Annotated in this window: 57 protein-coding genes and 1 riboswitch (2 of these 58 cut by a window edge); of the genes, 24 read left to right on the top strand and 33 right to left on the bottom strand. The window is 71.8% G+C overall.

The features are described from left to right. The 3 genes from B072_RS0132765 to B072_RS0132755 form a co-directional block, all read left to right on the top strand. Positions 1-147, top strand: partial view of an ABC transporter permease gene (locus B072_RS0132765; protein WP_018534205.1) — the end only. 753 nt of this gene lie to the left of the window's left edge; the window shows 147 of its 900 coding nt (coding positions 754-900); the start codon falls outside the window, past its left edge; the stop codon is at positions 145-147. Between the two features lie 235 nt (positions 148-382). Beyond that, on the top strand, positions 383-2182 hold the full coding sequence (locus tag B072_RS0132760) for an ABC transporter ATP-binding protein (RefSeq protein ID WP_018534204.1): 1800 nt from the start codon (positions 383-385) through the stop codon (positions 2180-2182). Next, entirely contained in the window at positions 2182-3291 is a 1110-nt protein-coding gene (locus B072_RS0132755; RefSeq protein ID WP_018534203.1) for a serine hydrolase domain-containing protein, read from the top strand. Before B072_RS0132760 ends, B072_RS0132755 begins: the two co-directional genes overlap by 1 nt. 20 nt (positions 3292-3311) lie before the next feature. On the opposite strand, the gene B072_RS0132750 is transcribed toward B072_RS0132755, so the two are convergent. Genes B072_RS0132750 through B072_RS0132740 form a run of 3 tightly spaced genes read right to left on the bottom strand, consistent with a single transcriptional unit; the run spans position 3312 to position 7588 of the window. Further along, entirely contained in the window at positions 3312-4181 is an 870-nt protein-coding gene (locus B072_RS0132750) for an LLM class F420-dependent oxidoreductase (RefSeq protein ID WP_018534202.1), read from the bottom strand. 51 nt (positions 4182-4232) lie between these two features. Continuing rightward, positions 4233-6797, bottom strand: a complete 2565-nt coding sequence (locus B072_RS0132745) for an ABC transporter permease (RefSeq protein ID WP_018534201.1) — start codon at positions 6795-6797, stop codon at positions 4233-4235. A 2-nt stretch (positions 6798-6799) separates the two neighbouring features. Then, positions 6800-7588, bottom strand: coding sequence for an ABC transporter ATP-binding protein (locus B072_RS0132740; RefSeq protein ID WP_018534200.1), 789 nt, complete (start codon positions 7586-7588; stop codon positions 6800-6802). Positions 7589-7693: 105 nt separating this feature from the next. On the opposite strand from B072_RS0132740, the gene B072_RS0132735 reads away from it, so the two are divergent. Both B072_RS0132735 and B072_RS0132730 read left to right on the top strand, forming a co-directional pair. Then, entirely contained in the window at positions 7694-7933 is a 240-nt protein-coding gene (locus tag B072_RS0132735) for a hypothetical protein (RefSeq protein ID WP_018534199.1), read from the top strand. 46 nt (positions 7934-7979) lie between these two features. Beyond that, entirely contained in the window at positions 7980-8318 is a 339-nt protein-coding gene (locus B072_RS0132730) for a hypothetical protein (RefSeq protein WP_051127342.1), read from the top strand. Positions 8319-8321: 3 nt separating this feature from the next. On the opposite strand, the gene B072_RS0132725 is transcribed toward B072_RS0132730, so the two are convergent. The 4 genes from B072_RS0132725 to bioB form a co-directional block, all read right to left on the bottom strand. Continuing rightward, positions 8322-8981, bottom strand: coding sequence for a class I SAM-dependent methyltransferase (locus tag B072_RS0132725; protein ID WP_018534197.1), 660 nt, complete (start codon positions 8979-8981; stop codon positions 8322-8324). Positions 8982-9159: 178 nt separating this feature from the next. After that, a complete protein-coding gene (bioD, locus tag B072_RS0132720; protein WP_043245208.1) occupies positions 9160-9879 on the bottom strand; it encodes a dethiobiotin synthase in 720 nt (239 codons plus the stop codon). Positions 9880-9884: 5 nt separating this feature from the next. Continuing rightward, the gene (locus B072_RS0132715; protein WP_018534195.1) at positions 9885-11162 is read right to left on the bottom strand and encodes an adenosylmethionine--8-amino-7-oxononanoate transaminase; all 1278 of its coding nucleotides are present in this window, start codon (positions 11160-11162) and stop codon (positions 9885-9887) included. Beyond that, entirely contained in the window at positions 11155-12294 is a 1140-nt protein-coding gene (gene bioB / locus B072_RS0132710) for a biotin synthase BioB (protein WP_018534194.1), read from the bottom strand. The genes B072_RS0132715 and bioB overlap by 8 nt, the downstream gene beginning before the upstream one ends. Before the next feature lie 161 nt (positions 12295-12455). On the opposite strand from bioB, the gene B072_RS0132705 reads away from it, so the two are divergent. Next, on the top strand, positions 12456-13640 hold the full coding sequence (locus tag B072_RS0132705; protein WP_018534193.1) for an 8-amino-7-oxononanoate synthase: 1185 nt from the start codon (positions 12456-12458) through the stop codon (positions 13638-13640). Here the strand turns inward: B072_RS0132705 and B072_RS0132700 are convergent. After that, entirely contained in the window at positions 13624-13848 is a 225-nt protein-coding gene (locus tag B072_RS0132700) for a DUF397 domain-containing protein (RefSeq protein WP_018534192.1), read from the bottom strand. The genes B072_RS0132705 and B072_RS0132700 overlap by 17 nt on opposite strands. A gap of 67 nt (positions 13849-13915) precedes the next feature. Beyond that, positions 13916-14767, bottom strand: a complete 852-nt coding sequence (locus B072_RS0132695) for a helix-turn-helix domain-containing protein (RefSeq protein WP_018534191.1) — start codon at positions 14765-14767, stop codon at positions 13916-13918. 284 nt (positions 14768-15051) lie between these two features. Between B072_RS0132695 and B072_RS0132690 the strand changes: the two genes are divergently transcribed. Further along, positions 15052-15510, top strand: coding sequence for an ATP-binding protein (locus B072_RS0132690; RefSeq protein ID WP_018534190.1), 459 nt, complete (start codon positions 15052-15054; stop codon positions 15508-15510). A gap of 7 nt (positions 15511-15517) precedes the next feature. On the opposite strand, the gene B072_RS0132685 is transcribed toward B072_RS0132690, so the two are convergent. Further along, entirely contained in the window at positions 15518-16438 is a 921-nt protein-coding gene (locus B072_RS0132685) for a LysR family transcriptional regulator (RefSeq protein WP_018534189.1), read from the bottom strand. Between the two features lie 101 nt (positions 16439-16539). Here B072_RS0132685 and B072_RS0132680 point away from each other — a divergent pair, with 101 nt between their 5' ends. Next, entirely contained in the window at positions 16540-17157 is a 618-nt protein-coding gene (locus B072_RS0132680) for a LysE family translocator (protein ID WP_018534188.1), read from the top strand. Here B072_RS0132680 and B072_RS0132675 read toward each other — a convergent pair. From B072_RS0132675 to B072_RS0132660, 4 genes are all read right to left on the bottom strand, one after another. Next, the gene (locus B072_RS0132675) at positions 17096-17614 is read right to left on the bottom strand and encodes a DUF6328 family protein (protein ID WP_018534187.1); all 519 of its coding nucleotides are present in this window, start codon (positions 17612-17614) and stop codon (positions 17096-17098) included. The genes B072_RS0132680 and B072_RS0132675 overlap by 62 nt on opposite strands. A 98-nt stretch (positions 17615-17712) precedes the next feature. Then, a complete protein-coding gene (locus B072_RS0132670) occupies positions 17713-18186 on the bottom strand; it encodes a C40 family peptidase (RefSeq protein ID WP_018534186.1) in 474 nt (157 codons plus the stop codon). A gap of 3 nt (positions 18187-18189) precedes the next feature. Then, positions 18190-18391: riboswitch (cyclic di-AMP (ydaO/yuaA leader) on the bottom strand. 335 nt (positions 18392-18726) lie between these two features. Next, on the bottom strand, positions 18727-19035 hold the full coding sequence (locus B072_RS0132665; RefSeq protein ID WP_018534185.1) for a hypothetical protein: 309 nt from the start codon (positions 19033-19035) through the stop codon (positions 18727-18729). A 7-nt stretch (positions 19036-19042) separates the two neighbouring features. After that, positions 19043-19678, bottom strand: a complete 636-nt coding sequence (locus B072_RS0132660) for an ATP-dependent Clp protease proteolytic subunit (protein ID WP_018534184.1) — start codon at positions 19676-19678, stop codon at positions 19043-19045. A gap of 83 nt (positions 19679-19761) precedes the next feature. Between B072_RS0132660 and B072_RS0132655 the strand changes: the two genes are divergently transcribed. Then, positions 19762-20052 (top strand): type II toxin-antitoxin system Phd/YefM family antitoxin, encoded by a 291-nt coding sequence (locus B072_RS0132655; RefSeq protein ID WP_018534183.1) that lies wholly within the window; start codon positions 19762-19764, stop codon positions 20050-20052. Between the two features lie 109 nt (positions 20053-20161). Here B072_RS0132655 and B072_RS0132650 read toward each other — a convergent pair whose 3' ends face one another. Further along, on the bottom strand, positions 20162-21154 hold the full coding sequence (locus tag B072_RS0132650; protein WP_018534182.1) for a hypothetical protein: 993 nt from the start codon (positions 21152-21154) through the stop codon (positions 20162-20164). 123 nt (positions 21155-21277) lie between these two features. Here B072_RS0132650 and B072_RS0132645 point away from each other — a divergent pair, with 123 nt between their 5' ends. From B072_RS0132645 to B072_RS0132610, 8 genes are all read left to right on the top strand, one after another. Continuing rightward, positions 21278-21901, top strand: a complete 624-nt coding sequence (locus B072_RS0132645; protein ID WP_018534181.1) for a TetR/AcrR family transcriptional regulator — start codon at positions 21278-21280, stop codon at positions 21899-21901. Between the two features lie 198 nt (positions 21902-22099). Then, positions 22100-22402 (top strand): urease subunit gamma, encoded by a 303-nt coding sequence (locus B072_RS0132640; RefSeq protein ID WP_018534180.1) that lies wholly within the window; start codon positions 22100-22102, stop codon positions 22400-22402. 14 nt (positions 22403-22416) lie between these two features. Further along, positions 22417-22728, top strand: coding sequence for an urease subunit beta (locus tag B072_RS0132635; RefSeq protein WP_018534179.1), 312 nt, complete (start codon positions 22417-22419; stop codon positions 22726-22728). After that, positions 22721-24442 carry an urease subunit alpha gene (locus tag B072_RS0132630; RefSeq protein WP_018534178.1) on the top strand — a complete coding sequence of 574 codons (1722 nt, stop codon included), beginning with the start codon at positions 22721-22723 and terminating at the stop codon, positions 24440-24442. Before B072_RS0132635 ends, B072_RS0132630 begins: the two co-directional genes overlap by 8 nt. 19 nt (positions 24443-24461) lie before the next feature. Continuing rightward, complete coding sequence (locus B072_RS0132625; RefSeq protein WP_018534177.1) at positions 24462-25136, top strand: urease accessory protein UreF; 675 nt, start codon at positions 24462-24464, stop codon at positions 25134-25136. 272 nt (positions 25137-25408) lie between these two features. Further along, entirely contained in the window at positions 25409-26089 is a 681-nt protein-coding gene (gene ureG, locus B072_RS0132620) for an urease accessory protein UreG (RefSeq protein WP_026246544.1), read from the top strand. Further along, positions 26086-26853 (top strand): urease accessory protein UreD, encoded by a 768-nt coding sequence (locus B072_RS0132615; protein WP_043245204.1) that lies wholly within the window; start codon positions 26086-26088, stop codon positions 26851-26853. The genes ureG and B072_RS0132615 overlap by 4 nt, the downstream gene beginning before the upstream one ends. 149 nt (positions 26854-27002) lie before the next feature. After that, entirely contained in the window at positions 27003-28625 is a 1623-nt protein-coding gene (locus B072_RS0132610; protein ID WP_043245084.1) for an alpha/beta hydrolase, read from the top strand. A 48-nt stretch (positions 28626-28673) separates the two neighbouring features. Here B072_RS0132610 and B072_RS0132605 read toward each other — a convergent pair whose 3' ends face one another. The 7 genes from B072_RS0132605 to B072_RS0132575 all read right to left on the bottom strand — a co-directional run bounded on the left by B072_RS0132605 (position 28674) and on the right by B072_RS0132575 (position 35431). Then, on the bottom strand, positions 28674-29705 hold the full coding sequence (locus B072_RS0132605; RefSeq protein ID WP_043245082.1) for an NAD-dependent epimerase/dehydratase family protein: 1032 nt from the start codon (positions 29703-29705) through the stop codon (positions 28674-28676). Positions 29706-29766: 61 nt separating this feature from the next. Further along, positions 29767-30489: a lysophospholipid acyltransferase family protein gene (locus B072_RS0132600; protein ID WP_018534172.1), complete on the bottom strand. Its 723-nt coding sequence runs from the start codon at positions 30487-30489 to the stop codon at positions 29767-29769. A 291-nt stretch (positions 30490-30780) separates the two neighbouring features. Then, positions 30781-30939 (bottom strand): hypothetical protein, encoded by a 159-nt coding sequence (locus B072_RS47880; protein ID WP_018534171.1) that lies wholly within the window; start codon positions 30937-30939, stop codon positions 30781-30783. Positions 30940-31040: 101 nt separating this feature from the next. Continuing rightward, complete coding sequence (locus B072_RS0132590) at positions 31041-32003, bottom strand: cytochrome c oxidase assembly protein (RefSeq protein ID WP_018534170.1); 963 nt, start codon at positions 32001-32003, stop codon at positions 31041-31043. Positions 32004-32138: 135 nt separating this feature from the next. Then, positions 32139-33164 carry a 6-phosphofructokinase gene (locus tag B072_RS0132585; RefSeq protein ID WP_018534169.1) on the bottom strand — a complete coding sequence of 342 codons (1026 nt, stop codon included), beginning with the start codon at positions 33162-33164 and terminating at the stop codon, positions 32139-32141. Positions 33165-33410: 246 nt separating this feature from the next. After that, positions 33411-34145 carry a type 1 glutamine amidotransferase gene (locus B072_RS0132580; RefSeq protein WP_018534168.1) on the bottom strand — a complete coding sequence of 245 codons (735 nt, stop codon included), beginning with the start codon at positions 34143-34145 and terminating at the stop codon, positions 33411-33413. Positions 34146-34192: 47 nt separating this feature from the next. Continuing rightward, positions 34193-35431 carry a Mur ligase family protein gene (locus B072_RS0132575; RefSeq protein ID WP_018534167.1) on the bottom strand — a complete coding sequence of 413 codons (1239 nt, stop codon included), beginning with the start codon at positions 35429-35431 and terminating at the stop codon, positions 34193-34195. A gap of 129 nt (positions 35432-35560) precedes the next feature. Between B072_RS0132575 and def the strand changes: the two genes are divergently transcribed. Further along, positions 35561-36109 carry a peptide deformylase gene (gene def / locus B072_RS0132570; RefSeq protein ID WP_018534166.1) on the top strand — a complete coding sequence of 183 codons (549 nt, stop codon included), beginning with the start codon at positions 35561-35563 and terminating at the stop codon, positions 36107-36109. 98 nt (positions 36110-36207) lie between these two features. Here the strand turns inward: def and B072_RS0132565 are convergent, their stop codons facing one another. Next, positions 36208-36861: a TetR family transcriptional regulator gene (locus tag B072_RS0132565; RefSeq protein ID WP_018534165.1), complete on the bottom strand. Its 654-nt coding sequence runs from the start codon at positions 36859-36861 to the stop codon at positions 36208-36210. A gap of 164 nt (positions 36862-37025) precedes the next feature. On the opposite strand from B072_RS0132565, the gene B072_RS0132560 reads away from it, so the two are divergent. After that, on the top strand, positions 37026-38252 hold the full coding sequence (locus tag B072_RS0132560; protein WP_018534164.1) for an acyl-CoA dehydrogenase family protein: 1227 nt from the start codon (positions 37026-37028) through the stop codon (positions 38250-38252). 59 nt (positions 38253-38311) lie between these two features. Here the strand turns inward: B072_RS0132560 and B072_RS0132555 are convergent, their stop codons facing one another. The 5 genes from B072_RS0132555 to B072_RS0132535 all read right to left on the bottom strand — a co-directional run bounded on the left by B072_RS0132555 (position 38312) and on the right by B072_RS0132535 (position 45402). Beyond that, a complete protein-coding gene (locus B072_RS0132555; protein ID WP_051127341.1) occupies positions 38312-38845 on the bottom strand; it encodes a cupin domain-containing protein in 534 nt (177 codons plus the stop codon). Next, positions 38842-40062, bottom strand: a complete 1221-nt coding sequence (locus B072_RS0132550; protein WP_018534162.1) for a cytochrome P450 — start codon at positions 40060-40062, stop codon at positions 38842-38844. Before B072_RS0132550 ends, B072_RS0132555 begins: the two co-directional genes overlap by 4 nt. Further along, the gene (locus B072_RS0132545) at positions 40059-41150 is read right to left on the bottom strand and encodes a type III polyketide synthase (protein WP_043245078.1); all 1092 of its coding nucleotides are present in this window, start codon (positions 41148-41150) and stop codon (positions 40059-40061) included. The genes B072_RS0132550 and B072_RS0132545 overlap by 4 nt, the downstream gene beginning before the upstream one ends. 140 nt (positions 41151-41290) lie before the next feature. Continuing rightward, positions 41291-42589, bottom strand: a complete 1299-nt coding sequence (locus tag B072_RS0132540) for a hypothetical protein (protein ID WP_018534160.1) — start codon at positions 42587-42589, stop codon at positions 41291-41293. Then, positions 42586-45402: a DEAD/DEAH box helicase gene (locus tag B072_RS0132535; protein WP_018534159.1), complete on the bottom strand. Its 2817-nt coding sequence runs from the start codon at positions 45400-45402 to the stop codon at positions 42586-42588. Before B072_RS0132535 ends, B072_RS0132540 begins: the two co-directional genes overlap by 4 nt. A gap of 373 nt (positions 45403-45775) precedes the next feature. Here B072_RS0132535 and B072_RS0132530 point away from each other — a divergent pair, with 373 nt between their 5' ends. Next, on the top strand, positions 45776-46843 hold the full coding sequence (locus B072_RS0132530; RefSeq protein WP_018534158.1) for a fatty acid desaturase family protein: 1068 nt from the start codon (positions 45776-45778) through the stop codon (positions 46841-46843). Between the two features lie 170 nt (positions 46844-47013). Further along, complete coding sequence (locus B072_RS0132525; RefSeq protein ID WP_018534157.1) at positions 47014-47196, top strand: hypothetical protein; 183 nt, start codon at positions 47014-47016, stop codon at positions 47194-47196. On the opposite strand, the gene B072_RS0132520 is transcribed toward B072_RS0132525, so the two are convergent. From B072_RS0132520 to B072_RS0132505, 4 genes are all read right to left on the bottom strand, one after another. Continuing rightward, complete coding sequence (locus B072_RS0132520) at positions 47193-48569, bottom strand: tannase/feruloyl esterase family alpha/beta hydrolase (RefSeq protein ID WP_026246540.1); 1377 nt, start codon at positions 48567-48569, stop codon at positions 47193-47195. The genes B072_RS0132525 and B072_RS0132520 overlap by 4 nt on opposite strands. A gap of 129 nt (positions 48570-48698) precedes the next feature. Continuing rightward, the gene (locus B072_RS0132515; protein ID WP_018534155.1) at positions 48699-49634 is read right to left on the bottom strand and encodes a hypothetical protein; all 936 of its coding nucleotides are present in this window, start codon (positions 49632-49634) and stop codon (positions 48699-48701) included. A 239-nt stretch (positions 49635-49873) separates the two neighbouring features. After that, positions 49874-50203 carry a hypothetical protein gene (locus B072_RS0132510; RefSeq protein WP_018534154.1) on the bottom strand — a complete coding sequence of 110 codons (330 nt, stop codon included), beginning with the start codon at positions 50201-50203 and terminating at the stop codon, positions 49874-49876. A 113-nt stretch (positions 50204-50316) separates the two neighbouring features. After that, positions 50317-50850 carry a PadR family transcriptional regulator gene (locus B072_RS0132505; RefSeq protein WP_026246539.1) on the bottom strand — a complete coding sequence of 178 codons (534 nt, stop codon included), beginning with the start codon at positions 50848-50850 and terminating at the stop codon, positions 50317-50319. A 127-nt stretch (positions 50851-50977) separates the two neighbouring features. On the opposite strand from B072_RS0132505, the gene B072_RS0132500 reads away from it, so the two are divergent. Continuing rightward, complete coding sequence (locus B072_RS0132500; RefSeq protein ID WP_018534152.1) at positions 50978-51730, top strand: alpha/beta fold hydrolase; 753 nt, start codon at positions 50978-50980, stop codon at positions 51728-51730. A gap of 19 nt (positions 51731-51749) precedes the next feature. Here the strand turns inward: B072_RS0132500 and B072_RS0132495 are convergent, their stop codons facing one another. Continuing rightward, entirely contained in the window at positions 51750-52349 is a 600-nt protein-coding gene (locus tag B072_RS0132495) for a class I SAM-dependent methyltransferase (protein ID WP_018534151.1), read from the bottom strand. A 217-nt stretch (positions 52350-52566) separates the two neighbouring features. On the opposite strand from B072_RS0132495, the gene B072_RS0132490 reads away from it, so the two are divergent. Both B072_RS0132490 and B072_RS0132485 read left to right on the top strand, forming a co-directional pair. Beyond that, complete coding sequence (locus tag B072_RS0132490) at positions 52567-53340, top strand: MHYT domain-containing protein (protein ID WP_018534150.1); 774 nt, start codon at positions 52567-52569, stop codon at positions 53338-53340. A gap of 45 nt (positions 53341-53385) precedes the next feature. Beyond that, positions 53386-55405 carry the 5' portion of a sensor histidine kinase gene (locus B072_RS0132485; protein WP_043245076.1) on the top strand. It continues 482 nt past the right edge of the window, so the window shows 2020 of its 2502 coding nt (coding positions 1-2020); its start codon is at positions 53386-53388; its stop codon lies beyond the right edge, outside the window.

Raw genomic sequence — 55405 nt, 5'->3', positions numbered from 1 at the left:
AACCGGCTGGCGCTCGCGGTGCAGCCGTGGGCGATCCTCGCGCCGGTCGTCGCCATCGCGGTGCTCGCTCTGGGGACCAATCTGATCGCCGACGGGATCGCGCGGGCCGCCGCGGGCGCCGATGGCGGTAAGGGGGGCGGGGCGTGAGGGGTTTCGTCGCCGGGTGCGGGTTCGTCGTGGCTGGTCGCGCAGTTCCCCGCTCCCCTGAGGCGAGCTTCGCTCGCCCAGGGGAAGGCTGCGCGCAGCGCATGCCTTCAGGGGCGCGGGGCTGTATCGATATGCGGCTCCGCCGCGGGGCGCGAGAAGCCCCACCGGCCCGCAGCCCGCACACCACACCAACCCGGCAGCCGGGGTCGGCCCCCGCAACCGAGGGAGCCACCTCATGAACCCCGCGATCACCATCACCGACCTGCGCGTAGTCCTGGGCCGCACCGGCCCCGACGTCGTCGACGACATCGCCTTCGACGTCGCCGCCGGCGAGATCCTCGCCCTGGTCGGGGAGTCCGGCAGCGGCAAGACCACCATCGCGACCGCACTGCTCGCGCACACCCGGCGCGGCGCCCGCGTCGACGCCGGCGAGGTCGTGCTCGACGGGCGCGAACTGCTCGGCGCCCCGCCGGCGGAGGCCCGTAGGCGCCGCGGATCCGAGGTCGCCTACGTCCCCCAGGACCCGGCCGCCTCCCTCAACCCCGTGATGCGCGTCGGCAGCCAGATCCGTGAGGTCCTCGACGTCCACCACGCGGGCACCCCGGCCGAGCGCGACGCCCGCGTCCGCGAGGTGCTCGCCGAGGTCGCCCTGCCCGACGACGACGCCTTCCTGCGGCGTTACCCGCACCAGCTCTCCGGCGGACAACTCCAGCGCGTCGGCATCGCCATGGCGTTCGCGCTGCGCCCCAAGGTCCTCGTCCTCGACGAGCCGACGACCGGCCTAGACGTCACCACCCAGGCCCATGTCCTCGCCACAGTCCGGGAGTTGTGCGCCCGCCACGACGTCGCCGCCGTGTACGTCACCCACGACCTCTCCGTCGTCGGCGAGTTCGCGCACCGGGTCGCCGTGATGTACGCGGGCCGCATCGTCGAGATCGGCCCGCGCGAGACCGTCTTCGCGACGCCCTCGCACCCGTACACCCGCGCCCTGCTCGCCGCCGTCCCCAGCGTCAACGAGGCCCGCGTGCTCACCGGCATCCCCGGCAGCACCCCCTCGCCGGGCCGCCGCCCCACCGGCTGCCGGTTCCGCGACCGGTGCGACTTCGCCGAGGCCGCGTGCGCGGAGGGGGAGCCCGAGCTGGTGCCCGTCACCGACAGCGAGGTGCGCGCCCGCTGCCGCCGCATCGACCACGTCCGCACCCGGCCGCTCACGTACACCGTGGCCGCCCCGGCCGGCACGGAACGCCCCGAACCCGTCCTCACCGTCAGGGACTTGACCGCCGGCTACGGGTCCCGGCAGATCCTGCACGGCATCGACCTGGACGTCGGCCGCAACGAATGCGTGGCCGTCGTCGGCCAGTCCGGCAGCGGCAAGTCCACCCTCTCGCGGGCCATCGGCGGACTGCACGACGAGTGGACCGGCGCCGTGACCTTCCAGGGCGAGCCCGTACCGGCCGGCGCCCGGCACCGCAGCCGCGAGCTGCGCAAGGCCGTCCAGTACGTCTTCCAGAACCCCTACCTGGCCCTCAACCCCCGGATGACGGTCGGCAAGATCATCCGTCGGCCCCTGGAGTTGTTCGGCCTGGCCAAGGGCGCCGCCGCCACCGAGCGCGTCCACGAACTCCTCGCCCAGGTCATGCTCTCGCCCGGAGTCCACGACCTGCGCCCGGACCGGCTCTCCGGCGGCGAACGCCAGCGCGTCGCCATCGCCCGCGCCCTGGCCTGCGAGCCCGAGCTGCTGATCTGCGACGAGGTGACCTCCGCGCTAGACGTCTCCGTGCAGGCGTCGATCGTGACCCTGCTCGACGACCTGCGCACGAGCCGTGGCCTGTCGATGCTGTTCGTCACCCACAACCTCGCCCTCGTCCGCTCCCTCGCGACCCGGGTGGCCGTCCTCTCGGACGGCAGGATCGTCGAGGAGGGGCCGACCGCCGCCGTACTGGACCACCCCTCGGACCCGTACACCCGGCAGCTGCTCTCGGACACGCCGGGCCGGTCCGACGGCGCCCCCGAACTCGTAGGAGAAGACGCCTGATGCCCACCGCCACCCGAGCCACCCCCGACGTCGAGTCGCTCCGCGAACCGCAGCGCTGGTTCCCCTGCACCACCGAGATCCCGCGGGCCGTCGCCCCCACGCCCTGGCCGCGCGCCGAACGCCCGCTCGCCGCCCGCGTCACCGGCGCCGGGCGGACCATGGACCTCGACGAGTTCCTCGACGTCACGTACACGACGTCGCTCGTCGTGATCGCGGACGGCACCCTCGTCCACGAGCGCTACTTCCACGACGTCGGACCCGAGGACCGGCTGCTCGGCAACTCGGCGACCAAATCCGCTCTCGCTCTCCTGGTCGGCGACATCCCGGACCTGGACGTCGACGCGCCCGCCCGCACCTTCGTCCCCGAACTCGACGACCAGGCCTGCGGCTACCGGGATGTGACGATCCGTCACCTTCTCGCGATGACCACCGGCGTGGACTGGGCCGAGGACCACCGCGACCCGGAATCACCCGCCGCGCGTCTGATCGCCCCGGTCCGCGAGGGCAAGGGCAGCCTCCGCGAGCACCTGCTGCGCGTTCCGCCGGGGCGGACGCCGGGCACCTCGTTCACGTACTGCACCGCCGACTCGCTCGTCCTCGACTGGGTCCGGGAACGCGCCACAGGGCTCGACTTCACCACGCACCTCTCCCGCCTGTGGCAGGCCGTCGGCGCCGAACACCCGGCCGTCGTCGGCCACGATCCGCACGGCGTCGCCATGGCCGGCGGCTCGCTCGCGGCGACGGCCCGCGACTGGGCGCGCCTCGGATGGCTGCAGATCGACGGGCAGTGGGGCGGACGCACCCTGGCCCGACAGGAGTGGACCGACGCGTCGAGCCGCCCTGGGGAGCCTTTCCTGCATCCCGGCCGACTGCCCACCACGATCACCACCCACGCCGGGTTCGGCTACCACTGGTGGCCGCTGGACGACTCCGGCCGGCGGGTCACCGCGGACGGCATGCGCGGCCAGTTCGTGTACGCCGACCGGGACCGCCGCGTCGTGGTCGTCAAGACGTCGGCCTGGCCGCACGGCGACGCCTGGGCGGACATGCAGTACCGCGACCTCTGCTACCTGGCGCTGCCCGCGATCGCCGAGGCCGTGACCGGCTGAGCCCTTCCGGCCCGGGGCGGTCAGCGGCCGCGCAGCTCCTCGACGACCGGGGCGAAGGCCTCGAAGTACGGCTCCAGCACGGTGATGTACGAGAATCCGTACCGCTCCCGTGCGGCCAAGAGCTGTGCGGTGATCTCCTCGACCGTCCCCACCAGCAGGAGCGGCGATGCGAGCAGGTCCTGCTCGGTGAGGTGCGGTGTGTGCCGCAGCCACGGCCGGACGGCGGCGCCCCGGTCCTCGGTGACGGCCACCAGCTGCACCAGTAGATTCAGTTCGGCCGCCTCCGCCCGGTCCGCGGCGAACTTGCGGTACGCGGCGACGCGGCCCTCGATCTCGTCGGCGGTCAGCGGCACCAGACCGCCCGCGTTGTCCGGGGCGGGCCGGGCCCCGGTGAACGCCGCGATGTCCGCGTGCGCGGCGGTGACGCGCAGCATCCGGTCGCCGTTGCCGCCGATCAGGAGCGGCGGCCGCGGCCCCTGTTCCGGTGAAGCGAGCTGCCGGTCCAACTCCGCGATCGTGCGCTCCAGCCGGTCGACCCGGGTGCCCGGGGTGCCCCATTCCACCCCGGCCTGCTCGAACTCCTCCCGTACGTATCCGGTGCCGAGCCCGAGCTCCAGGCGGCCGCCGGTCAGCGCGTTGGCGGTCGTCACCTCGCGGGCCAGCAGCACCGGGTTCCAGAAAGCGCAGTTGAGGACGAACGTGCCGACGTTCGGCCGGGTCGTCGCCTCCGCCGCCGCGACGAGCGCGGGGAACGGCGACGGCGTCCCCAGATGGTCCGGGACCAGGATCACGTCGTAGCCCAGGTCCTCCGCCCGGCGGCACTTGGCACGCCACGCGTCGCCGGGATCGGGGCCGACCATGTTGACGCCGAAACGGAACGGACGAGTCATGCCGAACTCTCCTCACTGTGCGGCTGCTTGACGGTCCACGCGGTCGTCCCCTCACTCGTGCGCGATCGCCGCCAGTACGTTCATGCGCGACGCCCGCAACGCCGGGAGCAGCGCCGCGGCGAGTCCCACGAGCACCGAGCCGACCACCACCGCGACGATCGTCGACCAGGGGATCGCGAGCGCCGTCATGCCTTCGAGCGCCAGCACCTGGTGCGCGGCCACGCCCCACACCAGGCCGAGCGCGAGTCCGAGGACGGCGCCGAAGACGGCGATCACCACCGACTCCAGCCGGATCATGCGCCGCAACTGCCGCCGCGCGAGGCCGATCGCCCGCAGCAGCCCGATCTCGCGGGTGCGCTCCACGACCGACAGGGCAAGGGTGTTGACCACGCCGAGCACCGCGATCACGATCGCGAGGCCGAGCAGCGCGTACACGAGATACAGCAGCACGGCGATCTGATCGTGGATCAGCTCCTTGTAGTCGGACTGGTCACGCACCTGCACCTGCGGGTACGGGTCGAGCGTCTCGTCGAGGCGGGCGCGCAGCGTGTCGGGCGAGGTGCCGGACGCCGCGTTCACGTAGACCGCCGAGTCCTGGCCGCCGGGCACGTACCTCAAAAGCGTCGACATCCCCATGTAGAAGCCGCCCTGCAGACCGAAGCTGTTGCCCTCCTGGTCGGTCAGGGCGCCCACGGTGAGATCGGCGCGGCGCCCGCCGGGGAACTCCACCGGCAGCACACTGCCCACGCGCGCGCCGTGGTCGTCGGCGAACTCCTTCTGGAGCGCGATGCGCCCGGGCGCGAGCGCCTGTGCGGTGCCTCCCGCCTCGTACGTCACGTGTCCGACGTCGTCGAGGCGCGCGCCCCAACCGGCGGCGGTCGTCTCGACGCGCTCGCCGTCCGGCATCCGCACGGCGAGCGCCGTGAACCGCTGCCGTACGACGAGACCGACGCCGTCCGTGTCCCGGATCTTCTCGGTGACCTCCCGCGGGAACGGTACGAAGTTGGCGTTCTGCACGGTGAAGTCGGCGCCCAGCGTCCGGTCGATCTGTTCGTCGAACGACTTGCTCATGGACGCGCTCGCCACCGACATGCCCGCGACCAGGGCGAGCCCGACCATCAGGGCCGCCGCGGTGGCGCCGGTGCGGCGCGGGTTGCGCAGGGCGTTGCGCTGGCTCATCCGGCCGACCGAGCCGAACACGGCGGGGAACGCGGCACCGAGGACGCGGACGACCGGGCGCACGAGCAGCGGCCCCGCGATGACCATCGCGATCAGGGTGAGGACGATGCCGAGACCGAGCAGCGAACCGGCCGTTCCTGTCCGCGTGGACACCGCGCACCCGACGAGCGCCGCCGCGCCGGCCGCCCCGACCAGCATGCCGAGCACGGCCCGTACCCGGAGCGGCCGCCCCACGCCCGCGATCTCCGCGTCGGCGAGCGCGGCCATGGGGGAGACCCGGGCCGCCCGCCGCGACGGCAGATACGCGGCGACGAACGTCACCCCGACACCCACCACGAACGCCGCGACCGGAGTGCCCCAACCCACGACCATCTCCGTGGACTTGAGGTTCATCCCGAAGACGCCCATCAGCTTGATGAGGCCCGCCGCCAGCCCGACGCCGAGCCCGAACCCGACCGCGGAGCTGACGAGCCCGAGCAGCACCGCCTCGGTCAGCACGGAGCGCCGCACCTGCCGCCGGTCCGCGCCGAGCGCCCGCAGCAGCCCCAGCTCCCGGGTCCGCTGGGCGATGAGCATCGAGAACGTGTTGACGATGAGGAAGACGCCGACGAGCACGGCGATCCCCGCGAACCCGAGCATCACGTACTTGATGACGTCGAGGAACCCGCCCAGGTCCTCGGCCGCGGACTTCGCGTCCTCGTCCGCCGTCTTCAACTCGTACGTGGAGCCGAGCCGTTGGGCGATGCGCTGCTTGAGGACGGCGTCGCTGACGCCGGGCGCCGCGTCCACCGAGACGCTGGTGGCCCGTCCGGTGCCGCCGAGCAGCCTGCGCTGGGCGGTCCTGGTGTCGAGGAAGACGAGGGCCGCGCCCGGGTTGGTCGTGCGGAACGTGGCGATGCCGACGACCTCGACCCGGAACGATCCGGGCCGGGCGAGGACGCGCAGCGTGTCCCCGATCCGTACGTCCTTCTTGTCGGCGGTGTCCGCGTCGAGCAGCGCCTCGCCGTCGCCGCGCGGTGCGTGCCCCGAGGTCAGCCGGACCGGACTGCGGTCGGTGGGCTCCCAGTTGGTGGCGATGGTGGGGGCCCCGGTGGTCGGTCCCACCGAGTCGTTGTGCCGGTCGACGACGGTGATGTTCTCGACCCCGGCGTCGAGCTGCGTCCCGGCGACCCCATCGACACCTTCGACCCGAGCGGCGACCGACGCCGGCAGCGTCCGCACCTCGCCCGACGGGACGGCCTCGTCGAAGTCGTCCTCCTTCGGGCTCACCCGGACATCCGCCGACGTCGAGGCGAAGAGCCGGTCGAAGGTGCGCGCCACCGTGTCCGAGAAGATCAGACTGCCCGCGACGAACGCCACCGACAGCACGACGGCGAGCGCGGACAGGACCAGGCGTCCCTTGTGCGCGAGGAAACTCCGTAACGTCGCCTTCAGCATGGCTACTTCCGCAGGTCGGGGAGGTCGGAGGCGGCGCCGCGCACCACGTCGAACCGCTTCATGCGCTCCAGGACGGTGTCCGCGGTCGGCTCCCGCATCTCGTCCACGAGGCGCCCGTCACCGAGGAAGAGCACGAGGTCGGCGTGGGCGGCGGCGCCCGGGTCGTGGGTCACCATCACCACGGTCTGCCCCAGCTCGTCGACGGCCTCGCGCAGGAACCCGAGCACCTCGAGACCCGCCCGCGAGTCCAGGTTCCCCGTCGGTTCGTCGGCGAAGATCAGCTCGGGCCGCGCCGCCAACGCCCGCGCGCACGCGACGCGTTGCTGCTGCCCGCCCGACAGCTGAGCGGGCCGGTGCTTCAGCCGGTCCCGCAGCCCCAGGGTCTCGATGACCCGCTCCAGCCACTCCCGGTCCGGGGCCTTGCCCGCGATGTCCATCGGCAGCGTGATGTTCTCGGCGGCGTTCAGCGTGGGAATGAGATTGAAGGACTGGAACATGAAGCCCACGCGATCGCGCCGCAGCCGCGTCAGCTCCCGCTCCTTGAGCCCCGTGATCTCCGTATTCCCCAGCCACACCTGCCCGGCCGACACCGTGTCGAGCCCGGCGAGGCAGTGCATGAGCGTGGACTTCCCCGAGCCGGAGGGCCCCATCACCGCCGTGAACCGCCCCTTGGCGATGTCCACGTCCACGGCGTCGAGCGCCAGTACCTGGGTCTCTCCGGATCCGTACGCCTTCGTCAGGCCCCTGGCCCGCGCGGCGACCACATCCGTGACCACATCCGCATCGCCCACCCCAACTCCCTTGCATGGAAGGTCAGTTGTTCATCGGACCGGCTACGAGGATAGCGGGACGGGCGGGTCTTGCGGGTGCTAGCTGACCGACGCTAGCGTGGCGCCATGGCGAAGACCCAGCTGAACGTGCGGGTGGACGCGGACACCGCCCGCGCCGCCCGCGAGCGGGCCCTGGCCCGCGGCATGAGCGTGAACCGCTACATCGAGGAACTGGTGCGGCGGGACGCGGGCGAGCAGGGGCGCGCGTTCGTCGACGCGGCGGCCGACTTCATGCAGCGGTACGAGGCCGTGTTCGCCGAGGAGTTCGGCGTCGACGCGGAAGGCCGGCGCCGCCCCGTTGAGTGACGAGAGCGGCTCCCCGCACTTCACGGTCGACCTCGCCTGGCTGCTCATGGTCGCCGAGCGCAAGACCCCCGGCGACCCGCAGGTCACCGACTGGGGCGCTCTCGTGGCGGCCGTCTCCCGGCACTCCGCGCGGATACTCGACCTGCCGGTCTACGACACCCCGCAGGCCCGCGCCGCCGCCCTGCTCCAACTCCTGATCCACGTACCGGCGTTGGAACGCTCGAACGCGATGTACGCCACCGCCGTGGCCTACGCCTACCTGGTCGCGAGCGGGGTGCGCGTGGCGACGTCACCGGAACAGGTCAGGGAACTCGCGCGCCTGGTGAAGAGCGGCAGCGCGAGCGTCCACGACATCGAGAAGGAACTGCGCCGCTGGACCCAGTGACGCCTACGGCCGACGGGCGGTGCCGAGCACGCAGTACGAACTGGGCAGCCGCGGCCCGCGCTCCGGCATCAACAGCTCCCGGTGCTCCCCGAGCTCGAACCCGGCGCCGCGCAGGGCGCCCACCGCGTCCCGTCCCACGTGACACCCGCCGAAGAGCAGCGGCCACACGGTCCGGTCGAGCCCGGCCTGCGCGGTCCGCATCGCCCGTCCCGGGGCCCGGCCGTGCTCGAAGAACCGCACCTCGCCGCCGGGCCGCACCACACGCCGCACCTCGCGCAAGGCCCGCGCCACATCCCGCACGCTGCACAGGACGATGCAGAGCACGACGGCGTCGTACCCCTCGCTCTTCACCGGCAGCGCCTCCGCCGCCCCCGGCACCACGTCCACCGGCACCTCGGCCCGCTGCGCCGCCTCGACCGCCAACTGCCGCAACGCACGCTCCGGTTCGATCGCGACGACCTCGGAGACGGTGCCCGGGTAGTACCCGAAATTCAGTCCGTTCCCCGCCCCGACCTCCAGCACTCTGCCCGACAGACCGCTGAGCAACTCCCGCCGCACCGGCGCCATGACGGGCTCCGCCCGTTCACTCAACCGTGTGTAGAACCGCGCGAACACGGGATGCCGCACGACGTCCCCCGCCGCCTTCCGAGGCCGTCCGACCATGGCGCCTCCTCAGCCTTAGAACTCCTAGACGGAGTGTGCCCCCGCAGGGGGCGCGGGGAACTGCGCGACAAGCCCCCATGGAGTGGCAGACGAAACGAAACCCGTGGGGGCCCGGGGGCGAGGCCCCCGGTTCCGGGACGGGACGGGGAGGAGGGGGCGACCTCGAAGACCTCGGCCCTCACGCCCCCCACTGTCGAGCGAACCGCCCCCCGTCCCACACCCCACCCAGCTCGGGCGCGACCCACCCCCCGGCAGCCTCCCGGAACTCCGCGACCCCGAGCCCCCCGGCCCCCGCCGGCACCGCCCCCACCAACCCGGCCCCGGCGACCCGCGGCAGATCCCCCACATTGCACCGCTCCGCGAGCCCCGGCTCCCCGGGCCAGCTCCCGATGACCACACCGGCGCACGACAACCCCCGAGCCCGCAGCGCCTCCGCGGTCAACTGCACGGAGTTCAGCGTCCCCAACCCTGCCTGCGCCACCACGAGCACCGGCGCCCCCAGCAGCCGCGCCGCGTCCGCCAGCGTGGACCCCTCGGCGTCGAAGTGCACGAGCAACCCGCCCGCACCCTCGACCAGCACCAGATCGTGCGAGGCGGCCAGCTTGCCGACCGCTTCGGCGACCTGCGCGGGCCGCACGGGGGCGAGACCGGCCCGCGCCGCGGCCGTGCCCGGCGCGAGCGGCTCCGGATACCGGCCCAGCTCAAGGCCGGTCACCCGGTCCCCGGCCAGCCGCACCACCTCGTCGACGTCCCCGGGTTCCCCCGGCGCGACGCCGGTCTGCGCCGGCTTGAGCACCGCCACCGAGCGTCCGGCCCGGACCGCGACCGCGGCCAGTGCCGCGGTCGTCACCGTCTTGCCGATCTCGGTCCCGGTCCCGGTGACCACGAGCACCGTCATGTCCCTCACCCCTCCCGCGCGGCGGCGCACACCGCACGCCCGATCCGCGCCAGATCCTCGTCACCGGTGACGTACGGCGGCATGGTGTACACGAGATCCCGGAAGGGCCGCACCCACACCCCCTCGGCCACCGCGGCGCGCGTGGCCGCGGCCACATCCACCTCGTGGTCCAGCTGCACGACACCGATGGCGCCGAGAACGCGTACGTCACGAACTCCCGGCAGATCGAGAGCAGGTGACAGTCCGTCACGCAGTCCGGCCTCGATCCGCTTCACCTCACCGCGCCAGTCCTGCCCGAGCAGTAGATCGATGGAGGCGCAGGCCACGGCCGAGGCCAGGGGATTGCCCATGAAGGTGGGCCCGTGCGCGAGCACCGGCACCTCGCCGCGCGAGATCCCCTCGGCCACCCGCGCCGTGCACAGGGTCGCGGCCAGCGTCAGGTACCCACCGGTGAGCGCCTTCCCGACACACATCACGTCCGGCGTCACCGCCGCGTGCTCGGCGGCGAACAACGCCCCCGTCCGCCCGAACCCCGTCGCGATCTCGTCGAACACGAGCAGCACGTCATGCGCGTCGCACGCCTCCCGCAGCACCCGCAGATACGCGGGGGAGTGGAACCGCATCCCGCCCGCGCCCTGCACCACCGGCTCGACGATCACGGCCGCCAGCTCGTGCGCGTGCCGCCCGATCAGCTCCCGCAGATGCTCCGCGTACGACTCCTCGTACGCGCTCGGCGGCGCGTCCGCGAAGACCTGCCGCTGCAGCACCCCGGCCCACAGCCCGTGCATCCCGCCCTCGGGGTCGCACACCGACATCGGCTGCCAGGTGTCCCCGTGGTAGCCGCCGCGCCAGGTCAGCATCCGCTGCTTCTCGGGCCGGCCGAGCGAGCGCCAGTACTGCAGACACATCTTCAGCGCGACCTCGACGGACACCGACCCCGAATCGGCCAGGAACACGTGCTCCAGACCGTCCGGCGACAGCTCGACGAGTCGCTGCGCGAGCCGCACGGCCGGCTCGTGGGTGAGCCCGCCGAACATCACGTGGCTCATGCGCTCCAGCTGGCCGTGCGCCGCCTCGTTCAGCACGGGGTGGTTGTAGCCGTGGATCGCCGACCACCACGACGACATCCCGTCCACCAGCTCGCCGTGGCCGGCGACCCGCAGCCGCACCCCGGCCGCCGACTCGACGACCAGGGGCGGCTGCCGGCCCGGCATGGGCCCGTACGGGTGCCAGACGTGCCGGCGATCCAGATCGAGCAGTTCCTCGATGCGCGGCTCAGGCATTGGGGGCGAGATCCGTCCCCGCGCCCCGGCGGCGAACGGCGACCAGATCGGTGCGTGCCTCGGGCACCTCCTCGGCGGCGCCGGCGGGCGCCTCGTCGGAGGAGCAGACGGAGCCGCATCCACCGCCCGCACGATGCTCGGGCAGCGTGACCTGGTCGGTGCCCTCCACCTCGAAGCCGGCGTCCGCGATCATGTCCAGGTCCGCCTTGCCGGCCTGGCCCTCACTGGTCAGGTAGTCGCCCAGGAAGATGGAGTTGGCGATGTGCAGGGCCAGCGGCTGCATCGAGCGCAGATGCACCTCGCGCCCGCCCGCGATCCGCACCTCGACGTCCGGGCACACGAACCGGACCATGGCCAGGATCCGCAGGCAGCGCTGCGGCGTCAGGTTCCACTCCTTGGCCAGCGGCGTCCCCTCGAAGGGGATCAGGAAGTTGACCGGGACCGAGTCCGGGTCGAGCTCGCGCAGCCCGAAGACGACATCGACCAGGTCCGCGTCGCTCTCGCCCATGCCGGCGATCAGCCCCGAGCACGCCGACAGACCGGCCGCGTGCGCCTTCTGCACGGTGTCGACCCGGTCGGCGTAGGTGTGCGTCGTGGTGATGTCGCCGTACGTCGCCTCGGACGTGTTCAGGTTGTGGTTGTACGCGTCGGCGCCCGCCCCGCGCAGCCGCTCCGCCTGCCCGTCGGAGAGCAGGCCGAGACAGGCGCAGACCTCGACGCCCTCGTTCTGCGTCTTGATCGCGTCGATGGTCTTCGCGACGCGGTCGACGTCCTTGTCCGTGGGGCCGCGCCCGCTCGCCACCAGGCAGACCCGCTTGGCGCCGCCCGCGACCCCGGCGGCGGCCGCCTGCGACGCCTCGTCGGGCTTCAGCCACGTGTACTTGAGGATCTCCGCCTTGGAGCCGAGTCGCTGGGAACAGTACGAGCAATCCTCCGGGCACAGGCCCGACTTGAGATTCACCAGATAGTTGAGTTTCACCCGCCGCCCGAACCACTGGCGGCGTACTTTGCCGGCCGCGGCCACCACGTCGAGCAGTTCGTCGTCCGACGTCGCCAATACGGCGAGCGCCTCTTCACGGCTCGGCACCTCGCGCCGAAGCCCCTTGTCCACCAGCGTGTTCAGCAGGTCCATGGGGCCTGATCCTGGCTCATCGGGGCGTCCGAGGGAAAGGAGACTTCAGACAAAGGACGGCGCTCGGCGTGTGGGTATTGCCACACCCTGGGCCGGTGGCGAGGCGACTAATGTCTGTGCATTACCTACAAAGAGCGGCCGTCATGCAATCAGAGGGAGTCATGGCCCCAGAGCACCGCACCCCCGCCCCCGCCCAAGCCTTCGGCTGGCTCGGCGAGCAGCGCCGCGCCCGCGAGGCCGCCGGACTCGTGCGCACCCTGCGCCCCCGTCCCGCCGACTCCCCGCTGCTGGACCTGGCGAGCAACGACTACCTGGGCCTGGCCCGGCACCCCGAGGTCGTGGCGGGCGCCGCGGAGGCCGCCCGGCGCTGGGGCGGCGGCGCCACCGGCTCGCGGCTGGTCACCGGCACCACCGAGCTGCACACCGAGCTGGAGCGGGAACTCGCGGAGTTCTGCGGATTCGAGTCGGCGCTCGTGCTGTCGTCGGGATACGCGGCGAACCTCGCGGCCGTCACGGCGCTCGCCCCGCACGGCTCGCTGATCGTCTCCGACGCGGCCAACCACGCTTCCCTGATCGACGGTTGCCGCCTGGCCCGCGCCACCACGCAGGTCGTGCCGCACGCCGACCCGGAGGCCGTCCGCAAGGCACTCGGCACGCACGAAGGACCGGCCGTGGTGGTCTCCGACACGGTCTTCTCCGTCGACGGTGATCAGGCACCACTGTCCCAACTGGCTTCGGTGGCACGGGAGTTCGGGGCCGGGCTGATCGTCGACGACGCGCACGGCCTGGGTGTCCTGGGCGCGGGCGGACGCGGCGCCCCGCACGCGGCGGGCCTCGCCGGCGCGCCCGACACGGTCGCCACGGTGACCCTCTCGAAGTCCTTCGGCAGCCAGGGCGGCGCGGTCCTCGGCCCGGCGCCCGTCATCGAGCATCTCGTCAACGCGGCCCGTACGTTCATCTTCGACACCGGTCTGGCGCCGGCGGCCGTCGGCGCCGCACTCGGCGCACTGCGACTGTTGCGCCGCGACCCCGGGCGGGCGGCACGGGCCCGCGAGGTCGCGGCGACGCTGCATCAACTCCTCACGGATGAAGGGCTGTCGGCCGTCCGTCCGGACGCTGCGGTCGTCTCGGTGCGCGCCCCCTCGCCCGACGATGCGGTGAGCTGGGCCGCGGCGTGCCGGAGGGCCGGCCTCGTGGTGGGCTGTTTCCGTCCGCCGTCCGTACCGGACGGCGTCTCACGGCTGCGGCTGACCGCCCGCGCCGACCTCACCGACGAGCAACTCGCCGAGGCCGTCCAGGTGATCAGCCGCACCGCACCTCAGGCCGCTGTCACCGAAGAGAGGTGAGGAAGCCTTCCCAGGCGCGGGAGGTGAACAGCACGGCGGGGCCCGCCGTGTTCTTGGAATCACGGACGGCCATCAGGCCGGCCGTGGACCCCGAGGGCAAGGGGGCCGCCTCGACGCAGTTGTTGGCGCCGGTGCTGCGGCTGCTGCGCCGCCACCGTGCGCCGTTCAGCGACGTACTGTCGGGCACGTACCGAGGCAGTGCATTCATGGTGCCTCCTTGACGCAGTGCCGGGCCACGACGGGGCGTCGGCGACCCCGCCGGCATGGCGTCCGGCTTATCCGGCGATCTGGGCGATGAACTCCAACGAGTCCTCGGGCGAGAGGGCGTGGAGCAGAAGAGCGTCGAAGGCGTCCGTGTACGCCTTGAGGTCTTCTTTCCGCTCGAGGTAGAGGCTACTCGTCAAATGGTCGAGAACAACCACATCCAGATCAGTTGTGTTCGGAAATGAGAACACAACGAAAGGGCCGGTGAGGCCTATGTGACCACCTGCTGAGAAAGGAAGCACCTGAATTCGGACATGCGGCATCCGGGCCGCCGCGGCCAAATGTGCCAACTGCCTTTGCAGAATGCCGTTTCCACCCACCTCACGACGGAGCACCGCTTCGTCGAGCACCGCGGTCAACTGCAGCGGCGTCTGCGACCGCAGCACCTCCTGGCGCGCCAGCCGCACCTCCACCAGTGCCTCGATGTGCTGCTCCGAGGTGCCGTCGAGAACCGAGCGCGTCACCGCGTACGCGTACTCCGGTGTCTGCAGCAGCCCCGGGATCACCGTGGTCTCCAGCGTGCGGATCCGGCACGCCTGCGACTCCAGGCTGATGAAGTCGCGGTAGGTCGGCGGCAACAGGCCGCGGTACGCGTGCCACCAGTGATGGCCGCCGATGTCCTCCGCGCCCGCCAACGCCACGACGAGTTCGCGGAGTTGGGTGTCCTTCGTCTCGAACGCGTCGAGCAGACGCAGGACGTCCGACGCCTTCACGCCACTGCGCCCCGTCTCGATCCGGCTCACCTTCGACTGATGCCATCCGACGAGGCGCGCCGCCTCGCCACTGGTGAGTCCGGCCCGGACGCGCAGGGCACGCAGTTCGGCACCGAGTTTGCGGCGACGTACCGCGGGACCGTACTTCATACTGACTCCTCGTGGACCTCGGGCCGCATGGCCGTTCTCCCTCACGGCTCATCGGGGACGGCTCCAGGGCAGACGGTAGAGGAAGTGGCGTGCGCGCGCCCAAATACGTTCTACCGTCGCAGAGTTCACCGCTTCGAGCGACAGATATATGCATATCTTGGGGGATCGCCACCACAGGAGCCTGTACAAGTGGCAGTCTGGCGCGAAGCAGCGGCCGGGGCCGGTACGTGAGCGATCCGCGGCGGGCGGACAAGTGACCCCGGCGGGAAAGGGACGACGTCGTCATGGCCGACCACCTGGAAGCATCCGTCACACTGCCGAGCGATCCCGCCTCGGTCTCCGCGGCCCGTAGGTACGTGAGCAACGTCCTGAGGGAGTGGGGCATGCCCGGTGACACCGACGCCGCCGACACCGTCCGCCTGATCGTCTCCGAACTCGCGACGAACGCGGTGCAGCACACCCTCGGGCAGTCACCCACCTTCACCGTCGACGTGGAGCTCGAACGGGACGAGCGACTGCGGATCGGCGTCACCGACAGCCACCCCCGCTACCCCAGGCGACTGCCCGCCGCCGTCCAGCAGGACAACGGGCGCGGCATGGTCATCATCCGCTGCCTCACCGCGGAGTGCGGCGGCAGACTCTCGGTCAGCCCGACCCCCGAGGGCGGCAAGACCGTGTGGATCGCGCTGCCCTGGAACGCCCCCGTCGTCGAGGGCAACGGACGCCCCGCGTCAGCCGTCTGAGAGCCCGTCACTCGGACGGCCTGCCGAACGCGCCGCGCAGCAGGGCGCGGAAGCCGTCCACGGCCGGGTTCGCCTCGTCGGCCCGGTGCACCACCGAGATCGTGCGCCGCAGATCACCGGGGTCGAGGCGTCGCACGCCCACCGGTGTCGCGGAGGTCCGCGCCACCATGTCCGGCACCACCGCCAGACCGAGCCCCGCACTCACCAGCGCGCACACCAGTGCGTAACCCGGCGTCGCCACCAGCACGGACGGTGTGGCCCCGGCCCGCGTGAGAGCCGACTCCACCCCCTGACGCGGCGGATGCGTCGGCGCCATGCTGATCAACGGCTGCCCCGCGAGCTCCGTCAGCGGCAGCCTCGCCGCCCCCGCCGTCCCGGCGGTCAGCGCGTGCCCCGGAGCGGTCACGAGCACCAACTCCTCGACAAGTAGCGGCTCCTGGACCACCGAGGCCGGCACCGGAACCGGTTCCGCGGGCTCGTACGCGTGCGTGAGCGCCACGTCCACCTCGCCCGCCGCCACCGCCGCGATACCGTGCGGCGGCTCGTACCCCGCGACCGTCAGCCGCACATCGGGATGCGCGCGGCGGAACGCGGTCAGCGCGGGCGGCAGCAGATGCATCCCCGCCGTCGTGAACGTCCCGAGCCGCAGGCGCCCGCCCGACAGGCCCGCGAGGCGTGCCAGGTCGTGCCGCGCCCGCTCCATCTCGTCGAGCACCCGCCGGGCCGTGACCACGAGCAGCTCGCCCGCGCCGGTCAGCCGGGTGCCCTTGTGGTGGCGCACGAGGAGCGCGGCGCCCGCCTCCCGCTCCAGCTTCGCGAGCTGCTGCGACAGCGCGGGGGCCGTGTAGCCGAGTCGTCGCGCGGCCCGGGTGATCGACCCGGCCTCGGCGACCGCCACCAGGGCGGCGAGCCGCGTCGGGTCGTACATGAACGGCCTCCGGAGCCCGGTCAGGGGTTAAGCGATGCTTTGGGCAGACCCAGGATATTGCACATACCTGCCTAAGGCCCGGCTCGGGCAGGCTGGCGGGCATGGACGCTCAACTGGTCGCCTTCACCGGCGTCGCCGCGGGCATGGTGGCCCTGCCCGGCGCCGACTTCACCGTCGTCGTACGCAACTCGCTCGTCTCGCGCCGGGCAGGGGTCGCCTGCGCGCTCGGCATCGCGGGCGGCCTGCTCGTCCACACCGCCCTCGCCGTCGCCGGGGTCGCCGCCGTCCTCACCGCGGTCCCCGCGCTGTTCCGCGCACTCCAACTCGCGGGCGGTGTCTACGTGCTGTACCTCGGGGCGCGGACCCTGCGATCGGCGTCGCGGCCGCGCGCCGAGCAGGGCGAGGTCCCGGTGCCGACGGGGGGTGCGCTGCGCCAGGGCTTCCTCACCAACACGCTCAACCCGAAGGCGCCGATCACGTTCCTCAGCGTCCTGCCGCAGTTCGTCCCGGCGGGCAGCCCCGCGCTGCCGCGCACGGCGATCCTCTCGGCGATCGTGGTCGCGTTCGCGCTGCTCTGGTTCCCCGCCGTGGCCCTGCTCGTGGACCGGCTGGGCCGGTGGTTGCGCCGGCCGCGCACGGCGCGCGCCCTGGAGGCCGTCACGGGCGGCGCTCTGGTGACGCTGGCTCTTGTTCTGCTGCTGGAGCCGTTGGTCGCCTGAGGAGGCTGTGGCGCAGCAGACGGGGCAGTAGTCCCCACAATCCCGCGCACACCACGAACGTCCCGGCGCCCGCCGCGATGCCGCCGCCCCTGCCGACCGTCACATCGACGACGAGCAGCACCGACCCGGTCAGCGCGAGGACGAGCGCGGTCATCCCGTAGGCGGCCAGCCGCGACGAGACCCGCACGATCTGCTCCTTGGCCCCCAAATGGAAGAGGACCCGGTGCACGGCGGCGGGAGCGGTGAACAGCGCGGCCGCGACGACCGTGAGCAGCAGCGTCGTCAGATACGTGGCGCGCTGCGTCGTGTCGAGCGAAGGAAAGCGCTGGGTGAACGCGAGCGTGAGGAGAAAGGCGAACAGAAACTGCACTCCGGTCTGGATGACGCGGAGTTCCTGGAGCAACTCGCCGAAGTTCCGGTCGGCACGTTCCAGACGTGTTTCGTTCCGCTCGTTCATACCTCCCGAGTATCCAGTGACGGGCGTTCGAGCCGCATTCTGTTCGTGGGGACGGGCCGGGCGCCCGGCCCGTCCCCACGAGCCGGTCGACAGGGGCGTCAGCGCACCCGGCCGTACCAGACGCTCTTGGTCCAGATCTTCTGCAGCTTCACCACGTCACCGGTCTTGGGGGAGTGCCAGATCCGCCCCTTCCCGGCGTAGATCCCGACGTGGTAGACGCTTCGGCCCGAGTGGAAGAACACCAGGTCACCGCGCTTACGACCGGACGCGGAGACATGACGGGTCTTGTTGTACTGCTGCGCGGCGGTGCGGGGCAGCTTCTTGCCCGCCCGCTTGAACGAGTAGAGCGTCAGGCCCGAGCAGTCGAACCGGTGCGGTCCCGTGGCGCCCCACTTGTACGGCGATCCCTTCTTCGATGCCGCGACCTGAAGTGCCTTGGTCGAGGTCGCGGCCGCCGACGCCTCCGGCGCGGCGCCGGGCACCATGAGCCCGGCTCCCGCGACGGCGAGGGTCAGGACCGAGGCGGTGCCGGCCCGTGTCAGCAGCGAGGGAACACGATCGAGCGCAGTCATGCGCAACCCTTCGTCAGCCGCCTGCGAAGGATGACCTGTCGGGTTCGGGCTGGCGAAGTTGCCCGGCCGCGTGGTGCGGCTTCACCCCAAGGGCCGCTCGCAGCGGGTGCTGCGGCGACCCGTCGTGCCTGGGTCCTCCACTCCTGCCGAACCACTCCTGTCGACCTGACATCCGGGCGGCGGCAGGACTCGGCGTCCGCACGGACCGCCCCGCCGCGGTGGCGGGGGCTTGTCGTCGGAAGGGATCTTCACGCACGGGTGTCGCGAAAACCGAGCTGAACCGGCGGTAAGTGAGGCTCCTCACGCTTGACCCGTTCAGGTGGACAGTGCGGCTTTCGAACCCCGGCGGCCACGCCCGACGACGCCCGCACCAGGGGCGGAACAGGAAATTCCGGCGCGCGCGTACCGTCGCTGCGCAACTCTGACGGGCTTCTTGACCTACGATCGTCTACGCCATCCGGGGGTACACCATCTGGGCCGTTTCAAGGCCGAAGCGGACGACTCGACGCCGGGCGAGCATCTGGGAACGTGAACTGATCGCTAGCCGACGGTTTCTGGTGGCAATGTGACCCTCTGTGTCCGCCTCTCGCCGTCGAGGACGCGCAGCGCCCGGGCGAGGGTTGCCGCGTGCACCTCGCGCTCGCCCCGCTGGTGCATCAGCGTCAGGGCGTCCCGCAGGGCCGAGGCCCGGCTGACGAGCGCCTGGGCGGCCCGCAGTCCCCGATAGGTGTCGTCCCCCCGGGCCGGATTGATGCGCGCGAGCAGATCGATCACCGCCAGATAGCTGTCCACGAAATCGCCCTCGGCGCGGGTCAGCGCGGGCAGTGGCGGGAGTTCCGGTGGATACACGGGCACCTCACCTCGAACCCGGGACGCCGAGCGTGCTCTTGCGGCTCTGTATGACCCCGTCCACCAGGCCGTACTCCAGGGCCTGTTGGGCGGTGAGTACGGTGTCCCGCTCGATGTCGGCGCCGACCTGTTCCTTCGACCGGCCCGAGTGCTCGGCGAGCAGCTCCTCCAACTGCTCGCGCATGCGCACCATTTCGCGGGCCTGGATCTCCAGATCGGTGGGCTGGCCCTGGGCCGGCTCGGGCAGAGAGGGCTGGTCGAGCACCACACGTGCCCCGGGCAGCATCGACCGCTTGCCCGGTGTCCCGGCGGCCAGCAGCACGGCGGCGACGGACGCGGCCTGCCCCAGACAGGTCGTCTCCACCTCACAACTGACGTACTGCATCGTGTCGTAGATCGCCGTCATCGCGCTGAACGAGCCGCCGGGGGAGTTGATGTACAGCGAGATGTCCCGGTCGGGCGCCGTGTACTCGAGGTGCATGAACTGCGCCATCACGTCGTTGGCCGACGTGTCGTCGATCGGCGTCCCGAGGAAGACGATGCGCTCCTCCAGGAGCTTGGAGTACGGATCGAGCGTGCGCTGTCCCGACGTGGTGCGCTCGGTGAACTCGGGCAGGACATAACGGCCGGACGGGCGGGTCATGGTGCCTCCAATGGCGATACGGACGCTCTGGGCGCCGTCTCTGTCAAAAATGTACAGGACGTACATGACGTACGATGGGGAGCATGGCCTACGAGATTCCGGTGACGCAAGCCAGGGCAGAGCTCGCCGAATTGATCAACCGCGTGGTGTACGGCGGCGAGCGCGTCGTCGTCACCCGCCACGGCAAGCCGCTCGTCGCCCTCGTCTCGGCCGCTGACCTGGAGCGACTCGAAGCGATGGGGGTCAAGCCGGGCGACCCGGCGGAGGAGCCCGTGATCAGTTCCGTGTCCCGGGTCGGATCCCTGTCGTCCGCTCCGAGCGAACAGCAGCGGTTCGGGATCGCGGCGGAACATCGCGGCCCCGAGGTCAGGTAGCCGAACTCCCTCCGCGCACAGGTTTCTTGCGCGCGCCGCCGCGCAAAAAGGCCGCGCACCCCCGTCCGCTACAGCGGGGATGCGCGGCCGGTCCGCGTCTGTGCCAGGTTCAGCCCACCGGCTGCGGCGCCGGGGTGGCGGCGGGCGACTCCCGCGGCGCAGCCGTGCGCCGTCCGCGCAGACCGCCGACGAGCACCGCCAGCAGGCCGAGTCCCGCCCATGCGGCGAGCGTGATCGCGGGCGTCGCCGCCCGGGCCCCGTCGAAGAAGGCGACCGAGCGCAGCAGTGAGCCACCGGCGCCGGGCGGCAGCAACTGGCCGAGCAGGCCGACCGGTTCGGGCAGCAGCTGCGGAGCGGAGGCCACTCCGGAGAACGGGTTGCCGAGCAGGACCATCGTCAGCGCGCCGAGGCCGATCCCGGCCGGTCCGATCAGTGCGGCGAGACCGGCGACGGTCGCGCCCACCGCGAGCGAGGACAGGCCGAGCACTCCGGCCACGGCCCACCAGTCACCCGCCAGCACGCCGAGCCAGCTGTGTGCGAGGGCGGCGCCGGCCAGGCCGACCAGCGCCGCGGCCCCGACCAGGGTGAGCGCGGCGCGCACCCCGCGCAGCCGCAGCATCGTGACGAGCGCACCGCCCGCGACTCCCGCGATGGCGAGCGGCAGCACGCTCGAACTCAGAGCGGAGCCACGGGGGTCGGCGGCGGGGGCGGGCACCACGTCGACGGTCCGCACCGTCGCCCCGGCCGGCGCCTGGGCACTCACCGCCTGCTGCAACAACTGCGCGACGACCGGGCTCGCCGCCGACGCGGTCAGCAGCTTCGGGGCGCCCGCGCCGGCGACCACCGCTCCGTATACGGCCCGGTCCTCGATCGCGGCGCGGGCCGCGGCCTCGTCGGCGTACCGATGTATCTCGAACGCCCCGTCCCGCGCGGCCAGTTGATGCTCCACCGCGGAGGCGGCGGCGGCGGGCCCGGCGACACCGAGCGGCAGATCGCGCGGCGCCGTCCGGGCCGCGGGCCAGGCGAAGGCCCACAGGGCGAGAGCGGCGAGCACCGGTACGAGCAGGATCGCCGCGGCGGATTTGCGGGTCAGGGCTGACATGCGTTCCCCCTGGGGGAGCCGTGGACGGCTGAGAGAATGACCGTTCGTTTTATGGGATGCCCCCACTCTCGCCACCAGGCTCTCTCCTTGTCAAGAATGAATGTTCGTTTTAACTTGAGGCGCATGGCCCGTGTATCCCAAGAGCACCTCGACGCCCGCCGCCGCCAGATCCTGGACGGCGCGGCGCTCTGCTTCGCCCGCAACGGCTTCCATGCCACCTCGATGCAGGACGTCCTCAAGGGGGTCGGCCTGTCCGCCGGGGCGGTCTACCGCTACTTCCGCGGCAAGGAGGAGCTGATCCACGCGATCGTCACCGAGGTGCTCGACGACGTGGGCGCGATCTACGAGGAGGCGGCCAAGGAGGTGCCGCCCTCGCCGCCCCACGAACTGGTCGACAAGGTCATGCGGCAGGTGCAGGGGCTCCGGCCCGGCCTGCGCGACGAGGGCGGGATGCCGGTCATCGGGCGGCTCATGGTCCAGGTGTGGACGGAGACCCTGCGCGACCCGGCGCTCGCCACCGCCATCCAGGAGGGCTACGCCAGGATCTGCGCGTCCTGGGTGACGATCGTGGAGGGCTACCAGGAGGCGGGCCTGATGGCCGCCGACGCGGACGCGGACGCCGTCGCGCGGACGATGATCGCGGCGGTGCAGGGTTTCATCGCCCAGCAGGCCCTCTTCAAGGACGTGCCGGCCGAGGCGCTCCAGGCCGGCCTGCGGAGCCTGATGGGCATGCGGGAGGTCAGCTGATCACCATGGCTCGGTCAAGCGACGGTTAACGTCGTTGAAACTCCGCCCAACTAGCCTGCAGCCCACGCCATCAGGGGTTTTCGTAACCGGGGTGCGCAAGATCGCGCGCATTTCATGTGTGTTACATCTATACCCGTCGCGGTGGCCGCGGCAGCCGGGCCCCGCACGGCCCGGAGTGAAGGACTATGAGGTGGGACCGTGCAACTGACCCCGCACGAGCAGGAGAGACTGCTCATCCATGTAGCCGCGGACGTGGCCGAGAAGCGTCGGGCCCGGGGTCTGAAGCTCAATCACCCCGAAGCCATCGCGCTGATCACCTCGCACATCCTGGAGGGCGCGCGCGACGGCCGTACCGTCGCCGAACTCATGTCCTCCGGGCGGAAGTTGCTCACCCGCGACGACGTCATGGAGGGCATCCCCGAGATGATCCACGACGTCCAGGTCGAGGCCACCTTCCCGGACGGCACCAAGCTCGTCACCGTCCACGAACCGATCGTCTGACGGGGGCGCGGCACATGATTCCCGGAGAGATCCTCTTCGCCGACGAACCCGTCGTATACAACGCGGGCCGCGAGGTCACGCGCATGACGGTGCTCAACGCCGCCGACCGGCCCGTCCAGGTCGGCTCCCACTACCACTTCGCCGAGGCCAACCCGGGCCTCGACTTCGACCGCGCCGCCGCCCGCGGCCGGCGGCTGAACATCGCCGCGGGCACCGCCGTTCGCTTCGAACCCGGCATCCCCGTCGACGTCGAACTCGTACCCCTCGCAGGCAACCGCATCGTCACCGGCCTGCGCGGCGAGACCGGAGGTGCCCTCGATGCCTGAGCTGTCCCGCGCCGCCTACGCCGACCTGTTCGGTCCCACCACCGGCGACCGCATCCGGCTCGCCGACACCGACCTTCTCGTCGAGATCGAGGAGGACCGCTCCGGCGGCCCCGGCCTCTCCGGCGACGAGTCCGTCTTCGGCGGCGGCAAGGTCATCCGCGAATCCATGGGCCAGTCGCGTGCCACGCGCGCCGAAGGCACCCCCGACACCGTCATCACCGGTGCGGTGATCATCGACCACTGGGGCATCGTCAAGGCCGACATCGGGATACGGGACGGCCGGATCACCGCCATCGGCAAGTCCGGCAACCCGGACACCATGGACGGCGTCCACCCCGACCTCGTCATCGGCCCGGAGACCGAGGTCCTCGCGGGCAACGGCAAGATCGTCACCGCGGGCGGCATCGACACCCACATCCACTTCATCTCGCCGACCATCGTCGACGAGGCGCTCGCGTCCGGCGTGACGACGCTCGTCGGCGGCGGCACCGGACCGGCCGAAGGCTCGAAGGCGACCACCATCACCCCCGGCTCCTGGCACCTGGCCCGGATGTTCGCGGCGATGGAGAACAGCCCCGTCAACATCGGCTTCCTCGGCAAGGGCAACACCATGTCGAAGGAGTCCATGCGCGACCAACTGCGCGCGGGCGTCTGCGGCTTCAAGATCCACGAGGACTGGGGCGCGACCCCGGCCGTCATCTCCGCCTGCCTCGACGTGTGCGAGGAGTCCGGCGCCCAACTCGCCGTCCACTCCGACACGTTGAACGAGTCCGGCTTCGTCCAGGACACCTTCGACGCCGTCGGCGGTCGCACCCTGCACGCCTTCCACGTCGAGGGCGCGGGCGGCGGGCACGCGCCCGACATGATCACGGCCGTGCAGCTGCCCAACATGCTGCCGTCGTCCACCAACCCGACCCGGCCGCACACCGTCAACACCGTCGAGGAACACCTCGACATGCTGATGGTCTGTCACCACCTCAACCCCGCCGTCCCCGAGGACCTCGCCTTCGCCGAGTCCCGCATCCGGCCCACCACCATCGCGGCCGAGGACATCCTGCACGACATGGGCGCCATCTCGATCATGTCGTCGGACTCGCAGGCCATGGGCCGCATCGGCGAGGTCATCATGCGCACCTGGCAGACCGCGCACGTGATGAAGCGCCGCCGCGGCTTCCTGCCCGGCGACCTCCGCGCCGACAACCAGCGCGCCCGCCGCTACGTCGCCAAGTACACGATCAACGCGGCGATCGCGCAGGGCATCGAGGGCGAGGTCGGCTCCGTCGAGACCGGCAAGCTCGCCGACCTGGTGCTCTGGGACCCGAAGTTCTTCGGCGTCAAGCCGCAGGTCGTGATCAAGGGCGGACAGATCGCCTACGCGCAGATGGGCGACGCCAACGCCTCCATCCCGACGCCGCAGCCGGTCATGCCGCGCCCGATGTTCGGCGCGTACGGCAAGGCCCCCGCCGCCAACTCCCTCAACTTCGTCACGGAGACCGCGATCGAGGACGGGCTCGTCGGGCGGCTCGGCCTCGACCGGTCCTTCGTCCCGATCCGCTCGACCCGCGGGCGCAGCAAGGCGGACATGCTCAACAACGACACCCTGCCCCGCGTCGAGGTCGCCCCCGACTCGTTCGCCGTGACCATCGACGGCGAACTCGTCGAACCCGCCCCGGCCGCCGAACTGCCGCTCGCGCAGCGGTACTTCCTGTTCTGAACCGCCGGGTGAGCACGAGATGACGCGCGCAGCACTGCTCGTCCTGGCCGACGGCCGCTTCCCCGCCGGTGGGCACGCCCACTCCGGCGGGGCGGAGGCCGCGGTCAAGGCGGGCCGCATCACCGGCGCCGCGAGCCTGGAGGAGTTCTGCCGGGGGCGCCTGTACACCAGCGGGGCCGTCTCGGCCGCCCTCGCCGCCGCCGCGGCGCTCGGCATCGACCCCGTCGCCCTCGACACGGCCGCCGACGCCCGCACCCCGTCCGCGGCGCTCCGGGGCACCGCGCGCAAGCTCGGGCGGCAGATGATGCGGGCCGCCCGCGCCACCTGGCCCCACCCCGAACTCGACGCCCTGGCGAGAGAGTTCCCCAAGGGCGCGCACCAGCCGGTCGTCCTGGGCCTCGCCGCGCGGGCGGCCGGGCTCGGGGCCGAGGACGCCGCGTACTGTTCCGCGTACGAAGGGGTCAGCGGGCCCGCGACCGCGGTCGTACGGCTGCTGAGCCTCGACCCGTTCGACGCGACCAGGGCGCTCGCGCGCCTCGCGCCGGAGCTGGACCGGATCGTCGCCGACGCCGTGGACGCGGCGAGACGGGCCGTCGAGCTCGGGCTCGACGAGCTGCCCGCGGGGTCCGCTCCGCTCCTGGAGATCGGGGCCGAAGTCCATGCCGGCTGGCCTGTGAGGCTGTTCGCGTCCTAGGTCGTGTCCGCAAAGTCCCGTCTGCCCCGCTTCCCCAAGCTCTCGACTCCGTTCGAGCAGGGGAGACCCCATTGACGCCGCGGGGCCCGCCCTCCGGGCGGACGGAGGGACTTTGCGGACACGACCTAGCGGAGCGCCGTACGGGAATCTCGCCCCGCCGACCCTTCCCCTTCCCGAACCGGGGGGCTTCGCCCCCAGACCCCCATCGGCCTGAACGGCCTCGTCCTCAAACGTCGGACAGGCTGGTTGAACCAACTGGAGCCGTGATCACCATGCACCTCGGACACTCGCACGACGAGGCCTCCGCCGTCTCCGCCGACGCCCACCGTCCCGACGGGACCCGGCGCGCCCTGCGCATCGGGCTCGGCGGGCCCGTCGGCTCGGGGAAGACCGCGACCGTCGCCGCGCTCTGCCGTGCCCTGCGCGAGGAACTGTCCCTCGCCGTCGTCACCAACGACATCTACACCCGCGAGGACGCCGAGTTCCTGCTGCGCGAAGCCGTGCTGCCGCCCGAGCGGATCACCGCCGTGGAGACCGGCGCCTGTCCGCACACCGCGATCCGCGACGACATCTCCGCCAACCTGGAGGCCGTCGAGGACCTGGAGGACGAGGTGGGGCCGCTGGACCTCATCCTCGTCGAGTCCGGCGGCGACAACCTCACCGCCACCTTCTCCAAGGGGCTCGTCGACGCCCAGATCTTCGTGATCGACGTCGCCGGCGGCGACGACATCCCGCGCAAGGGCGGGCCCGGCGTCACCACCGCCGACCTCCTCGTCGTCAACAAGACCGACCTCGCCCCGTACGTCGGCTCCGACCTGGCCCGGATGGCCGCCGACGCCAAGCAGGCACGCGGTGAACTCCCGGTCGTCCTCCAGTCGCTGCGCTCCGAGGCCGGCGTCGACGACGTCGCGGCCTGGGCGCGCGGGCGGCTCGCCGCGTGGACGGCGCGATGACGGCAGGGGTCCGCTCCCTCGCCCGGATCGCCGCCCGCGGCGACGGCCGGGGCGGCACCGCGCTGCCGGCGCTGGAGAGCGAGGGCTCGCTCGCGCTGCGCCGCACCCGGGCCGTGGGCGAGGGCGAAGCGCGCGTCATGCTCGTCGGAGCGATGAGCGGCCCCCTCGGCGGCGACCACTTCACCGTCGAGGCCCGCGCGGACGAGGGCGCCCGGCTGCACGTCGGCTCGGTCGCCGCCACCCTCGCGCTGCCGGGCCAGGCCAAGGGCGAGGCCCGCTACGACGTCCGGCTCACGGTGGCCGACGGGGCCCGTCTCGACTGGCTGCCCGAGCAGCTGATCTCGGCGCACGGCAGCGACCTGCGCGTCACCACGCGCGCCGAGCTCGCCCCGGGCGCCCGCCTCGTACTGCGCGAGGAGCAGGTGCTCGGCCGCGTGGGGGAGGACCCGGGCCGCCTCACCAGCCGCCTGACCGTGTACCGGGCCGGCCGGCCCCTGCTCGACCAGGAGCTGGCCTGCGGCCCGGGGGCGCCCGGCGGCTGGGACGGGCCCGCCGTCCTGTCCGGACACCGCGCACTCGGTCAACTCGTCGTCGTACGGCCCGAGTTCGAGACCGAGATGCCGTCCGCCGCCGTCCTCGACGAGCAGGGCACGGCCGCACTCACCCCGCTCGCGGGGCCCGCTGTCCTCGTCACCGCCGTCGCGCCGGATGCCCTGCGGCTGCGCCGTACGCTCGACGCGGCATTGCGCCGACTGGCGGACTGACCGCTCACCGGGACGAGTTATCCCGTTTATCGGATTGGTAAAGAACGCCTGTCTTCTCTGTCCTCAGGGTGCTCACAGCCGACAGGATCCCCGTACCGGTCGGCAACCCGATCGACGTAACGATCGAATCCATGTACGGGAGGGCTCACTTGAGACGGACTGGACAGACGGGTCGCGGCAGCCGGAAGGTGGCGATCGGCTCCGCGGGCGCCGTCGCCGCGGCCGCGTTGATAGCGGGAGCGGTCGCCGCCCCCGCCGCCAACGCCTCGGCGCAGCACGGCACGTCGGGCACCAGCACCCACAACCGTGAGGCCGTGGGTGCGGCCATCGCTGCGGCCAAGGCCGAGGCGAAGGGCATCGACTGGAAGGACTGTCCCGAGGACTGGGGGCTCGCCAAGCCGATCCAGTGCGGGTACGTCACCGTTCCGCTCGACTACGCGAAGCCGTTCGGCAAGCAGATCGAGCTCGCCGTCGACCGCATCGGCAGCACGGGCACCAAGGACGAGCGCCAGGGCGCCCTCGTCTACAACCCGGGCGGCCCCGGCGGCTCCGGCATGCGCTTCCCGGCCCGCGTGACCTCCAAGAACCCGCTGTGGACGAAGACCTCGAAGGCGTACGACTTCGTCGGCTTCGACCCGCGCGGCGTCGGCCACTCCGCGCCGATCTCCTGCATCGACCCGCAGGAGTTCGTCAAGGCGCCCAAGGCCGACCCGGTCCCCGACACCGAGGCGGACAAGCTCGCCCAGCGCAAGCTCGCCAAGGAGTACGCGGACGGCTGCTACGAGCGCAGCGGCGAGATGCTGCCGCACATGACGACGCCGAACACCGCGCGTGACCTCGACGTCATCCGCGCCGGGCTCGGCGAGAAGAAGCTCAACTACCTGGGCGTCTCCTACGGCACCTACCTGGGCGCCGTCTACGGCACCCTCTTCCCGGGCCACGTCCGCCGCATGATCGTGGACAGCGTCGTCAACCCGGCGAAGGACAACATCTGGTACGAGGCGAACCTGAACCAGGACATCGCCTTCCAGGGCCGCTGGAACGACTGGCAGGACTGGGTCGCAAAGAACGACGCGACCTTCCACCTCGGCACCACGCGTGCCGCGGTGCAGAAGCAGTGGGAGACCCTGCGCGCCGCCGCGAAGAAGAACCCCATCGGCGGGGTCGTCGGCCCGGCCGAGCTCATCGGCTTCTTCCAGAGCGCGCCGTACTACGACTCCTCATGGGTGCCCGTCGCCCAGACGTGGAGCAAGTACGTCGCCGGCGACACGCAGGCCCTGGTCGACGCCATCGCCCCCGACATGTCGGACACCGCGGGCAACGCCGCCTCCGAGAACAGCAACGCGGTCTACACCGCGGTCGAGTGCGCCGACGCCAAGTGGCCCACCAGCTGGAAGAAGTGGGACCGCGACAACACGGAACTGAACAAGAAGTACCCGTTCATGACGTGGGCGAACGCGTGGATGAACCTGCCCTGCGCCACCTGGAAGACCAAGCAGCAGACGCCGATCGACGTCAGGACCGGCAAGGGTCTGCCGTCGGTCCTGATCGTGCAGTCCACGCGTGACGCCGCCACCCCGTACGAGGGCGCCGTCGAACTGCACAAGCGCTTCAAGGGCTCCCGCCTGATCACCGAGAAGGACGCGGGCTCGCACGGTGTCACCGGTCTGACCAACCCCTGCATCAACGACCGTGTCGACACGTACCTGCTCACCGGCAAGGTCGACAGCGAGGACGTGACGTGCGCCCCGCACGCCACCCCGAAGCCGTGACCTCAGGTCGCTGAGAGGCCCGGCCCCTTCGTGGGGCCGGGCCTCTCGTCATCCGCGGGACGCCAGCCAGGCGTCCTCGGCCGCGTAGTCGAACAGACCGGTCGTGTAGGCGGCGACCATCCGCGGGAAGCCGTCCCGCCAGTCCTGCTCGCGCAGCCGCCCGGTCAGCCAGCCCACCGTCTCGGGAAGGGCTTCGGCGTACGTCGTCACCGGCTTGTACCCGAGCTCGCGCTCGGCGGCCGACATGCCGAAGACGACCGGGTGCGCCGCCGACCACGGCGTGGACCCGACCTCGGGCGACGGCGGCTCCCCGTCGATCAGCACCGTCTCCGTCTCCACGCCCATCAGCCCGTCGATCATCGCGCCGATCTCGGCGACCGTGGGGGAGTCGGGGTCGGCCCCGTTCAGCACCCGCGATCCGGGCCGGGCGGCCGCGAGCCGTACCAGCTCCGCCAGATTGCGCACGCTCGCCGGGTGGAAGCGGCTCTCGCCGTTGTACGCGAGGACGCGCGTGCGACGCCCGTCGAGGTTCCGCTTCACGAAGTACAGCTCGCGCGGCGTCCTGCAGTGCGGGCCGTGCACCGCGCCCGCCCGCACCAGCGTCGTCGGCATCCGGTCACCGAGGGCCAGCAGGTCCTGCTCGATGCGCACCTTGCGGGGCCCGTACCCGTCGCCCGGCGCCAGCGTCCGCCAGTTCTCCGGTATCGGCACGGGATATCGCGGCGCGCCGTCCGGCTCCTCCTGCGTGAGGAAACTGCGACCCCGCTCGTCCTCGTAGATCGCGCCGCTGGAGATCACCACGGCCGAACCGACCCGGTCGGCGAGCCCCGCCAGTTGCCGCCCGTGATCCGCCGTGAGGGCCACCATGTCGACGACCAGGTCGACCCCGTCCCCGACGAGCGCCACGACCGCCGCGTCGTCCTCCCGGTCGAGCCGCACCGCCCGCACCTCGTCCGGCCAGTCCGCGTCGCGCCCGCCCCCGAGCGAGGCCGCCGTCACCGCCCAGCCGTCCTCCGCGAGCGCCCGCACCGCCGGTCGCCCGATCTGCCCTGCCGCACCGATCACCAAAGCCGTCTTCATGTCCGGACCGTACGTCGATCAAGAGCGCCGGCCCGAGGTTCTCTGCCCAGCGCAGAGAACCTCAGCTCAGCGGCATGCGCGGGAACTTCCGCGCCTTCGCCTTCGCCTCCTCGGCCTCGGCCTTCACCAGGGCCGCGTACTTGTCGACGTACTCCTGCCCGGACAGCTCGAGGATCGCGTACATGATCTCGTCGGTGACCGCCCGCAGGATCGCCTTCTCGCCCTCCAGCCCCGTGTACCGGGAGAAGTCGAGCGGACGGCCGAAACGGATGGTGATCCGCCGCATGTTCGGGATCTTCTGTCCCGGCGGCTGCGCCTCGAACGTGCCGATCATCGCGCACGGGATCACCGGCACCTGCGCCTTCAGTGCCATCGCCGCGACCCCGACCTTGCCCTTGTAGAGGCGGCCGTCGTGCGAGCGCGTGCCCTCCGGATAGATGCCGAGCAGCTCGCCGCGGCGCAGCACCCCGAGCCCCTCGCGGATCGCGGCCTGGCCCGCCTCCTTGCCGGAGCGGTCGACCGGGATCTGTCCCGCGCTGCGGAAGAACGCGGCGGTGAGCCGGCCCTTGATGCCGGGCCCCGTGAAGTACTCGGCCTTCGCCAGGAATGTGATCCGCCGCTTGATGATCGCGGGCATGAGGAAGTGGTCGGAGAAGGACAGATGGTTGCCCGCGACGATCGCCGCGCCGTCGTCCGGGATGTGTTCCAGACCCTCGATCCGCGGCCGGAACATCAGCCGCAGCAGCGGCCCGAGTAGCACGTACTTGAGCAATCGGTAGAACATGGCCGTCGCCTTCCCCCATGAAACACATACAGATCATGAAGCACATGCGGACGCACACGGATCAGGTGCGCGGACGCGAACGCACAGTAGCCAATGCCCAGAGCACGCGCGAGGGCCTGATCGGGCCCTGTCCGATTGCCGCCCGGCGCGGCCGCTCGCGCACGGTGTCCGGCGACGAGGACACCTGTGCGCCAGAGCCTTCGGGGCACCCTCCGCACGCACCGGAGGACTGTGCCGCCCTGGACGCGGCCACCGGCCCCGTGTTCCGGTTCTGCGGCCCCGGCCGGCCGGTCAGGCGCCGCGTGAGGCCACCATCGCCACGGTGAGCAGGCCGAGCACGACCCAGCCGAACCACAGCCATCCGTTGCTTCCGAGCGCCACCGTGTAGGCGGTCACGGCCACCAGGCCGCCGACGGTGAACACGCCCATCGTCTTCGTGGAACCGGGCATCACACACCCTCCTCCCGGCAGCCGGGACACCGCACGACGGTGGGGTGCGGTGCCCGTGCCGCGGCCAGAAGGCCATAGTCACCCGGGACCGGGCAGTGGCGCTACTGTCCGCGCGTGTTCAAAGAGGCCAGGTAGGCGTTGTACGCCTCCAGCTCCTTGTCGCCGTCCCGGTCCGCGGCGCGGTCCTTGCGCCGCGCCTGCCGGTCCTCCGACTTCTTCCACTGGAAGAGCAGGGCGAGCAGCACCAGGACCGACGGCACCTCACTGAAGGCCCAGGCGATACCGCCCGCCGCCACCTGATCGGACATCGGATCGATGCCCAGCGAGGCCGGCGGGTTCGCGAACGTGTCGACCATCGTCGTGCTCGCCATCATCAGCGCGATCCCGAAGAACGCGTGGAACGGCATGCCGGCGAACAGCTCCAGCATCCGCATCACGTAGCCGGGCCGGTGCGGCCCCGGGTCCACGCCCATGATCGGCCAGAAGAACACCAGGCCCACGGCGAGGAAGTGCACCATCATCGCGAGGTGACCGACCTTCGACCCCATCAGGAAGTCGAACAACGGCGTGAAGTAGAGCGCGTACAGGCTCGCGATGAACAGCGGGATGGTGAACACCGGATGCGTGACGATCCGCATGTACCGGCTGTGCAGCAGCATCAGCAGCAGCTCGCGCGGCCCCTTGTCGCCGCGCTTCGCCGCGACGGGCAGCGCGCGCAGCGCGAGCGTGATCGGGGCGCCCATCAGCAGCAGGATCGGCGACAGCATGCTGATGACCATGTGCTGCACCATGTGCACGCTGAACATGACCATCCCGTAGTCGTTCAGCTTGGTGCACATCACCAGACCGATGGTGAGTACACCGACGGTGAACGAGAGGGTGCGGCCCACCGGCCACGAGTCACCGCGCCGTACGAGGCGGACGACGCCCCACCCGTACAGCGCGAGCGCGAGGACGCAGCCGACGAGGAAGAAGGGGTCGGCCGACCATTGCAGGCCGTTCCCCAGCGTGAACGGCGGCAGATCCATGATCATGCCGTCCATGCCGTGCCCGCTGTGATCCATCGGCCGGCTCCAGTTGCTCGTTTCGTACGGATTGTGCGCCACCAGAGTAGAACTGCCCCCGGCCGAGGCTTCGGCCGGGGGCAGTCTCTTCAAAGAGGAACTGAAGCAGGGGGCGGGCGGCGCGGCCGACGGCCGTCAGAGCACGCACTCCGCCTCGGCGTACCGCTCCGCGGGCACCGTCTTGAGCGTCTCCACGGCCTCGGCGAGCGACACCATCACGATGTCGGTGCCGCGCAGCGCGGTCATCTTGCCGAACTCGCCCCGGTGCACGGCCTCCACGGCGTGCCAGCCGAAACGCGTCGCGAGCACGCGGTCGTACGCGGTCGGGGTCCCGCCGCGCTGCACATGCCCGAGGATCACCGGACGCGCCTCCTTGCCGAGCCGCTGCTCCAGCTCGACGGAGAGCTGGCGGGCGATGCCGGCGAAGCGCTCGTGGCCGTAGACGTCCTTGACGCCCACGTCGTACGCCATCGAGCCCTCACGCGGCTTGGCGCCCTCGGCGGCCACCACGATCGCGAACTTCTTGCCCGCCTCGAACCGCTCGCCGACCTTCGCGGCCAGCTCGTCGATGTCGAAGGGCCGCTCGGGCACGACGATGGCGTGCGCGCCCGCCGCCATGCCGGAGTGCAGCGCGATCCATCCGGTGTGCCGGCCCATGACCTCGACGATCAGCACCCGCTGGTGCGACTCGGCGGTCGTCTTGAGCCGGTCGAGCGCCTCGGTCGCCACGCCCACGGCGGTGTCGAACCCGAAGGTCACGTCCGTGACAGCGATGTCGTTGTCGATCGTCTTCGGCACGCCGACGATCGGCAGCCCGCCGTCGGAGAGCAGCCGGGCGGCCTTGAGGGTGCCCTCACCGCCGATCGGGATGATGGCGTCGAGGCCGAGGTCGGCGACGTGCCCCTTGGCCCGCTCGACACCGTCCCGCAGATGGGCGGGCTGCACGCGGGAGGAGCCGAGGATGGTGCCGCCGCGGGCGAGGATGCCGCCCACCGCGTCCAGGTCCAGCTTGCGGTAGTCGCACTCGAGCAGACCCTTCCACCCGTCGTGGAAGCCGATGACCTCGTCGCCGTGGTCGACGACTGCCCGGTGCACGACCGAACGGATCACGGCGTTCAGGCCGGGGCAGTCGCCGCCGGATGTGAGGACACCAATACGCATAAGCCCGGAATACCTTTGCAAACGTGGGCAGATGACCGGACCACGTCGTCCGGCTGGATCGCGGCTACCTTAGCGGCGGTCGGGGGGCTGCCCGGAAGGGGCGTCCGCCAGGTGGACACGCCCGCTCATATGGGCGAGGAAGCGCCCCGAAGGGGCGCGGGACCGTGTCCGTGTGCGGCTCTGCCACGTGCGCGTGACCAGCCACAACGGATCCGTACCCGCCGGACGACCGAGGAGGGCGGTTGCTTACGCGGACGGTGCCGCGGTGGCGGCGGCGATCCGCTCGTTGCGGAGCGCCTCGTACCACCGGTCGTCGACGGGCGGCAGCGCGTTCACATCGAGCGCGAGCTTCAGCAGCAGGTCCGCGATCTGCGGGTTCCGCGCCAGCACGGGCCCGTGCATGTACGTACCGAACACCGTGTCGTTGAAGGCGCCTTCGGTGCCGTCCCCGGTGCCGTTGCCCTTGCCGATGCGGGTGCGCGCGAACGGCCGCGCCGACGGGCCGAGGTGCGTGATGCCCTGGTGGTTCTCGAACCCGGTCAGCGGCGGGAGCCCCAGGTTCGGGTCGATGTCGCCCAGCACGTCACCGACGCACCGCTCGCCCTCGCCGCGCGTGGAGACCACGTCGAGCAGGCCGAGGCCCGGCTCGCGCTCGCCCAGGTCGTTGATGAACTCGTGGCCGAGGATCTGGTACCCGGCGCAGACGGAGAACACGATGGCGCCGTTGCCCACCGCGCGCTGCAGGCCGCCGTCACGGCGCAGCCGCTCCGCGGCGAGCCGCTGCGGCCGGTCCTCACCGCCACCGATGAGGTAGATGTCCCCGGAGGTCGGGACGGGCTGGTCGCTGCGGACGTCGTACCGCTCGACCTGGAGGCGGCGCTGATGGGCGCGGCGCTCCACCACGAGGGCGTTGCCCTGGTCTCCGTACGTGCTGAGCAGGTCGGGGTAGACCCACACGAGACGCAGGCTGCTGTCACTCATGCTCATGATCCTTCGCTGGCTCGCGATCGCTGTACTGGGGTTCCGGGTCAGTTGCCGACGCGGCGGCGGACGTCCTGGAACGCGGTGTAGTTGGCGATCAGCTCGATCCGACCGGGCGGGGAGGCCTGCACGGCCTGGTCGAGGGTGTCGCAGACCTGGAACTGCAGACCCGCCACCTCGAGGCGCACCGCGAGGTCGAGCTTGCGGTCACCGATGACGGCGATCGGGTGCCCGGCCAGACGCGTGTAGTCGACGTCCCACAGCCAGGAAGTGTCGGTGCCGTCCGCGCCCCGCGCGTTCACCGAAAGGATCACCGGGGTGGGCGGCGGGTCGATCAGAGTGAACGTTTCGAGCCAGCCCGCGGGGTTCTTGGCGAGCAGCAGGCGCAGGTCGCGGTCCAGGAACTGCACGACGTCATACCGGCCGGCCACGGCCTGCACCTGGTACATGCGCTCCAGGGCGACCTGCGGCGGAACGCCGAAGCAGGCGGCAACGGCGGCGGACGAGGCCGCGTTCGCCTTGTTGGCGCGGCCGGGCAGCTGGAGGTGGATCGGCCAGGCGGACCCGTGCGGGTCGAGGACGAAGTCGCCCTGCAGCGCCCAGCTCGCGGTGGGACGGCGGAAACCGCACTCGCCGCAGAACCAGTCGTCACCGGGGCGCTGCATCACACCGCCGCACGCCGGGCAGGACCAGGCGTCGTCCTTCCACTCCTGGCCCGCGGCGACCCACACCACGTTCGGCGAGGAGGACGCGGCCCACACGACCAGCGGGTCGTCGGAGTTCGCGATGACGATCGCCTTCGAACCGGCAAGCCCCTCACGCCACTTCTCGGCGAGCATGCGGGTCTCGGCGGCGCGGTCGAGCTGGTCGCGCGAGAGGTTGAGCAGCGCGATCGCCTTCGGGGCCACGTCGCGCGCGACGCCCGCGAGGTACTTCTCGTCGACCTCGATGACACCGAACTTGGCGTCCGAGCCGCCGGCCAGGGCGGAGGTGATCCCGGCCGGCATGTTCGCGCCCAGCGCGTTCGAGACGACGGGGCCGCTGGCGCGCAGGGCCTCGGCGATCAGACGGGTCGTGGTCGTCTTGCCGTTCGTGGCCGAGACGAGCACCACGTCCAGGTGCTGGGCGAGCCGTCCGAGCAGCTCGGGGTCGAGCCTGAGCGCGACCTTGCCGCCGATCACCGATCCGCTGCCGCGGCCCGCCGCCCGCGACACCGCGGCCGCGGCCTTGCCCGCCGTCACGGCGAGCTTGGCCCGCGGAGTCATCGACTCCGAGTTGCCTGACATCTTCCTGGGTCCTCCTTGCGTACGGCGTCGCGTCTGCCCCCGACATCGCTGTGTCGGCTCAGCCTATCGAGATCCTCTGACAAGCCCGAACTGCGGCTCGGGGTGCCGCTCGACCGTACCCTTACGCCCATGCGACACGGCTCGATCCCCGGCGCCTACGGGCGCGTACGACCCCTGACCCTGCTCGGCGATCCCGTGCTGCACCAACCGTGCGCGGACGTCACGGACTTCGGGCCGTCCCTCGCCCGCCTCATTGAGGACATGTACGCGACAATGTACGCCGCCCAGGGGGTCGGCCTCGCCGCGAACCAGATCGGCACATCGCTGCGCGTCTTCGTCTACGACTGCGAGGACGACGACGATGTGCGCCACGTGGGCCATGTGGTGAACCCGCGCCTGGTCGAGGCGGACGGCGTCGTGATCCGCGGTCCCGAGGGCTGTCTGTCCCTCCCGGGCCTGGAGGCGGGCACCCCGCGCTTCGACCACGCGCGCGTGGAGGGCCAGAACGTGGACGGCGACCCGGTGGTGATCCACGGCACGGGCTGGTTCGCGCGGTGCCTGCAGCACGAGTGCGACCACTTGGCGGGCGGTGTCTACACGGACCGCGTCACGGGCTGGCGCCGCCGCAGAGTGCTGCGCCAGGCGGCAAGGGCGCCGTGGTCAAAGGCGCCCAGCTAGGGCCGCGGGGAGCTGCGCGACAGGCCACAGACCGCCCGCACCCGGCAACGCAGGACAAGCCCCGAAGGCGCGCAGCCGAGCCATCGGGGCGAGGCCGGTCAGAACCCGGGCCCGCCCACCTTGTCGCCCGCGGCGGCGAGCCGCCCCCAGAGCAGATCGGCGAGTCCCTGCACCAATTCGGCCCGGGTGCAGGGCCGTTCGCCCAGCCACCAGTCGCCGGCGGCGTGCATCATCCCGACGATCCCGTGCCCCCACACGCGCGCGAGTTGCTGACTCCCGGGTCCGAGATCGACCCGCTCCTCGACGACCTCGGCCAACTCCTCGCCCATCCGCCGCAGCAGCGGTGCCGAGTGCCGTCCGATGTCGAACCCCGCCTCGACGGGGGCGCCCTCCGCCGGATGCATCAGGAACCGGTAGACCTGAGGCCTGGCCTCGATGGCCGCGAGATAGGTGTCCAGGGTCGCCTCGACCCGCTCGCGCCGCTCCGCGGGCGCGTCCAGGGCCGCGCGCAGGGACGCGAGCAGCGCGTCCGTGTGCCGCTTGGCGAGTGCGGCGTAGAGGCCGCCCTTGTCGCCGAAGTGGCGGTACAGGATCGGCTTGGTGATGCCGGCCTCGGCGGCGATCGCGTTCATCGAGGCGCCGGGCCCGTCCCTGAGCACCACGCGGTCCGCGGCCTCGAGCAGCTCACGCCGCCGCCGCTCGGCGGCGGACTGCTGCTCCACGCGCTGCTCGGTCCGCTGTGTGGTCTCCATGAGGTTCTCCCCGCCCGTGCGATTGCTTGACGCACCGCGAAAGGTAACACTCGCCGGCTCTGCGGTATCGAACGCCCGCTCGGAGGTTGACACGAGCTACTGGCGAGTAACAGACTCTAGTTACCGCTAGTAACATATGCAGTGTACGCAGCCCTGGAGGGGTCATGGCCGAGTTCACGATGGATCTCAACGACGAGCAGAAGGAAGTGCGTGACTGGCTTCACGGCTTCGCCGCCGATGTGATCCGCCCCGCGGCCGCCGAGTGGGACGAGCGCGAGGAAACCCCCTGGCCGGTCATCCAGGAGGCGGCCAAGATCGGAATCTACTCCCTCGACTTCTACGCGCAGCAGTTCTTCGACCCGAGCGGCCTCGGGATCCCGATGGCGATGGAGGAGCTGTTCTGGGGCGACGCGGGCATCGCCCTGTCGATCGTCGGCACGGGCCTCGCCGCGGTCGGCGTCCTCGCCAACGGTACCGAGGAGCAGATCGGCACCTGGATCCCGCAGATGTACGGCGACGTGAACGACGTGAAGGTGGCCGCCTTCTGTTCCTCGGAGCCGGACGCGGGCTCCGACGTCGCCTCCATGCGCACCCGTGCCGTCTACGACGAGGCCAAGGACGAGTGGGTCCTGAACGGCACCAAGACGTGGGCGACGAACGGCGGCATCGCCAACGTCCACGTCGTGGTCGCCTCCATCGACCCGGCGCTCGGCTCCAAGGGCCACGCCTCCTTCATCGTGCCGCCGAACACCCCCGGCCTGTCCCAGGGGCAGAAGTTCAAGAAGCACGGCATCCGCGCCTCGCACACCGCCGAGGTGGTCCTGGAGAACGTGCGCGTTCCCGGTTCCTGCCTCCTCGGCGGCAAGGACAAGCTGGACGAGCGCCTCGCCCGCGCGCGTGAGAAGGCGGCGAAGGGCGGCGAGCGCGTGAAGAACGCCGCCATGGCGACCTTCGAGGCCTCGCGCCCGGCCGTCGGCGCGATGGCGGTGGGCACGGCACGCGCCGCGTACGAGGAGGCGCTGGAGTACGCGAAGACGCGCGAGCAGTTCGGCCGCCCGATCATCGACAACCAGGGTGTCGCGTTCCAGCTGGCCGACATGCGCACGCAGATCGACGCCGCGCGTCTTCTGGTGTGGCGTGCCTCCTGGATGGCGACCACGGGCAAGAAGTTCGAGAACGCCGAGGGCTCGATGTCCAAGCTGTTCGCGAGCGAGACGGCCAAGAAGGTCACCGCCCAGGCGATCCAGATCCTGGGCGGCAACGGCTTCACGCGTGAGTACCCCGTGGAGCGGATGCACCGCGACGCGGCGATCTACACGATCTTCGAGGGCACGAGCGAGATCCAGCGCCTGGTCATCGCCCGCACTCTCTCGGGGATGCCGATCCGCTAGCGGTACGGACTTGCGCAGGGCGCCCCGGTCGGCCGGGGCGCCCTCCGCGCCTTGTGCCGCTACCCGCCATGGCGCAGCGGCGTCAGCTGCTCGATGTCGTAGCGGGAACGGAGCGCGGCGATCGCCGCGTGGTCGGGCGGGCCGCCCGCGGAGAGGATCTCCAGCAGTTCCTCGAAGTACCGCTCGTGGTCGGGCGGGGGAGAGGCCTGGAAGAACATCTTCGCGGGGGCGTCCGTCGGGTTGGCGAACGCGTGCGGGCAGCCAGGGGGCACCACGATCACCGTGCCGGGCGTCGCCCGCACCACCTTGTCGCCCGAAGGGGCCTGCCAGCGTTGCCAGTTGTCCGGGGTGCGCACCCGCGGCTCGAAGGCGAGCACGTCCAGCTCGCCTTCGAGGACGTAGAACAACTCCTCGCTTCTCGTGTGCACATGGGCGCCGACGTCGAACCCCGGCGGCACCACGACCTCGAAGCTGGACGCCATCCGTGAATGGTCCCCGGTGACCTTGAAGGTGACCTGTTGGGCCGCCGTCTGCACGGTGCGGCCGTGCCCGGGCGGCACGAGCAGACCCTGCGCCGGTGTCAGCGCCGTCATCCGGCCGCCGACCACGTCACGGGAACGGCCTCGGGACCACGGATCAACGCTCCCTTGCGGAAGGGAACTCGATCGGCGGGGACGGTCAGACGCAGATCGTGGAAGCGGTCCAGCAGCGCCCCTACGAGGAGCTCCGACTCGAGCTTCGCCAGCATGCCGCCCACGCAGTAGTGCGGCCCGAAGCCGAACGACACGTGCGGGTTCGGAGCTCGGTCGAAGTCGATGCGATCGGGGTCGGGGAAGACCTCGGGGTCACGATTGGCCGCCAAGTAGGACACGTAGACCGGATCGCCCTCGGAGATCCGTACACCCGCGATGTCGACGTCCTCCATGGCGATGCGGGACAGGCCGACGGAGCTGCGGTGCGGGATGTAGCGCAGCAGCTCGTCGATGGCCTGGGGTCGCAACGCGGGCTCCGCGCGCAGCCGGTCCATGAGTTCGGGGCGCGTGAGCAGGAGATACGCCATGTTGCCGCAGTTGTTGGTGACGGCCTCGCCGCCGATCTGCACCAGGACCGCGAGGCCGACGGCCTCGTCCTCCGTGAGATCACCCGCGCCGACGGCCGTGCCCAACAAGGAGGTCACGTCCTCGCCCGTGCCGTCGTCGCGCGAGCGGACCGAGCGGGCGAAGTAGGCCGACATCTCGTTCTTGGCACGCTCGCTGACCTCGGCCCCGTGAGCCGACGACAGGATCAGCTGCGTCCAGGTGTGCATCAGATGCCGGTCGTCCGCGGGTACGCCCATCAGCTCGCAGATCACCGCGATCGGGAACGGCGCGAGCAGGCGTTCGGTGAGGTCGGCGGGGGGCCCTTCGCGCAGCATCGCGCCCACCAGCTCGTCGAGGAGCTCCTGCGCGCGCGTGCGCAGCCGTTCGACGCCGCGCGCGGTGAACGCCGCGGCCACGGAGCGCCTGAGCCGGGTGTGGTCGGGCGGGTCGGCGAAGCCGACGGCGCCCGCCTGCGGGATGAAGTGCGGTGCCAGACGCGTGACTTGACGGCCCACGACGGCCTCGCGGCTGAAGCGCGGATCGTTGGTCACGGTCCGCACGTCGTCGTAGCGCGTCACCAGCCAGGCCCAGCCCTCACCGTTGGGCAGCTGGATGCGGGTCACCGGCCCTTCGCGCATCAGCCGGGACAGGACCGGGTCGAAGTCGACGCCGTGGAGGTCCAGGGCGGGCCACTGGCGGACCGGCGGGCGCGTGGTGGTCTCCTCGGTCATACGGCGGCCTCCACGAGCTCTGGGAGGCCGTCACGGTCGTCCGAGCGACTCCAGCGGCCGAGCGACATCTCCGCGGTGATCCCGGGGCCGAACCCGGCGAGCAGGCCGCGGGCCGAGTCGGGTGCGCCGCCCTCGTCGAAGAGCCGGCGCAGCGCGTCCAGGACGACGGCGCTGGCGATGTTTCCGTACTCGGTGAGCGTGGCCCGGCTGAACCGGAAGGCCTCCGGCGGCACTTGGAGGAACGTGCTGAGGTCGTCCAGGATGCGCGGGCCGCCCGCGTGAATGATGTAGAAGTCCAGCTCGGAGGCGTTCCAGCCGTGCAGCCCGGCCAGTTGCTTGAGCGCCGGGGCGAGCGGCTCCATGGTGGTCGGCACCCGCTTGTCCAGCATGAAGTGGAACCCGGTGGCGCGGACGTCGTACGCGATCCAGTCCTCGGTCTTCGGAATGAGGTACGAGCCGTTGCGCTCCAGGGCGATGCCGGTTCCGCCGCGTCCGCGCACCACTGCGGCCGCGACGCCGTCGCCGAAGAGCCCGTTCGACAGCAGCGAGCCGATGCCCAGGTCGGTCGGCTGGTAGCACAGCGAGCAGAACTCGCAGGCCACGATCAGGGCGTTCGCCTCCGGATAGGCCGTGCAGAAGTCGTGCGCCCGGTTCACCGCCGCTCCGCCCGCCGCGCAGCCCAGTTGGGCGATCGGTATCTGGCGGGTGTCGCTGGAGAAGCCCATCTCGTTGATCAGCCACGCGGTCAGCGACGGCATCATGAAGCCGGTGCAGGACACGTAGATGATCACGCCGATGTCGGTGGGCCGCAGCTGCGCGTCGTCGAGCGCGCGCCGCACGACGGCGGGCACACGGGCCTTCGCCTCGGCCTCGTAGAGCGCGTTGCGGTCCGCGAACCCGGGGTGCTTCAGCGTCTCCTCGATGGGCTGCACCAGGTGCCGGGTGCGTACGCCCGTGTTCTCGATCAGACGGAGCGCCAGCGGTAGTTGAGGGTGGTTCGCATGGTGGGAGCGTGCCAGAGCGAGTGTCTCCTCCATGGTGATCACGTGTTCCGGTACGGAGACAGCGGGTCTGCACAAAGTCGCCATGAGCCTGCGCCTTCTGGTCGCCCCCCGACTGAAGGGTGCCTCCCTCGACGAGGGAGGTCCACTCACGATCACCCGCCACGCGCCGTTCGTCCCGTCGGACTACTCCATTCCATGCCGGTCGAGCGGCGGGCACCGGCTCCCTACGCCTCGGCGGTGCCCAGAGCCGCGGCCAGCGCGGACGCCGGATCGGACGCCGCGGGACCCGCGAGGGCCCAGCGGCCGCGCTCCTTGCGGAACGGCCACCAGCGCCCGTCGCGGCCCAGGCGCAGCTGGGCGTCCGCGCCCGCGACCGTCCAGCGGCCACGGGCGGCCCTGAGCTCGGGCCGCTCGCCCTCCTCCCAGGCGGCGTCGAATGCGGCACGCGCGCGTGCCGCACTGTTCGCGTCCGGGGTCCACTCGTCCTCCAAGGCGGCCAGCGCGGCGGCGCCGCCCTGCTCCCAGGCGCGCGCGGCCAGCGTCAGGCCCTCGATGCTCCGGCCCGAACCCTCGGCGAGCCGGGCGGCGATGTGCCGCTCCGGCGCGGCCGCGGCCAGCCGCGCCGCATCCTGGGACGGGCTCGGCTCCGGCGCGGCGGCGCGCTGCTCATGCCCCGGGGTGAGCGCGTCGGCCAGCAGCCGGTGCGCCTCCGCGGCGGCCTGCGCGGCCAGGAACTCCAGCGCGGCGACGTCGGTGCCCGCCGGAGGCGGCGTCTCCGTGTCCAGGGACGGCGGCAGCCCGGGTTCCGCCGGCAGCGGTGGCGGCGCCGGCAGGGGAGGCAGCACGATCGCGGAGGCATGGGCCTCCGCGGCGTCCACGCCCTCGGCCTCCTGGCGCGGAGCCACCGGTTGCGTGTGCGCGGCACTGCGCACCTGGAGTTCGTCGAGGAGCGGCCGCTCGCCCCGCCCCCGCAGCAGGAGCAGCACGAACGGGTCCTGGTCGAGCAGACGGGCCACCTGGTAGCTCAGAGCGGCCGTGTGCGCGCAGTGGTCCCAGGCGTCGCAGTCGCACTGCGGCTCCAAATCGCCGATTCCCGGCAGGAGTTCCACGCCGGCCGCCGCCGCGTCCTCGACCAGATGCGGCGGCATCTCCCGGTCGAGGAGCGCCGCGATGTGCCCCGACCGTTCGACAGCCATGCCCAGGAAGTGGTCCCAGTCGCCGCTGTCCAGTTGCTGCAGCAGCACGTCGGAGCGGTGCCGCGCACCACCGCGGTCCGTCACGACGGCGGTGATGCGCCCGGGACGCACCGACACGGCACCGACCGCACCGGCCCGCGCCAGCCCGCGCCCCGCCTTGAGCTGCGCCAGATCGAGCGCCGTGTCCTCCAGCGCCTTCAGCCACGCCTGCCCCCACCAGGTGCGCGCGAAGCCCCGGCCCTGGATGGGCGGCAGGGCCGCGAAGGTGCGCTCCTGCGCGTCGGCGCTTTCGTCGAACGCCTCGTGCTCGTCGTACGGATCACTCATCGGGCGCCCCCTCGCAGCTCGACCAGATCGGCCAGTTCGGCATCGGTGAGTTCGGTCAGGGCCGCCTCACCGGCGCCCAGGACGGCGTCCGCCAGGTCCTGTTTGCGGACCAGCATCTCGGCGATGCGGTCCTCGATGGTGCCCTCCGTGATCAGCCGGTGCACCTGCACGGGACGGGTCTGCCCGATCCGGTACGCGCGGTCGGTGGCCTGGGCCTCCACGGCCGGGTTCCACCAGCGGTCGTAGTGGACGACGTGCTCCGCGCGCGTGAGGTTGAGACCGGTGCCGGCCGCCTTCAAGGAGAGCAGGAACACGGGCACTTCCCCGTCCTGGAAGCGCTGCACCATGGCCTCGCGCGCCGCGATCGGGGTACCTCCGTGCAGGAACTGGGTGGGCACGCCCCGGGCCGCCAGATGACGTTCCACAAGACGGCCCATCTGCACGTACTGCGTGAAGACCAGCACGCTCGCGTCCTCGGCGAGGATCGTGTCCAGAAGCTCGTCGAGGAGCTCCAGCTTTCCGGAGCGGCCGGCGACGCGGGGCCTGTCCTCCTTCAGGTACTGCGCCGGGTGGTTGCAGATCTGCTTGAGCGCCGTCAGCAGCTTGACGATCAGGCCGCGGCGCTCGAACCCGTCGGCGCCGGAGATCTCCGCCAGGGTCTCGCGCACCACGGCTTCGTAGAGGCCCGTCTGTTCCTTGGTCAGCGACACGGCCCGGTCGGTCTCGGTCTTGGGCGGCAGCTCCGGCGCGATGCCCGGATCCGACTTGCGGCGGCGCAGCAGGAAGGGGCGTACCAGTTTGGCGAGGCGTTCGGCGGCGGCCGGATCCTTGCCGCCCTCGATCGCCCGGGCGTACCGGGTGCGGAAGGTGCCGAGCCGGCCCAGCAGGCCGGGCGTGGTCCAGTCGAGGATCGCCCACAGTTCGGAGAGGTTGTTCTCGACCGGGGTGCCGGTGAGCGCCACGCGCGCGCGGGCGCCGATGGTGCGCAGTTCCTTGGCCGTCGCCGAGAACGGGTTCTTCACGTGCTGCGCCTCGTCGGTCACCACCATCCCCCAGGAGGCGGAGGCCAGTTGAGCGGCGTCCAGGCGCATCGTCCCGTACGTGGTGAGCACGAACTCGCCCGCGGCCAGATCCTCCAGGGAACGGCGTGCCCCGTGGAAACGGCGAACCGGGGTGCCGGGAGCGAACCTCTCGATCTCGCGCTGCCAGTTGCCCATCAGGGAGGTCGGGCAGACCACCAGGGTCGGGCCCGCGGTCTCGGGCGCGGTCTGCCGGTGCAGGTGGAGCGCGATCAGCGTGATCGTCTTGCCGAGACCCATGTCGTCGGCCAGACAGGCGCCCAGGCCGAGCGAGGTCATCCGGGCCAGCCAGTTCAGCCCGCGCAGCTGGTAGTCGCGCAGCTCGGCGGCGAGCGCGGCCGGCTGGGCGATCTGCAGGGCGGGCTCCATCCCCTCCGGGTCCGCGAGACGGTCCCGCAGGCCCGCCAGCCAGCCCGTCGGGCGCACCTCGCGGCGGCCGTCCACCTCCGCGGAACCCGTCAGAACGGCGCTCAGCGCGTCGACCGGGGTGATCTTGCGGTCCTGGTGGGCACGGGCCCGCCGGGCCTCGTCCGGATCGACGAGCACCCACTGGTCGCGCAGCCGCACCACGGGCCGGTTCGCCTCGGCGAGCCGGTCCAGTTCCTCGCGGCTCAGCTCCTGGTCGCCGAGGGCGAACCACCAGTCGAACGCCAGCAGCGCGTCCGCGGACAGGAACGACGGAGTGTCCGCCGCGGCCCTGCCCGCACCCTCGGCACCCTCCTCGTCGGGTGGACCGATCACCGCGCGTGCCGTCAGCTTGCGGGCGAGCTCCTTGGGCCAGTGCACCTCGACGCCCGCCGCGGACAGGGCCCGCGCCCCCTCCCCGAGCAGGTCGGTGACCTCCTCGTCGGCCAGTTCGAGCGCGTCCGGGACGGCGGCCGACAGCAGAGGGGCCAGGGGAGCCCACGCGCGCGTGGCTCGCCGCAACGCCAGAAGGGCGTCCATCCGGGCGCGCCCGCCGAAGGCCCGGGCCGCGCCGGATCCGGCCCACACCTCGGCCGCGTCCGCCACCAGCGTGGGGTCGGCGACGCTGTGCAGCTGAAGCACGGCCCGGAACGGGAGGCGGGTCTCGTCGTCGGTGGCCTGCGCGAGACCGGGCACCTCGACCCGCAGGGAGACGCGCACCCCCGCGTCGTGCCCGGCGGCGACGTCCGCCGCCCACGGACGCAGCTCGGGCACCGGCTGCGGCCGGCGGGCCGCGAAGGGCGCCCCGCCGGCCGCAGCCGACGCGGCGGGGGAGCGCGGCAGGGTGTCGGCGACGGCGTCCAGGAAGGCCCGCAGCAGCCGCTCCGGGGCATGCAGCCGGGGCGGCTCGTGCCCGTCGAGCGGGACGGCGTGCGCCTGGGGCGGCATCGCGGCGGCCAGCTCGCGCACCCGCTCCAGGTCCTCGGCGCGCAACGGCCCGGCCCGCCATGCGTCATGGTCCTCGGAGCTCACTCCTGGCAGCAGGAGCCCTCGTGCCGCGAGTTGGAGCGCCAGCAGGGCGGCCGCGCCCCAGAAGGCCGTCGTCTGATCGGCCTGCGCGGAGGCCCGCGCGCGCGTGAGCACCGGCAGCGCGGCCCGCACCGGCAGCGCCACGGCGGGGACCGTCACCTCCTCGCCGGGCAGCACCAGCGGCACCTCCACGGGAGTGCCCGCCTCCGGCCGGGGCAGCTCGCCGCCGTCGGCTCGCCAGAAGGCGACGGTCGACTCGCGCGCGGGGTCGGCCGGCAGGAACAGGGCGCAGCAGCGCACGAGATCGTTCGTCTCGGCGGGGGTGGGTGCGGGATGCGTGTGCTCGGAGATGGCTGCTTCCTCGTCTTCCTCGGATTCCCCGGAGTCTTCCTCCGCGGAGTCGTCTCGCTCGAAGTCTTCAAATTTGACTACCCGCTCTGGAGGCGCCGAGAGTACACCGCTGAATCGAGCGGACGGGCACCCTCCGGCCGTGATGTGGATCACCCCACCCCTAAGGGTGTAGCTAACCCCCCATGCGCGGCGGGGTGTCCCCCTGTCGTAGTCGGGTGGTGGCGCCATGGCCGCCCAAGCCCCCTGATCCATACGTTCTTTGGGGTCGGGCCTTGCGCAGCCCGCCGCTTCGCCCTCGCCCACCAAAGACCGGAGTACAGCCATGTCCTTGGCCGTCCGAACCGCCCCGGACCCTGCCGCACGCGGTGTCGTGCCGCCGTCCCCCACCGACACGGGAAGCGAGTTCACACCACTGCTGAAGGACGTCAAAGGGCGGGGGCTGCTCGAACGGCGCACCGGCTGGTACGTGGGGACCATAGTGAGCAACGCGCTCGCCCTGGCCGCCGTGATCACCGGGACGGCGCTCATCGGCGGCTCCTGGTGGGTGCTGGCCCTTGCGCCCGTCCTCGCCGTCCTCAGCGCGCGTACGGCGTTCATCGGTCACGACGCGGGGCACGCCCAGATCACCGCGAACCGCTCCGTGAGCCGGGTCATCGGGCTGATCCACGGCAACCTGCTGCTCGGCATGAGCTACTCCTGGTGGAACCAGAAGCACAACCGGCACCACGCGAACCCGAACCACATCGACAAGGACCCCGACGTGGCCGCCGACGTCCTCGTCTTCACCAGCGAGCAGGCCGCCACGCGCACCGGGTTCCGTGGCTGGCTCACGCGCCACCAGGCCTGGCTCTTCTTCCCGCTCACGCTCCTGGAGGGCCTCGCCCTGAAGGTGTACGGATTCCAGGACCTGCGGCGCCAGAGCGGGCGTGAGCGCCTCGTGGAGGGTGCGCTCCTCGTCGCCCACGTCGTCGGCTACACGGCCCTGCTGCTGACCGTGATGCCGCTCGGTCACGCCCTGGTCTTCGCCGCGCTCCACCAGGCGCTGTTCGGGCTGCACCTGGGGATGGCCTTCGCGCCCAACCACAAGGGCATGGAGATGCCCGACCCCGAGGGCGACAAGTGGGGCCACCTGCGACGCCAGGTCCTCACGTCGCGCAACATCAAGGGCGGCATCCTGACCGACTGGTTCCTCGGCGGCCTCAACTACCAGATCGAGCACCACCTGTTCCCCAGCATGCCGCGCCCCCACCTGCGCCTCGCGCAGCCCATGGTGAAGGCGCACTGCCGCGAGCTGGGCATCCCCTTCGTGGAGACCGGTCTCGTCGACTCCTACCGCCAGGCACTGCGGCACATGTATGAAGTGGGAGAGCCGCTGCGGGTCGACATCTGATCCGATCCCCGGGGCGGTGTGCCGCCCCGGGGACATCTCAGGGGCGCGGGATCAGGGATTTGTCAGGGTCGCGCGTCGGAACCGTGGACGTCGCCGGCCCGTTTCACACAGCAGAGGCGGGCCCGCTCCACTCAGCCGAGGGCGAGTCGCCCCCGAAGGAGGCCACACACATGTCGAGGAACGCGAAGATCGCCGCGGGAGGCGTGGCGGCCGGGATCATCCTGCTGATCTGGCTGCCCTGGTGGGCGGCCCTGCTCATCGTGCTCGGCGTGCCCGCCGCGGCGTACCTGACGCTCGACCCCTCTCAGCGGCGCAGGCTGCGCCGCGTGTCGCGCAAGGAGCTGGGGCGTTAAGAGGCGCCGACGGAGCACGAGTTGACGACGTCACCGGTCGCGGGCCGACGCACGATGTGGTCCGCGGGCGGCTGCGTGCCGCGCTCCACCCACCGGGTCAGCGTGTCGAAGGCGTCCCGGTAGCACGGCAGGATCGGCCGCAGCCGATCCGGATAGGTGTCGGACAGCCCGTCGGTGTGCGTGCCGTCCTGGATCGTGTACGTGCGGTGCAGCCGCCCGCGCCCCCGGGCGTCGGTCATCCGCGCGTACACGGCGGCGTCCGTGGCGATCGGCAGCAGCGTGTCCAGGTCGCCCTGGAGCGTCAGCAGCGGCTTGCCGACGCGTCCGGTCAGTGCCACGCGCGCGACGGCCCGGCGCACGGACGCGGGGCGGTCGGCGTAGGCGTAGGAGGCGTCCGACGCGCAGGGCGCGAGGATCTGCTCCACCGTCGAACCGGCGGACGCACCGGGACAGTCAGGGTCGAAGGAGGGGTCGAACGCGGCGCGGTACACCTTCTGCGTGAGACCCCAGTACGCCTTCTGGTGGTAGGGCCACAGAAACTCGGAGCCACGGGCGAAACCGGCCGCGTACATGTCGTCCGCGTCGGCCTCTCCCCGCCCGTACGCCACCGCGGTCGGCAAGGAGGTGAGCAGAGGGGGGCCGTTCTCCGTCCAGAGCACACCCTCCCAGTCGACGCCGCCGTCGTAGAGCCCGGGGTGGTTCTCCAATTGCCAGCGCGTCAGGTAGCCGGCGTTGGAGATGCCGGTCATGTACGTGTGCCGGGGAGCGTGGCCGTACCGCAGGGCGACGGCCTTCCTGGCCGCCCGTGTCAGCTGGGTGGCGCGGGCGTTCCACTCGGCCACGGCGTCACCGGCGCGGGTCCCGTCGCGGTAGAAGTCCGGCCCCGTGTTGCCCTTGTCGGTGGCCGCGTACGCGTAGCCCTGGGCGAGCGCGCGGTCGGAGATCGCCGTGTCGGTCGCGTACTGCTTGCGGTTGCCGGGCGAGGCCGTCACGACCAGGCCGCCGTTCCAGTGGTCGGGCAGTCGGACCACGAACTGCGCGTCGTGGTTCCAGCCGTGGGTGCCGTTCGTGTGCGAGCTGTCGCGGAAGTAGCCGTCGATCTGGATCCCCGGCACACCGGAAGGGTTCCGGGTGCCGTTGGCCGTGAGCCCCGCCTGGTCCGTCAGGTCGGTGTACGAGGTGCCGGCGAGCCCCGCGGTCGTCAAGTCGTCCAGACAGGCCCTCTGTTGGAAGGCCGCGCCCGGCACGCGCGCGTGCTCCTGCCGGGCGCAGTGCGCGACCTGCGAGGTGGCCGCACTCGCGGGGTGCGGCTCGGAAGCAGCCAGGGCCACAAGCGCGGTGGCCGACAGGGCAACGGTTCTGGGCATACGCATGGAACGGCCTCCTCATGAGCGGGTGAAGAGGCCTCATGGTGGGCGCGCGGCCCTCGCACACCTATGGGCTGGGGCCACATCGAGCATGAACGCCCTATGTGGCAGCGGCGGTGCAGAGGCGGTGGCGGTTCAGACGGGGCGTACCGCCATCTTGTCGAGCGCCTCCAGGAGACGGGGCAGTTCGGCTCCCCGGCCGACCGGAAGCACCTCGCCCGGCTCGTCGTCGAGCAGGACGAAGGCGATGTCGTCCGTCCGCGCCACCATCGACCAGCCGGGGCCGTCGGCGCGCAGCGTCCGGGCGTCCCCCGACGCGAAGGCCGACCGCACGCGTCCCAGCGGCGGCGGAGACTCCACGTAGCCGCGAACCTCGGCCAGGACGCGGCGAATGCCTTCGTGCGAGGTGCTCGCCGAGGTCTCCGCGCCGTCGGCGTCATCAGGGTCGTCAGGGGTCTCGGAGGCGGCGGCATCGCCCGCGCGGTCCCGTGCGGACGCGTCGTCAGTCGTCTCGTCCGTCGCCCCGTCGGTTGCCCCGGTGGGCTCCTCGCCGGTCTCCGCGGCGAACGCGGAGTCGTCGATCTGCTCACGCCACGCGGCCCACTGAAGGGCTATCTCGTCCGCTCCCAGGCGCCGCTGAGCCGGTCCCCACGTCTCCGTGTCGGGCGGCGTCAGCGGTGGCGCGTCGTCCGCCTCGGCGTCGGGCGCCGGGTCGTGCGGCGCGGGGACGCCCGGCGCCGACACCGCGAGGGCGAGCGGCCAGCCCGGCAGCGCCGTGACCATGCTGTTCTCGTCCGGGGACAGGTCGTACTCCATGCCGCAGTCCCAGGACGCGATCGCGACGGCGACCAGGGACACGTCGTCGACGACGACCGTCCACCGCGCGCCGTCCCCGTCCTGGCCGAGCACCAGCCCGTAACCGTCCGCCATCGGGGCGAGGCCCAGCGCGGCACACGCCTCCGGGTAGTCGTCACCGAGCACGCTGGGGAACTTCGCCGGTGTCAACAGCACCGCGGTCAGTACGTACAGCGCGTCGTCCTCGGCGGCGACAGCGTCGTCCGTCCCGGCCATGCCAGCCTCCCCTGAGCTACTTTCCGTCGGCGTGACCTTAGTCAGTCGCGGACGATGTCGTACAGGGGCGATGACCAGGAAATCTGTCGTCCTGACAGGCGCGTACTCCGCTGGTGGACGGTGTGTCGGCAAGGAGTGCGTACTTTGTGTGCCTCCCGTGTGGATTCGCCCCTGCCGGATGATCCGTTCCAGGTCACCCGCGCCGCCCGCCGGGTCACCCGCATCGACGCGCGCGGAGGTCAGGCGACGGGCAGGCCGAGGAGGCTTCGCGCGACGGCCCGCGGTGACTCGTCGCGCTCCCGCGCGAGAGCGATGAGCGCCCGGCACGCCAGCTCGTTGACCCCGAAGGCCAGGGCGTTCGGCTCCACCCAGCCCACGGCCTCGTCGACGCGCTCCTGGTCGTCCTCGACGCACGCCGCCACATAGGCGGCCGCGGCCTCGAAGAGGTTGGGCGAGCGCCGCGGCCCGCCCGCCGCCCGCGCGGCCCGCTCCTCGCTCTTCGGCCGCTCCTCGTGCCGCGCGACCTTCTTGCGCCATGTGCTCCATGCCTTGCGGGCTCTGCCGAGCATGCGCGCCACCGTCCCCCTGTTGATCGCCTCGGGCTCCACAACTGCACTTGTGCAGCGGCTGGTTGCCGCAATGGTGACAGAACCCGGAGCGGGCTACTCCTGCGCGATCGGTGTCAACACCCAGCTTTTTCAAGTGAGTTGAGCATGTCGCGCAACCAGGCGAGCTCGGTGTGGCTGGTGGCTCGCGCGATGGTGAGGATCCCCTGCCGGAAGGGGTCGTCCAACTCCTCGGCGCGCAGCGGGCGCTCGCCCTCGTAGAAGAAACTCGCGGGTTCCTCCAGGAAGTCGAGCCGGCGCCGCAGCACCTCCGCCTGTTCCCGAGGGTCGTCCAGGTGCCGCAGAAACGCGAGCACGGTGAACCAGCGGTTCTCGTCCGTGATGTCCGGCCGGGCCGGCTCGCGCAGCCTGCGCCGCAGCTCCTGACGGCCCGCCTCGGTGAGGCTCAGCATGTGGCGCGGCGCCGCCACCGCGCCCGGCTGCGTCTCGCGCCCGAGCATTCCCGCCTTCTCCAGGCGCTTGATGGCCGGGTACAGGGTGCTCTCGGCGACCGGCCGTACGTGGCCGGTGAGTGCGGTGATGTGTTTGCGCAGCTCATAGCCGTGCAGAGGGGCGTCGTACAGGAATCCGAGGATGGCGAGCTCCAGCATGACCACATTGTGACGCACCTCGCCGTTGTCGAAGTACATCGCCTGCGTAGTACTGCGGTGGCGATGTATTGTCTTCGAGTGGCGGCCGTGAGGGTCGAGGGCCGATCAAGTTACGAAGGAGGTCGTCATGCGGCAGGCGCCGTTCGATGCGCAGGGGAGCTGCGTCCGATGGACGGAGGCGGCGGGGGCGGAGCCTGCCCGTGTCTACGTCCACGGCCTGGGCTCGGCCTCGACGGTCTACCACGCGCACATCGCCGCCAGGGCCGAACTGGCCGGACGGCGCTCGCTCTTCGTGGACCTGCCCGGTCACGGAATCAGCGACCGTCCGGCGGACTTCGGCTACACGCTGGAGGACCACGCCGACGCGCTGGCCGCGGCGCTGGACGCCGCCGGTGTCAGCGGGGCGGAACTCGTCGGACACAGCATGGGAGGCGCCGTGGCGATCGTGCTCGCGCACCGGCGGGGCGATCTGGTGTCACGGCTCGTCGTCACGGAAGGCAACCTCGACCCGCATCCGCCCCTCACCGCGGGCAGCAGCGGAATCGCCGCCTATGAAGAGGCGGCGTACGTCTCCGGCGGTGGCCACACGCGCGTGCTGGCCGAGGTGGGTCCCCTGTGGGCCGCCACCATGCGCCTCGCCGACCCGCTCGCCCTGCACCGCACCGCGTCCGGCCTCGTCCGCGGCACCGACCCCACCATGCGCACCATGCTGGAGGAGGCGAAGATCGACCGGGTGTACCTCCAAGGTGCCCGCAGCGGCGAACTCCCCGGCAAGGACTCCTTGGAGGCCTCAGGTGTCCGGGTCGTCGAGGTGCCCGACGCAGGGCACAACGTCATGTTCGACAACCCGGACGCTTTCGTGGCCGCCGTGCACGGGTGACGCGCGGCCGGGACACCGCTCAGCTCGCGCGCACCGCCAGCGCGAGAAAGCGGGAGTCCTCGTCCACGTACGACGTCATGCGCCAGCCCGAACGGGCCAGCAGCGGGCGCAGGTTGGGCTCCGCCCGCAGGTCTTCGGGCGTGATCTGCCGCCCCTGACGTGCGGCGAGGGCCGCACGCCCGATGGGGTGGAAGAGCGCGAGGACACCGTCGGGGCGTACCACGCGCGCGAGCTCGCGCAGGTTCTCGGCCGGGTGCGGCAGGTGCGAGATCAGGCCCGCGCCGAACACCGCGTCCAACACGCCCGCCCGCAGCGGCAGCCGGGACACGTCCGTCAGCAGCAACTGCCCCTCACGGTCCCTGCCCGCCCCAACGGCCGCATCCAGCATCGCGGGTGTCAGGTCGGCGCCCAGGACTGCCCCCGACGGCCCCACGGCTGCGCGCAGCGGCGCCAGCGCCCGCCCGGTGCCGCAGCCGGCGTCGAGCACTCTGCCGCCGGGGCGCAGTCCGAGGGCGGCCACCGAGGCCGCGTACGCCGGACCGTCGTCGGGGAAGCGGGCGTCCCAGCCGGCGGCCCGGGCCGAGAAGAACTCCTGCACGCGTGTGGGGTCGTCGCTCATGCGCTCCATGATTGCGCAGTCCACCGACAACGGGCGCGACACCTGTGAGGGACGCCGAGTCGAAAGATCCCCGTCCGAACCGAAAGAGTCGCAAGCGCGTACGGTGCACACGTTCGACCCTGACGCGGTCGTTCAGAAGCTCTTCTCTGTCATCTTCCAACAGCTTTCGAAATGCGCCCCAGTTGCGCGCCCTGTTCGCGGCTAGCGTCCCTGGGCCATGGGACACCTGGACCACGCCACCTTCGGCTGGCTGACCCCCGCGCTGTCGTTCGCGATGGCCTGTATCGGCGCCGCGCTCGGCCTGCGGTGCACCGTGCGCGCGCTCAACGCCACCGGACGCACCCGGCGCAACTGGCTCCTCACCGCGGCCTCCGCCCTCGGCACCGGGATCTGGACGATGCACTTCGTGGCGATGCTCGGCTTCGGCGTCACCGGTACCGAGATCCGCTACAACGTGCCGCTCACCATCCTGAGCCTCGTCGTCGCGGTGGCCGTCGTCGGGGCCGGGATCTTCGCCGTCGGCTACAGCCGCGACCGGGGAAGAGCGCTCGCCCTGGGCGGCCTCACCACCGGGCTCGGTGTCGCGAGCATGCACTACCTCGGAATGGCCGCACTACGGCTGCACGGAAGCATCCGGTACGACCCCGTCCTGGTCGCCCTGTCCGTCGTGATCGCCGTCGTCGCCGCGACCGCCGCACTCTGGGCGGGCCTCAACATCAAGTCGCCCGCGGCGGTGGCGATCGCGTCCCTGGTGATGGGCGCCGCCGTCAGCAGCATGCACTACACCGGGATGTTCGCGGTGAGCGTCCGTGTGGCCCCCTCCGCGACGTCCCTGCCCGGAGCCTCGGCCATGCAGTTCATCTTCCCCCTCGCCGTCGGCCTCGGCTCCTACCTCTTCCTGACCTCGGCGTTCGTCGCACTGTCCCCGACCTCCGACGAACGGGAGGCCTCCGCGTCGGCCCAACAGCCGCTGGAGAGCCCGGTCCACTGACCTCCGGCCACGACGCGTCCGCCCCAGACCCCGATCGAGGAGACCATGCGACCGCCCCGCAGAACTCCCGGCTCAGGCCCGCCGCCGGTACCCGCGTCCATGGCGCGCGGACGACGAGCGCACGCCGGGCCACCCGCCGCAGAGGACGCCGACACCGACGTCTGGTCCGACCCGGACGCGCGACCCGCGCGCGTGGTGAGCAGGCGCCTGCGGCCCCGCACCGTCCGAGCGAAGATCGTCTGTCTCCTCATGGTGCCCGTCGTCTCCCTACTCGCCCTGTGGGCCTACGCGACCGTCACCACCGCCCAAGACGTCGCGCGACTGCGCCAGGCGCAGCAGGTCGACACCATGGTGCGCAAACCCGTGGCGGAGGCGGTCGCCGCTCTCCAGACGGAGCGCGAGACCGCTGTCGGCTATGCCACCGAACCCGCGGTCGACCGGAGCGACGAGCTCAAGCGGCTCGGCACCGCCACCGACCACGCGGTCGCCGCGCTGCGCCTGGGCCGCGGCAACACCGTCGCCGACGGCGCGGACCTGCCGCACGGAGTGGCCGGCCGCCTCGAGGCCTTCGTCGGGGGCGCCGAGAAACTGCGTACCGTACGCGCCGCGGTCCTCGAACAGCGCGCCGGCTGGGACACCGCGTACGGGCAGTACACCAGGGCCATCGCCGCGGCCTTCACCGCCGGAGGGTCGCTGACCGGCATCCAGGACTCCGCGCTCACCTCCGACGCGCGCGTGCTGCTCGAATTCAGCCGCTCCGCCGAGATGCTGTCGCGCGAGGACGCGTTGTTGACGAGCGCGCGCCTCGCCGGATCCCTGGACGGCGAACGACTGCGGCTGTTCACCGGAGCGGTCGACACCCGCAGGACCCTGATCGACACGGCGACCACCGATCTGAGCGGACCCGAACGAGCCGCCTGGAACCACCTCGCGGAGGGGAGTGCGTACGGCGACGTACGCGCCGTCGAGGACCGGACGCTCATCGCGCAACCGGGCGGCAAAGCGCTCGCCGCCGCGACCGTCGGCACCTGGGACCGGTCGCACACGACCGTGCGGGACGGGATGCGGGCCATCGAGACGGACGCCACGCGCGGCGCCGACCGAACCGATCCGTTCACGCGGGTGCTGCTCACGCCCGCGGGGGCGGCCGTGCTGTTCGGGCTCGTGGCGGTGGCCGCCTCGCTGGTGATCTCCGTCCGGATCGGCCGCGGACTCGTCGTCGAACTGGTCAGCCTGCGCAACACAGCCCTGGAGATCGCCCGGCGCAAACTCCCGCACGCCATGCGCAAGTTGCGGGCGGGCGATGAGATCGACGTATCGGCGGAGGCGCCCCAGGGGCCACCGGCGGAGGACGAGACCGGGCAGGTCTCCGAAGCGCTCACGGCGGTGCACCGTGCGGCCCTGCGCGCCGCTGTGGAGCGCGCCGAGCTCGCCAGCGGCATCTCCGGTGTCTTCGTCAACCTGGCCCGCCGCAGCCAGGTCCTCGTCCACCGGCAACTCGGCCTCCTGGACAGCATGGAACGCCGATCCGACGACCCGAACGAACTCGGCGACCTCTTCCGCCTAGACCACCTCACCACGCGAATGCGACGCCACGCGGAGAGCCTCATCATCCTCTCCGGAGCCGCACCGGGCCGCGCCTGGCGGACGCCCGTCCAGCTGACCAACGTCGTACGGGCCGCGGTCTCCGAGATCGAGGACTACGCGCGCGTGGAGGTACGCCACCTCGCCGCGGCCGACGTGACCGGCGCCGCGGTCGCCGACCTCACCCATCTGCTGGCCGAACTCATCGAGAACGCGGCCCAGTTCTCACCACCGCACACGAAGGTGCGCATCAGCGGTGAACCGGTCGGCAACGGGTACGCGATCGAGATCGAGGACCGCGGCCTCGGCATGGGCAAGGAGACCCTCGACGAGGCCAACGACCGCATTCAGCAGACCGAGGCCCTCGACCTGTTCGACAGCGACCGGCTGGGCCTCTTCGTGGTGAGCCGACTGGCCCATCGGCACGACATCAAGGTGCACCTGCGCACCTCCCCCTACGGGGGCACCACCGCCGTGGTCC

Origin of the sequence: Streptomyces sp. HmicA12, from assembly GCF_000373565.1 — a bacterium.
Lineage (GTDB): Bacteria > Actinomycetota > Actinomycetes > Streptomycetales > Streptomycetaceae > Streptomyces.
Note: the sequence above shows the minus strand (reverse complement) of the source record. Positions and strands in the feature narration are given on the sequence as shown.

Coding starts and splice junctions, on each gene's coding strand:
- B072_RS0132690 (WP_018534190.1), top strand. CDS start 15,052: ATGGCCGACCACCTGGAAGCATCCGTCACACTGCCGAGCGATCCCGCC.
- B072_RS0132520 (WP_026246540.1), bottom strand. CDS start 48,569: ATGCGTATGCCCAGAACCGTTGCCCTGTCGGCCACCGCGCTTGTGGCC.
- B072_RS0132680 (WP_018534188.1), top strand. CDS start 16,540: ATGGACGCTCAACTGGTCGCCTTCACCGGCGTCGCCGCGGGCATGGTG.
- B072_RS0132670 (WP_018534186.1), bottom strand. CDS start 18,186: ATGACTGCGCTCGATCGTGTTCCCTCGCTGCTGACACGGGCCGGCACC.
- B072_RS0132625 (WP_018534177.1), top strand. CDS start 24,462: ATGACGCGCGCAGCACTGCTCGTCCTGGCCGACGGCCGCTTCCCCGCC.
- B072_RS0132500 (WP_018534152.1), top strand. CDS start 50,978: ATGCGGCAGGCGCCGTTCGATGCGCAGGGGAGCTGCGTCCGATGGACG.
- B072_RS0132645 (WP_018534181.1), top strand. CDS start 21,278: ATGGCCCGTGTATCCCAAGAGCACCTCGACGCCCGCCGCCGCCAGATC.
- B072_RS0132575 (WP_018534167.1), bottom strand. CDS start 35,431: ATGTCAGGCAACTCGGAGTCGATGACTCCGCGGGCCAAGCTCGCCGTG.
- B072_RS0132490 (WP_018534150.1), top strand. CDS start 52,567: ATGGGACACCTGGACCACGCCACCTTCGGCTGGCTGACCCCCGCGCTG.
- B072_RS0132725 (WP_018534197.1), bottom strand. CDS start 8,981: ATGGTCGGACGGCCTCGGAAGGCGGCGGGGGACGTCGTGCGGCATCCC.
- B072_RS0132590 (WP_018534170.1), bottom strand. CDS start 32,003: ATGGATCACAGCGGGCACGGCATGGACGGCATGATCATGGATCTGCCG.
- B072_RS0132540 (WP_018534160.1), bottom strand. CDS start 42,589: ATGAGTGATCCGTACGACGAGCACGAGGCGTTCGACGAAAGCGCCGAC.
- B072_RS0132730 (WP_051127342.1), top strand. CDS start 7,980: ATGGTCGCCGAGCGCAAGACCCCCGGCGACCCGCAGGTCACCGACTGG.
- B072_RS0132675 (WP_018534187.1), bottom strand. CDS start 17,614: ATGAACGAGCGGAACGAAACACGTCTGGAACGTGCCGACCGGAACTTC.
- B072_RS0132650 (WP_018534182.1), bottom strand. CDS start 21,154: ATGTCAGCCCTGACCCGCAAATCCGCCGCGGCGATCCTGCTCGTACCG.
- B072_RS0132700 (WP_018534192.1), bottom strand. CDS start 13,848: ATGAATGCACTGCCTCGGTACGTGCCCGACAGTACGTCGCTGAACGGC.
- B072_RS0132550 (WP_018534162.1), bottom strand. CDS start 40,062: ATGACCGAGGAGACCACCACGCGCCCGCCGGTCCGCCAGTGGCCCGCC.
- B072_RS0132600 (WP_018534172.1), bottom strand. CDS start 30,489: ATGTTCTACCGATTGCTCAAGTACGTGCTACTCGGGCCGCTGCTGCGG.
- B072_RS0132735 (WP_018534199.1), top strand. CDS start 7,694: ATGGCGAAGACCCAGCTGAACGTGCGGGTGGACGCGGACACCGCCCGC.
- B072_RS0132605 (WP_043245082.1), bottom strand. CDS start 29,705: ATGAAGACGGCTTTGGTGATCGGTGCGGCAGGGCAGATCGGGCGACCG.
- B072_RS0132615 (WP_043245204.1), top strand. CDS start 26,086: ATGACGGCAGGGGTCCGCTCCCTCGCCCGGATCGCCGCCCGCGGCGAC.
- B072_RS0132580 (WP_018534168.1), bottom strand. CDS start 34,145: ATGAGTGACAGCAGCCTGCGTCTCGTGTGGGTCTACCCCGACCTGCTC.
- B072_RS0132545 (WP_043245078.1), bottom strand. CDS start 41,150: ATGGCGACTTTGTGCAGACCCGCTGTCTCCGTACCGGAACACGTGATC.
- ureG (WP_026246544.1), top strand. CDS start 25,409: ATGCACCTCGGACACTCGCACGACGAGGCCTCCGCCGTCTCCGCCGAC.
- B072_RS0132495 (WP_018534151.1), bottom strand. CDS start 52,349: ATGAGCGACGACCCCACACGCGTGCAGGAGTTCTTCTCGGCCCGGGCC.
- bioD (WP_043245208.1), bottom strand. CDS start 9,879: ATGACGGTGCTCGTGGTCACCGGGACCGGGACCGAGATCGGCAAGACG.
- B072_RS0132745 (WP_018534201.1), bottom strand. CDS start 6,797: ATGCTGAAGGCGACGTTACGGAGTTTCCTCGCGCACAAGGGACGCCTG.
- B072_RS0132565 (WP_018534165.1), bottom strand. CDS start 36,861: ATGGAGACCACACAGCGGACCGAGCAGCGCGTGGAGCAGCAGTCCGCC.
- B072_RS0132585 (WP_018534169.1), bottom strand. CDS start 33,164: ATGCGTATTGGTGTCCTCACATCCGGCGGCGACTGCCCCGGCCTGAAC.
- B072_RS0132655 (WP_018534183.1), top strand. CDS start 19,762: ATGGCCTACGAGATTCCGGTGACGCAAGCCAGGGCAGAGCTCGCCGAA.
- B072_RS0132530 (WP_018534158.1), top strand. CDS start 45,776: ATGTCCTTGGCCGTCCGAACCGCCCCGGACCCTGCCGCACGCGGTGTC.
- B072_RS0132750 (WP_018534202.1), bottom strand. CDS start 4,181: ATGACTCGTCCGTTCCGTTTCGGCGTCAACATGGTCGGCCCCGATCCC.
- B072_RS0132760 (WP_018534204.1), top strand. CDS start 383: ATGAACCCCGCGATCACCATCACCGACCTGCGCGTAGTCCTGGGCCGC.
- B072_RS0132715 (WP_018534195.1), bottom strand. CDS start 11,162: ATGCCTGAGCCGCGCATCGAGGAACTGCTCGATCTGGATCGCCGGCAC.
- B072_RS0132510 (WP_018534154.1), bottom strand. CDS start 50,203: ATGCTCGGCAGAGCCCGCAAGGCATGGAGCACATGGCGCAAGAAGGTC.
- B072_RS0132635 (WP_018534179.1), top strand. CDS start 22,417: ATGATTCCCGGAGAGATCCTCTTCGCCGACGAACCCGTCGTATACAAC.
- def (WP_018534166.1), top strand. CDS start 35,561: ATGCGACACGGCTCGATCCCCGGCGCCTACGGGCGCGTACGACCCCTG.
- B072_RS0132555 (WP_051127341.1), bottom strand. CDS start 38,845: ATGACGGCGCTGACACCGGCGCAGGGTCTGCTCGTGCCGCCCGGGCAC.
- B072_RS0132525 (WP_018534157.1), top strand. CDS start 47,014: ATGTCGAGGAACGCGAAGATCGCCGCGGGAGGCGTGGCGGCCGGGATC.
- bioB (WP_018534194.1), bottom strand. CDS start 12,294: ATGGACCTGCTGAACACGCTGGTGGACAAGGGGCTTCGGCGCGAGGTG.
- B072_RS0132560 (WP_018534164.1), top strand. CDS start 37,026: ATGGCCGAGTTCACGATGGATCTCAACGACGAGCAGAAGGAAGTGCGT.
- B072_RS0132685 (WP_018534189.1), bottom strand. CDS start 16,438: ATGTACGACCCGACGCGGCTCGCCGCCCTGGTGGCGGTCGCCGAGGCC.
- B072_RS47880 (WP_018534171.1), bottom strand. CDS start 30,939: ATGCCCGGTTCCACGAAGACGATGGGCGTGTTCACCGTCGGCGGCCTG.
- B072_RS0132755 (WP_018534203.1), top strand. CDS start 2,182: ATGCCCACCGCCACCCGAGCCACCCCCGACGTCGAGTCGCTCCGCGAA.
- B072_RS0132695 (WP_018534191.1), bottom strand. CDS start 14,767: ATGAAGTACGGTCCCGCGGTACGTCGCCGCAAACTCGGTGCCGAACTG.
- B072_RS0132515 (WP_018534155.1), bottom strand. CDS start 49,634: ATGGCCGGGACGGACGACGCTGTCGCCGCCGAGGACGACGCGCTGTAC.
- B072_RS0132660 (WP_018534184.1), bottom strand. CDS start 19,678: ATGACCCGCCCGTCCGGCCGTTATGTCCTGCCCGAGTTCACCGAGCGC.
- B072_RS0132705 (WP_018534193.1), top strand. CDS start 12,456: ATGGCCCCAGAGCACCGCACCCCCGCCCCCGCCCAAGCCTTCGGCTGG.
- B072_RS0132630 (WP_018534178.1), top strand. CDS start 22,721: ATGCCTGAGCTGTCCCGCGCCGCCTACGCCGACCTGTTCGGTCCCACC.
- B072_RS0132505 (WP_026246539.1), bottom strand. CDS start 50,850: ATGCTGGAGCTCGCCATCCTCGGATTCCTGTACGACGCCCCTCTGCAC.